Source organism: Pseudomonas sp. TWI628, from assembly GCF_039673865.1.
Taxonomy (GTDB): domain Bacteria; phylum Pseudomonadota; class Gammaproteobacteria; order Pseudomonadales; family Pseudomonadaceae; genus Aquipseudomonas.
In genome coordinates this window covers 57,095-114,765 of record NZ_JBDJMM010000013.1, presented here as the reverse complement: position 1 = coordinate 114,765, position 57,671 = coordinate 57,095, and the positions used below count along the sequence as shown (strand labels likewise).

At 63.7% G+C, this 57,671-nt stretch carries 43 protein-coding genes (2 of these 43 running past the window's edge); 18 read left to right on the top strand and 25 right to left on the bottom strand.

Features of this window, described 5'->3' with window-relative positions; all coding sequences use genetic code 11:
• Positions 1 to 117 carry the 3' end of a hypothetical protein gene (locus ABE528_RS12265; RefSeq protein ID WP_152957835.1) on the top strand. Its footprint begins 390 nt before the window's first position, so only the last 117 of its 507 coding nucleotides appear in the window; the start codon falls outside the window, past its left edge; it ends in the stop codon at positions 115 to 117.
• A 74-nt stretch (positions 118 to 191) separates the two neighbouring features.
• The gene (locus tag ABE528_RS12260) at positions 192 to 671 is read left to right on the top strand and encodes a hypothetical protein (protein WP_346653110.1); all 480 of its coding nucleotides are present in this window, start codon (positions 192 to 194) and stop codon (positions 669 to 671) included.
• A gap of 95 nt (positions 672 to 766) precedes the next feature.
• Here ABE528_RS12260 and ABE528_RS12255 read toward each other — a convergent pair whose 3' ends face one another.
• Positions 767 to 1,813 (bottom strand): class I SAM-dependent methyltransferase, encoded by a 1,047-nt coding sequence (locus tag ABE528_RS12255; RefSeq protein WP_152957833.1) that lies wholly within the window; start codon positions 1,811 to 1,813, stop codon positions 767 to 769.
• A gap of 581 nt (positions 1,814 to 2,394) precedes the next feature.
• Between ABE528_RS12255 and ABE528_RS12250 the strand changes: the two genes are divergently transcribed.
• The 9 genes from ABE528_RS12250 to ABE528_RS12210 all read left to right on the top strand — a co-directional run bounded on the left by ABE528_RS12250 (position 2,395) and on the right by ABE528_RS12210 (position 12,673).
• On the top strand, positions 2,395 to 3,717 hold the full coding sequence (locus tag ABE528_RS12250) for a UDP-glucose/GDP-mannose dehydrogenase family protein (protein WP_152957832.1): 1,323 nt from the start codon (positions 2,395 to 2,397) through the stop codon (positions 3,715 to 3,717).
• 2 nt (positions 3,718 to 3,719) lie between these two features.
• Positions 3,720 to 4,736, top strand: a complete 1,017-nt coding sequence (locus ABE528_RS12245) for an NAD-dependent epimerase (protein ID WP_152957831.1) — start codon at positions 3,720 to 3,722, stop codon at positions 4,734 to 4,736.
• Positions 4,729 to 5,472: a glycosyltransferase family 2 protein gene (locus ABE528_RS12240; protein ID WP_346653109.1), complete on the top strand. Its 744-nt coding sequence runs from the start codon at positions 4,729 to 4,731 to the stop codon at positions 5,470 to 5,472. The genes ABE528_RS12245 and ABE528_RS12240 overlap by 8 nt, the downstream gene beginning before the upstream one ends.
• Positions 5,469 to 5,741 (top strand): lipid-A-disaccharide synthase N-terminal domain-containing protein, encoded by a 273-nt coding sequence (locus ABE528_RS12235; protein WP_152957829.1) that lies wholly within the window; start codon positions 5,469 to 5,471, stop codon positions 5,739 to 5,741. Before ABE528_RS12240 ends, ABE528_RS12235 begins: the two co-directional genes overlap by 4 nt.
• Before the next feature lie 3 nt (positions 5,742 to 5,744).
• The gene (locus tag ABE528_RS12230) at positions 5,745 to 7,301 is read left to right on the top strand and encodes a glycosyltransferase family 39 protein (RefSeq protein WP_346653108.1); all 1,557 of its coding nucleotides are present in this window, start codon (positions 5,745 to 5,747) and stop codon (positions 7,299 to 7,301) included.
• Positions 7,298 to 8,260, top strand: coding sequence for an SdiA-regulated domain-containing protein (locus ABE528_RS12225; RefSeq protein WP_152957827.1), 963 nt, complete (start codon positions 7,298 to 7,300; stop codon positions 8,258 to 8,260). The genes ABE528_RS12230 and ABE528_RS12225 overlap by 4 nt, the downstream gene beginning before the upstream one ends.
• Positions 8,261 to 8,342: 82 nt before the next feature.
• On the top strand, positions 8,343 to 9,563 hold the full coding sequence (locus tag ABE528_RS12220) for a putative DNA modification/repair radical SAM protein (protein WP_346653107.1): 1,221 nt from the start codon (positions 8,343 to 8,345) through the stop codon (positions 9,561 to 9,563).
• A complete protein-coding gene (locus tag ABE528_RS12215) occupies positions 9,554 to 10,393 on the top strand; it encodes a TIGR03915 family putative DNA repair protein (protein ID WP_346653106.1) in 840 nt (279 codons plus the stop codon). The genes ABE528_RS12220 and ABE528_RS12215 overlap by 10 nt, the downstream gene beginning before the upstream one ends.
• A 123-nt stretch (positions 10,394 to 10,516) precedes the next feature.
• A complete protein-coding gene (locus tag ABE528_RS12210) occupies positions 10,517 to 12,673 on the top strand; it encodes a TonB-dependent siderophore receptor (RefSeq protein ID WP_152957824.1) in 2,157 nt (718 codons plus the stop codon).
• Positions 12,674 to 12,767: 94 nt separating this feature from the next.
• Here the strand turns inward: ABE528_RS12210 and ABE528_RS12205 are convergent, their stop codons facing one another.
• The 8 genes from ABE528_RS12205 to ABE528_RS12170 form a co-directional block, all read right to left on the bottom strand.
• On the bottom strand, positions 12,768 to 14,033 hold the full coding sequence (locus ABE528_RS12205; RefSeq protein ID WP_346653105.1) for an OprD family porin: 1,266 nt from the start codon (positions 14,031 to 14,033) through the stop codon (positions 12,768 to 12,770).
• A gap of 80 nt (positions 14,034 to 14,113) precedes the next feature.
• The gene (gene mhpT, locus ABE528_RS12200) at positions 14,114 to 15,292 is read right to left on the bottom strand and encodes a 3-(3-hydroxy-phenyl)propionate transporter MhpT (RefSeq protein ID WP_346653104.1); all 1,179 of its coding nucleotides are present in this window, start codon (positions 15,290 to 15,292) and stop codon (positions 14,114 to 14,116) included.
• A 66-nt stretch (positions 15,293 to 15,358) separates the two neighbouring features.
• Positions 15,359 to 16,369 carry a 4-hydroxy-2-oxovalerate aldolase gene (gene mhpE / locus ABE528_RS12195; protein WP_346653103.1) on the bottom strand — a complete coding sequence of 337 codons (1,011 nt, stop codon included), beginning with the start codon at positions 16,367 to 16,369 and terminating at the stop codon, positions 15,359 to 15,361.
• Positions 16,366 to 17,298, bottom strand: coding sequence for an acetaldehyde dehydrogenase (acetylating) (locus ABE528_RS12190; RefSeq protein WP_152957821.1), 933 nt, complete (start codon positions 17,296 to 17,298; stop codon positions 16,366 to 16,368). The genes mhpE and ABE528_RS12190 overlap by 4 nt, the downstream gene beginning before the upstream one ends.
• A gap of 11 nt (positions 17,299 to 17,309) precedes the next feature.
• Complete coding sequence (mhpD, locus tag ABE528_RS12185) at positions 17,310 to 18,104, bottom strand: 2-keto-4-pentenoate hydratase (RefSeq protein WP_346653102.1); 795 nt, start codon at positions 18,102 to 18,104, stop codon at positions 17,310 to 17,312.
• Positions 18,105 to 18,119: 15 nt separating this feature from the next.
• Complete coding sequence (locus ABE528_RS12180) at positions 18,120 to 18,983, bottom strand: alpha/beta fold hydrolase (protein WP_346653101.1); 864 nt, start codon at positions 18,981 to 18,983, stop codon at positions 18,120 to 18,122.
• 19 nt (positions 18,984 to 19,002) lie between these two features.
• Entirely contained in the window at positions 19,003 to 19,947 is a 945-nt protein-coding gene (mhpB, locus tag ABE528_RS12175) for a 3-carboxyethylcatechol 2,3-dioxygenase (RefSeq protein WP_346653100.1), read from the bottom strand.
• Between the two features lies 1 nt (position 19,948).
• Positions 19,949 to 21,616 (bottom strand): bifunctional 3-(3-hydroxy-phenyl)propionate/3-hydroxycinnamic acid hydroxylase, encoded by a 1,668-nt coding sequence (locus tag ABE528_RS12170; RefSeq protein ID WP_346653099.1) that lies wholly within the window; start codon positions 21,614 to 21,616, stop codon positions 19,949 to 19,951.
• A gap of 316 nt (positions 21,617 to 21,932) precedes the next feature.
• Here ABE528_RS12170 and ABE528_RS12165 point away from each other — a divergent pair, with 316 nt between their 5' ends.
• The 4 genes from ABE528_RS12165 to ABE528_RS12150 all read left to right on the top strand — a co-directional run bounded on the left by ABE528_RS12165 (position 21,933) and on the right by ABE528_RS12150 (position 26,310).
• Positions 21,933 to 22,736, top strand: coding sequence for a DNA-binding transcriptional regulator (locus ABE528_RS12165; RefSeq protein ID WP_346653098.1), 804 nt, complete (start codon positions 21,933 to 21,935; stop codon positions 22,734 to 22,736).
• Between the two features lie 88 nt (positions 22,737 to 22,824).
• Entirely contained in the window at positions 22,825 to 24,891 is a 2,067-nt protein-coding gene (treS, locus tag ABE528_RS12160) for a maltose alpha-D-glucosyltransferase (RefSeq protein ID WP_152957816.1), read from the top strand.
• A gap of 81 nt (positions 24,892 to 24,972) precedes the next feature.
• The gene (locus tag ABE528_RS12155; protein ID WP_346653097.1) at positions 24,973 to 25,599 is read left to right on the top strand and encodes a riboflavin synthase subunit alpha; all 627 of its coding nucleotides are present in this window, start codon (positions 24,973 to 24,975) and stop codon (positions 25,597 to 25,599) included.
• 9 nt (positions 25,600 to 25,608) lie between these two features.
• A complete protein-coding gene (locus ABE528_RS12150; protein WP_346653096.1) occupies positions 25,609 to 26,310 on the top strand; it encodes a YoaK family protein in 702 nt (233 codons plus the stop codon).
• 3 nt (positions 26,311 to 26,313) lie between these two features.
• Here the strand turns inward: ABE528_RS12150 and proP are convergent, their stop codons facing one another.
• From proP to ABE528_RS12115, 7 genes are all read right to left on the bottom strand, one after another.
• On the bottom strand, positions 26,314 to 27,816 hold the full coding sequence (gene proP, locus ABE528_RS12145) for a glycine betaine/L-proline transporter ProP (RefSeq protein ID WP_346653095.1): 1,503 nt from the start codon (positions 27,814 to 27,816) through the stop codon (positions 26,314 to 26,316).
• A gap of 182 nt (positions 27,817 to 27,998) precedes the next feature.
• Entirely contained in the window at positions 27,999 to 28,973 is a 975-nt protein-coding gene (hemB, locus tag ABE528_RS12140; protein WP_346653094.1) for a porphobilinogen synthase, read from the bottom strand.
• Between the two features lie 223 nt (positions 28,974 to 29,196).
• Positions 29,197 to 33,942: a S8 family serine peptidase gene (locus ABE528_RS12135; protein WP_346653093.1), complete on the bottom strand. Its 4,746-nt coding sequence runs from the start codon at positions 33,940 to 33,942 to the stop codon at positions 29,197 to 29,199.
• A 1,642-nt stretch (positions 33,943 to 35,584) separates the two neighbouring features.
• Complete coding sequence (locus ABE528_RS12130) at positions 35,585 to 37,003, bottom strand: HlyD family type I secretion periplasmic adaptor subunit (RefSeq protein ID WP_346653092.1); 1,419 nt, start codon at positions 37,001 to 37,003, stop codon at positions 35,585 to 35,587.
• Positions 37,000 to 39,141, bottom strand: coding sequence for a type I secretion system permease/ATPase (locus ABE528_RS12125; protein ID WP_346653134.1), 2,142 nt, complete (start codon positions 39,139 to 39,141; stop codon positions 37,000 to 37,002). Before ABE528_RS12125 ends, ABE528_RS12130 begins: the two co-directional genes overlap by 4 nt.
• Positions 39,142 to 39,465: 324 nt before the next feature.
• Complete coding sequence (locus ABE528_RS12120; protein ID WP_152957812.1) at positions 39,466 to 40,359, bottom strand: PA4780 family RIO1-like protein kinase; 894 nt, start codon at positions 40,357 to 40,359, stop codon at positions 39,466 to 39,468.
• 169 nt (positions 40,360 to 40,528) lie between these two features.
• Complete coding sequence (locus tag ABE528_RS12115; RefSeq protein ID WP_152957811.1) at positions 40,529 to 41,434, bottom strand: LysR family transcriptional regulator; 906 nt, start codon at positions 41,432 to 41,434, stop codon at positions 40,529 to 40,531.
• Positions 41,435 to 41,539: 105 nt separating this feature from the next.
• Between ABE528_RS12115 and ABE528_RS12110 the strand changes: the two genes are divergently transcribed.
• On the top strand, positions 41,540 to 43,276 hold the full coding sequence (locus ABE528_RS12110) for an amidohydrolase (protein WP_346653091.1): 1,737 nt from the start codon (positions 41,540 to 41,542) through the stop codon (positions 43,274 to 43,276).
• Positions 43,277 to 43,371: 95 nt separating this feature from the next.
• Positions 43,372 to 44,118, top strand: a complete 747-nt coding sequence (locus tag ABE528_RS12105) for a TorF family putative porin (RefSeq protein WP_346653090.1) — start codon at positions 43,372 to 43,374, stop codon at positions 44,116 to 44,118.
• Positions 44,119 to 44,122: 4 nt separating this feature from the next.
• Here ABE528_RS12105 and ABE528_RS12100 read toward each other — a convergent pair whose 3' ends face one another.
• Positions 44,123 to 44,554 carry a multidrug/biocide efflux PACE transporter gene (locus ABE528_RS12100; protein ID WP_346653089.1) on the bottom strand — a complete coding sequence of 144 codons (432 nt, stop codon included), beginning with the start codon at positions 44,552 to 44,554 and terminating at the stop codon, positions 44,123 to 44,125.
• A 418-nt stretch (positions 44,555 to 44,972) separates the two neighbouring features.
• On the opposite strand from ABE528_RS12100, the gene ABE528_RS12095 reads away from it, so the two are divergent.
• Positions 44,973 to 46,271, top strand: a complete 1,299-nt coding sequence (locus ABE528_RS12095; RefSeq protein ID WP_346653088.1) for an OmpP1/FadL family transporter — start codon at positions 44,973 to 44,975, stop codon at positions 46,269 to 46,271.
• A 105-nt stretch (positions 46,272 to 46,376) separates the two neighbouring features.
• On the opposite strand, the gene ABE528_RS12090 is transcribed toward ABE528_RS12095, so the two are convergent.
• From ABE528_RS12090 to ABE528_RS12055, 8 genes are all read right to left on the bottom strand, one after another.
• Positions 46,377 to 48,014 (bottom strand): mechanosensitive ion channel domain-containing protein, encoded by a 1,638-nt coding sequence (locus ABE528_RS12090; protein ID WP_346653087.1) that lies wholly within the window; start codon positions 48,012 to 48,014, stop codon positions 46,377 to 46,379.
• Positions 48,015 to 48,021: 7 nt separating this feature from the next.
• Positions 48,022 to 49,422, bottom strand: coding sequence for a DUF2252 domain-containing protein (locus ABE528_RS12085; RefSeq protein ID WP_346653086.1), 1,401 nt, complete (start codon positions 49,420 to 49,422; stop codon positions 48,022 to 48,024).
• Positions 49,423 to 49,448: 26 nt separating this feature from the next.
• Positions 49,449 to 51,983: a fused MFS/spermidine synthase gene (locus ABE528_RS12080; protein WP_346653085.1), complete on the bottom strand. Its 2,535-nt coding sequence runs from the start codon at positions 51,981 to 51,983 to the stop codon at positions 49,449 to 49,451.
• Positions 51,984 to 52,056: 73 nt separating this feature from the next.
• Positions 52,057 to 53,595, bottom strand: a complete 1,539-nt coding sequence (locus tag ABE528_RS12075) for an arylsulfatase (protein ID WP_346653084.1) — start codon at positions 53,593 to 53,595, stop codon at positions 52,057 to 52,059.
• A 137-nt stretch (positions 53,596 to 53,732) separates the two neighbouring features.
• Positions 53,733 to 54,728, bottom strand: coding sequence for an HAD family hydrolase (locus ABE528_RS12070; protein ID WP_346653083.1), 996 nt, complete (start codon positions 54,726 to 54,728; stop codon positions 53,733 to 53,735).
• A 30-nt stretch (positions 54,729 to 54,758) separates the two neighbouring features.
• Positions 54,759 to 56,060: a hypothetical protein gene (locus tag ABE528_RS12065; protein ID WP_346653082.1), complete on the bottom strand. Its 1,302-nt coding sequence runs from the start codon at positions 56,058 to 56,060 to the stop codon at positions 54,759 to 54,761.
• On the bottom strand, positions 56,057 to 57,649 hold the full coding sequence (locus ABE528_RS12060) for a VWA domain-containing protein (protein WP_346653081.1): 1,593 nt from the start codon (positions 57,647 to 57,649) through the stop codon (positions 56,057 to 56,059). The genes ABE528_RS12065 and ABE528_RS12060 overlap by 4 nt, the downstream gene beginning before the upstream one ends.
• A gap of 1 nt (position 57,650) precedes the next feature.
• A protein-coding gene (locus ABE528_RS12055) for a VWA domain-containing protein (RefSeq protein WP_346653080.1) crosses the window boundary here: on the bottom strand, positions 57,651 to 57,671 show its 3' end. 960 nt of this gene lie beyond the right edge of the window; the window shows 21 of its 981 coding nt (coding positions 961–981); its start codon lies off the right edge, out of view; the stop codon is at positions 57,651 to 57,653.

The window sequence follows — 57,671 nt, the reverse complement described above, 5'->3', positions numbered from 1 at the left end:
AATAACCAGAAGATAAGGCTTTTCCGTTACGCGTTCACGAGGCCTAGGCCACGACAGGTAGAAGTGCTGAGGCTCAACGTCGGCGCTGCCTGCGAATTCGTGATCGAGCGCTGTTGAAGCATGCAGACGCCTATTCCTACCTCCACCGTTACGCTACTGAATAGCCGACCCGTGTATCCCAGGAGTTTCTTATGCCTGTAGTACAACCCGCACACTGGATTCAACGCTCCTCATTCATCGGCAAGCTCTATTTGCTTGATCAAAGCAAGCGTATACCTCTTTCCCTGACCAACGCAGGGCTGTTTGAGTTTGCTGCCAATGACTGGCTGCAGGCTGGGGGATCCAGTGACTCCCCGGCCATGCTGTTCCACTATCACTCTGAATCGCCCGACCGAATCAATGTCACGGTCTCGCTTTTCGACAAGCGTGTTGCAACGCTGGATGTCAGCCGAAACAACTACCTCGGGTTCTATACGAATCAGGACAAGCAGGCCATCTTCAAGCTGCAGCCCCGCGAATGGAGTAAAGATACCCTGAAGTGTTATTTTCGCGATCAACAGGACAACCCCATCAAACGCATCGCAGGTGCCCCCGGCAACCTGGCAGAAGCCGCCTATCTGACCGTTGCTGCTGGAACCCAGCATGAATTCCTTGTTGTTCGCACAAACTGACGCTTGACCCGCTCTGGCCTTATCTGCCGTTGGTTGGCTTCGAGGTGGGTTACCCCACCTCGATCCCAGGTTACCGGGCCGTACCTGAAAATGCCTTATTTACGAGCCTCCAGGATCAGGTTGAACGGCGTCTGCGTTGCCCGCCGGAACCGTGTGAACCCCGCCTCCTCGAACACCGCCCGCAACCGCGCCTCCCCAGCCTGCGCCCCTAACCCCAGCCCCACTTCCTGGGACAGCGAATTGGGCGTGCAGATGAACGTCGACGCCGCATAGAACAAGCGCCCGACAGGCGTCAGGTTGCCTTCCAGCGAATCCTCGGCATAAGGCTCCACCAGCATCACCGTGCCATCCGCCTTCAACGCCCGGTAGGCATGCTTCGCCGCACCCACCGGGTCGCCCATGTCGTGCAGGCAATCGAAGAAGCACACCAGGTCATGGTCATGCCCTGGATAGTCCTTGGCCGATGCCTGCTCGAAGCTCACACGCCCCGCCAGCCCAGCCTCGCGCGCACGTTCGCTGGCCGTGGCAATGGACGGCGCGTGATAGTCGTAGCCCGTAAAAGTAGAAGCCGGAAACGCCTCGGCCAGGACCAGGGTCGAAGCGCCATGGCCGCAACCGACGTCCGCCACCTTGGCCCCGGCCTGCAGCTTGGCCACCACGCCTTCCAGCGCCGGCAGCCAGTCCGCCACGAGAAAGGTGCGGTAACCGGGCCTGAAGAACCGCTCGGTGCCACTGAACATGCATGGGTGGTGATCGCCCCAGGCCAGCCCGCCGTCGCCGCGCATGGCCGCTACCAGCTTGTCCTTGTCATGGAACAGTGCTGCGATCACTGCCGCACCACCCGCCATGTAGGCCGGCGAGTCTTCCAGGGCCAGGGCCATGGCCTGCTCTTCAGGCAGAACGAACGTGCCCTTGTCATGCACCATGTAGCCGGAGGCTGCCTGGGCGTTGAGCCACTCGCGCACCAGCCGTGGGTGGCAGCCAGTCTTTGCCGCCAGTGCCTCGGGGCTGGTCGGCTGGCTGTCGGCCATGGCCCGGTACAGCCCCAGTTCATCGCCGAGGATGACATTGGCCAGGGTCGCCGCAGCGCCCATGTCACCCACCAGCTTGCCCATGAATTCGTGAAGCCTTGCCTCGTCCATGACCTGCCCTCCTCTGCAAGAAGGCCACCGTCGACGAGGAAATCCGGTTCGAGGGGAGCGGTGGTCAGTAGGATGAATGGATGTATATCCGTTATGAGTCTAGCCCCTCGACGTATTTCGCGGGCAAGGCGAACTAACTGAAGCAGGCAAACAGTGCATGAAACCCGCAACAAGCAAACTTATAGGCATCGAGTGTCATACAACTGACATCTCTTAGTGCAACTTGTCCTAAGAAACCCAAGGCCTATTCTGGCGCTTCGCTAGTAGCTGTCTATGCTCTGGCATTGTGCCGACCCTTCCGGGGTTTCCACACGTCATGTTTATTCGGTTGTAACTTCCCTCAACTTCCTGGCCTGCGCCAGGCGCTTTTTTTGTGCGCCAAGAAGATGAGTTTGCTTGCCATTTGCAAAGCAAACGTGTGCACACGCAAGAGGCCTTCTGAACCGGGCTCAAGTAACAAAATTTAAACAAAAATGTGACATTTTTTTTCAGCTTTTTCGCCAAGGATCTCTGCGGCCACATCCCAGGCACCTGCGCGAGCAGGGGTACTGCCCGTACAGGTTCACACCATGGAGCTTTGAATGAAGGTTACGGTTTTCGGTACCGGCTATGTCGGCCTTACCCAGGCAGTATGCCTGGCTCAGGTGGGGCACTCGGTGCTATGCATGGATATCAACGCCGAGCGGGTGGCGGCGCTCAGCGAGGGGCATTGCCCGATCTTCGAGCCCGGCCTTGCGCCCCTGCTGGAGAAGAACCTGGCCTGCGGCCGCCTGCGTTTCACCACCGATGCCGCTGAAGCGGCGCAGTACGCCAGGTTGCAGTTCATCGCCGTCGGCACCCCGCCACAGGCCGATGGCAGCGCCGACATGCGCTATGTATTCCGCGTGATCGACAGCATCCTCGAACATGCCGATGGCCCCAAGGTCATCGTCAACAAGTCCACCTCGCCGGTCGGCACGGTAGAGCGCATCAAGGCGCGGATCAGCCAGGCGGTGGCCGACGCGGAACGCTACCAGGTGATCAGCAACCCCGAGTTCCTCAAGGAAGGCTCGGCAGTCGATGACTGCCTGCGCCCGGACCGCATCATCATCGGCGGTGCCGCACCGGCCGAGGTCGAACTGCTGCGCGAGCTGTACCAGCCGTTCAGCCGCAACCGCGAGAAAATCATGGTCATGGACGCGCGCAGCGCCGAGCTGACCAAGTACGCCGCCAACTGCATGCTGGCAACCAAGATTTCCTTCATCAATGAAATGGCCAACCTGGCCGAGCACCTGGGCGCCGACATCGAAATGGTTCGCCGCGGCATCGGCTCGGACCCGCGCATTGGCTACGACTTCATCTACCCCGGCTGCGGCTTCGGTGGCTCGTGCTTCCCCAAGGACCTGCAGGCGCTGCGCAGGACAGCCGAGACCGAAGGCTTCGACCCGCTGCTGCTGGGCGCGGTCGAGGCGGTCAACCAGCGGCAGAAGAGCCGGCTGTTCAGCAAGATCCAGCGCCACTACCCCGGTGGCCTGCACGGCAAGGTCTTCGCCTTGTGGGGGCTCTCGTTCAAGCCCAACACCGATGACATCCGCGAAGCCTCCAGCCTGGTGCTGCTCGAAGCACTGTGGGCCGCTGGCGCCAGCGTCCAGGCCCACGACCCGCAAGCCATGGAAGAGATCCAGCGGCACTACGGCGCTCGCCCCGACCTGAAACTGGTGCCGTGCAAGGACGACGCCCTGCTGGGTGCCGACGCCCTGGTGATCGTCACCGAGTGGCAGGACTACCGGGTACTGAACCTGGACAAGGTCCCGCAGCAACTGGCTGACCGCGTGGTGTTCGACGGCCGCAACCTGTTCGAACCCGAGCACATGGCCGCCGCCGGCCTCACCTATTACGGCATTGGCCGTGGCCAGGTGCAATGACCATGCCCGTACTGATCACCGGCGCAGCCGGATTCATTGGTTTCCACCTGGCCCGCCGTCTGTGCGAAGCGGGCATCGAAGTGATGGGCATCGACAACCTCAACGCCTACTACAGCGTCGAGCTCAAACTGGCGCGCCTGCAACAGTTGCTCGCCTACCCCAATTTCCGCTTCCAGACCGTCGACATCGCCAACGCCGCCGACATGCAGCAACTGTTCGCCGGGCAGCCGTTCAGCGAAGTGATCCACCTGGCGGCACAGGCGGGGGTGCGCTACTCGCTGGACAACCCCGCAGTCTATGGGCAGTCCAACCTGACCGGTTTTCTCAACCTGCTCGAAGCCTGCCGCCAGCACCCACCGCGCCACCTGATCTATGCCTCCAGCAGTTCGGTGTACGGCGCCAATACCAAGCAGCCGTTCAGCATCGAAGACCCCGTCGAACAGCCGATTTCGCTGTATGCCGCGAGCAAGCGCGCCAACGAGCTGATGGCGCACAGCTACGCGCACTTGTACCAGCTGCCGATCACCGGCCTGCGCTTCTTCACCGTCTATGGCCCGTGGGGCCGCCCCGACATGGCGCTGTTCAAGTTCACCCGGGCGATGCTCGACGGCCAGCCGATCGAGATCTACAACCACGGCCAGATGGCGCGCGACTTCACCTACATCGACGACATCGTCGAAAGCATCCTGCGCCTGCGCCTGAAACCACCACAGCCGGACGCCGGGCAGCCGCCCTGCCAGTTGTTCAACATCGGCCGCGGCCAGCCGGTACGGTTGCTGGAGTTCGTCGAGTGCCTGGAGAACGCGCTGGGCATCAAGGCCCGCCGCAAGTACCTGCCCCTGCAGGCGGGTGACGTGCTGGAAACCTGGGCGGATGTGGACTCACTGACACGCTGGATCGATTTTTCGCCGAGCACCCCGCTGGAGCACGGCGTCGCCGCTTTCGTTGGCTGGTACCGGGACTTCTACCGGGCCCGACCACGCAATCAATACAAGAACACAGGTAGCCTCAATGACTGATCCACTTGACCTCTCGGTACTGATCCCCGCCAAGAATGAGGTCGACAACCTGCCGGCATTGCTGGCGGAAATTCGCACGGCACTGGCCAATGAAAATTACGAAGTGCTGGTGGTCGACGACGGCAGCACTGACCAGACGCTCAACATGCTGCGCCAACTCAAGCAGCAAGGCTTCACCCAATTGCGCATCCTGCGCCACGACCGCTCGCTGGGGCAGAGCACTTCCATCTGGCACGCCGCCCAGGCTGCCCGCGGCCGCTGGCTGGCCACCCTCGACGGCGACGGGCAGAACGACCCGGCCGACATCCCCGGCATGCTCGCCCTGGTGCGCGGCAACCAAGACCTCGGCGGCGGCATCAAGCTGGTCGCCGGGCACCGCGTCAACCGCCGCGATACCGCCAGCAAGCGCTGGGCCTCGCGCTTTGCCAACGGCCTGCGCAGCCGCCTGCTCAAGGACGCCACGCCAGACACCGGCTGCGGCCTGAAACTGATCGACCGCGACGCCTTCCTGCGCCTGCCCTATTTCGACCACATGCACCGCTACATTCCGGCGCTGATCCTGCGCCACAAGGGCCGCATGCTGGTGCACCCGGTGAACCATCGCCCGCGCCATGCCGGGGTGTCCAAGTACGGCAACCTGGACCGCGCCCTGGTCGGCATTCTCGACCTGGTCGGGGTCTGGTGGCTGATCCGCCGCACGCGCCTCGACAGCCAACCCCAGGAGCTCGAAGGATGACCCGCGAAACCCTCTGGCTGATCGTCGGCTTCGCCGGTCAGGTCGTGTTCACCGGCCGCTTCGTCCTGCAGTGGCTGTACAGCGAATTCAAGAAACGCAGCGTGATCCCGGTGGGCTTCTGGTACCTGAGCATGCTCGGCAGCGCCCTGCTGCTGGTCTACGCCATCTACCGCGAAGACCCGGTGTTCATCATCGGCCAGTCGTTCGGCCTGCTGGTCTACCTACGCAACCTGCAATTGATTGCCCGACACAAAGAGCAGAAGGAATAGCCCTTGCCAAGGTTCAAGACGCTTGGGGCCGAACGCCTGGCCCTGGTTGTACTCGCGGTATTGCTGGTGGGGGCCGGTATCGGCTGGCGCCAGCCGATGAACGTCGATGAAGAGCGCTTTCTCGGCGTTGCCCTGGAAATGCTCCAGAGCGGCAACTGGTTCATCCCCCACCGCGCAGCGGAAATCTACGGCGACAAGCCCCCGTTGTTCATGTGGACCGTGGCCCTGTTCAGCTACCTGACCGGCTCGCCCAAGGTGGCCCTGTACCTGCCGGGGCTGATGTCCGCAGCAACCATTACCCTGGTGCTGCATGACCTGGGGCGGCGCCTGTGGACCCGGCGCATCGGCGTGATTGCCGCGCTGCTGTTCCTGGCGACCTACCAGAGCTACAGCATCCTGCGTACCGGGCAGATCGACAGCTACCTGTGCCTGTGGGTGGCGCTGGGCCTGTACGGCATGGTCCGCCACCTGTTGCTCGGGCCTGCGTGGGGCTGGTTCTATCTGGCCTGCGCAGCCATGGGCCTGGGCATCATCAGCAAGGGCGTGGGGTTTGTCCCGGCACTGATGCTGCTGCCTTATGCCTGGGCCGTGCGCAAAGGTTGGCGCGGCGTGGTGGCGTATCCCGGCCAGGGTTGGCGCTGGAGCCTGGGTTTTGTCTGGCTGCTGGCAGGCTGCGCGGTATGGCTGCTGCCACTGCTGATTTCCATTACCCATGGCGGCGGTGCGGCGGAGCTGGCCTATCTGAAAGAGATTCTGCTGCGCCAGACCGCCAACCGCTATACCAATGCCTGGGACCATCGCGAGCCGTTCTGGTACTTCTTCGTCAAGGTCATCCCGCAGTACTGGCTGCCACTGATCCTGGCCTTGCCGTGGCTGGTCCCGGCCTGGCGCCGGCAGTTGCAAAAACGCGATGGGCGCTTCCTCCTGCTGCTCGGCTGGGTGGCCCTGGTGCTGCTGTTCTTCAGCCTCAGCAGCGGCAAGCGCAAGCTGTACATCTTCCCGGCCCTGCCCGGCCTGGTACTGGCCATCGCCCCGCTGGTGCCGTGGCTGCTCAAGCGCTGGTTGCAGCGCCGCCCCGGCTGGCGCAAGGCGTTTACGGCCATTGCCTTGGCGTGGTTCTGCCTGTGGTTCGCCCGCGGCTTCGTCGAGCCGCTCAAGGAAGGCCGCAACCCCCACGAAACCTTGATGGCCGACGCCGCACGCGCCACCGGTGGCGCCGAACTGGTGCTGGTCAACTGGCGTGAAGGGCACTGGCTGTTCGCCCGTCAACCCATCGTTCATTTCGGTTTTGCCAACCAGTCCAAGCCGGAAACGGCGGTGTACTGGTTACGCCACAACCCCACGGCCTTCGCCCTGGTTCCGGAGACCGAACTGGGCCGCTGCTTCAACCCCGACAAGGCCCACCGGCTGGGCGATACCTCGCGCGCGGAGTGGTACGTGGTTGGTGCCGATGCCGACAACGGCCAATGCCAGCCAGCCGAACCTGAACAGGTCTACCACTTCGCCTGGGCCAACACGCCCGCAAACCTGCAAACCGCAGCACAGGGGCACGCACAATGACTACCCAGACCCTGCCAGCCCCACGCCGGCATCTGTGGCGACGCTTGAACCGTTGGGGCCAGATCGGCGCAGTCAGCGTACTGCTGGCCATGGCCCTGGTGGGCATCGAAGCCGCCCGCTCGTTCTGGCCGCAACAGATCTACGCGCACCTGAGCAACCGCTGGACCGGCGACACCGCGCCCGGCAAGAACGTCTGGCTGCCGGACTTCAAGGTCACGATCGACGCCAAGGTGGTGGAGCCAAGCCTGACCAACCTCTCCGGCATCACCTACGACTACGACCGTGACCGCCTGCTGGCAATCACCAATGGTGTGCCCATGGAATTGCTGGAGTTGAGCAAGACCGGCGACATCGTGGCGCGCTATCCACTGGTGGACTTCGAAGACACCGAGGGCCTGGCCTACATGGGCAATGGCCGCCTGGCCATCAGCGACGAGCAGATGCAACGGCTGGATGTGATCACCCTGCCCGACCACCCGCAGCCGATCCATGCCAGCGAGGCCCAGTGGGTCACCCTCGACATCAACCCGACCCACCGCAACAAGGGCTTCGAGGGGGTGGCTTACGACCGCCAGCATGACCGCCTGTTCGCCATCAAGGAGCGTGACCCACGGCAGCTGTTCACCGTGACCGGCATGCTCACCGCGCTCAGTGGTGGGCCCCTGCAGTTGACCGTCGCCGACCGCCGCGACTGGGTCAAGCGCAGCATATACGCCACCGACCTGTCCGACGGCTACTACGACCCGCGGACCGGCCACCTGCTGGTGCTCAGCGACCAGTCGAAGAACATCACCGAGCTCGATGGTGATGGCCGCTTCGTCAGCATCCGTTCGCTGCGTACCTGGCTGGGTGGGCTGCACCGTGACGCCCCGCAGCCCGAAGGCATGACCATGGACAGCGCCGGCAACCTGTATGTCGTCAGCGAGCCCAACCTGTTCTACCGCTTCAGCAAGCCCTGACCTCGCCCATCCGGCTCTGGGCCCTTGCAATTGGACAAGTCTCGAAATACTGTATGAATAATCAGTATTTCGAGACATCCTCATGCAGCTCATCGCCAAACTCGGCATTCTCGCCGATGCCGCCAAATACGATGCCTCATGCGCCAGCAGCGGCGCGCCGAAACGCAGTTCGCGCGGCAGCGATGGTCTGGGCGCGACCGACGGCATGGGCATCTGCCACAGCTATACCCCCGATGGCCGCTGCGTGTCGCTGCTCAAGGTACTGCTCACCAACTTCTGCCTGTATGACTGCCAGTACTGCGTCAACCGCCGCTCCAGCAACGTGCCACGGGCCCGTTTCAGCCCCGAGGAAGTGGTGCGCCTGACACTGGATTTCTACCGGCGCAACTGCATCAGCGGCCTGTTCCTCAGCTCCGGCATCATCCGCTCGGCCGACTACACCATGGAGCAGCTGATCCGGGTGGCGCGCCTGCTGCGCGAAGAACACAACTTCCGTGGCTACATCCACCTCAAGACCATCCCCGATGCCGACCCGTTGCTGATCGAGGAAGCCGGGCGCCTGGCCGACCGCCTCAGCGTCAACATCGAACTGCCCACCGAAGCCAGCCTCAAGCGCCTGGCCCCGGAAAAGCAGGCGCATACCATTCGCCAGGCCATGGGCGTGATCCAGCAGGGCCAGCAGGCAGTGGCCGGTGAGCCGAAAGCACCACGCTTCACCCCGGCCGGGCAGAGTACCCAGGTCATCGTCGGCGCCGACGCCACCGACGACAGCACCTTGCTGCGCAACGCCGAATCGCTGTACCAGGGCTATGGGCTCAAGCGCGTCTACTACTCGGCCTTCAGCCCGATCCCCGACAGCCCTGGCAGCGTGCCGCTGGCGGCCCCGCCACTGCTACGCGAACACCGCCTGTACCAGGCCGACTTCCTGCTGCGCGGCTATGGCTACAAGGCCGGCGAACTGCTCGGCCAGGCCGGCAACCTGGCGCTGGACATCGACCCCAAGCTTGCCTGGGCGCTGGCCAACCGCGAGGTGTTCCCGCTGGATGTGAACCGTGCCGAACCTGCACTGCTGGCGCGCATACCCGGCATTGGCCTGCGCAGCGTGCAACGGCTGGTGGCACTGCGCCGCGAGCGGCGCGTGCGCTACGACGACCTGATCCAGCTGCGCTGCGTGCTGGACAAGGCGCGACCATTCATCGTCACCAGCGATTACCGCCCTGCCGATGGCGAGCTGCGCAGTGGCTTGCTCAGGGCACGCCTGCGCGAACCCCAGGCGCCGCAGCAGATGGGCCTGTGGGGGTGATTGCGCTCGACTGCGATGACCAGTTCGCTACCTGGCGCAACCAGGCCCGTACCCTGCTTGGCCATGGCATAGACCCCGCCGACGTGACCTGGGCACAAGGCCCGATCCAGGACCTGCTGGCGCTGCCCCAGCCCCTGCCCGAAGGCCCCGGCCCGTTTCGCGCCAAGGTGCCGGCCGCGTTGCTGTCGCAGCTGCAGCAGGCGGCCCGCTACCGTGGCGAGCAACGCTGGAACCTGCTGTACGAAGTGCTCTGGCGCGTGGCCCACGGCGACCGCACCGCCATGCTGGCCGGTGACCGCCTGGGCAGCGAATTGCAGCGGCGCATCAAGCAGGTCAGCCGCGAGGCGCACCACCTGCATGCGTTCGTGCGCTTCGTGCCGCTGCCAGAGGCGCTGGCCGGCCAGTTGCAGCTGGACCTGGTGGCCTACCACGAACCTGCGCACGACATCCTGGAAAGCGCCAGCGCGCACTTCGCCGACCGCCTTGGGCGCCAGCGCTGGCTGATCGCAACGCCACAGGATGGCATTCGCTTCGACGGCCAGGCATTTGAATATCATCGCCGTTGCCCTAACGATTGGCGGCAATGGGCAAAAAATGCCGAAGATCCCGGTGCCGAACTGTGGCGTACCTATTACCGGCATACCTTCAACCCGGCCCGGCTAAACCCCGATGCCCTGCGCCTGCACATGCCCGGACGGTTCTGGCGCCACCTGCCGGAAGGCATGCTGATCCCGCAACTGGAAGGCCTGGCGCGGCAAGGCAAACAGCGCGATGGGCAGGCACTGGAAGTGGCCAGCCAGCGTGGCAAGAAGATCACCCGCTCCGGGTGACTTGTGAAAATTTTGTAATGGATCTGGCATACCACCTTCCCAAGGCACGACACATCCTGACAAACTGACTGCTAATCATTCTCATAATTAGTTGCATTAGTAGAAGTCAGGAGCCTATCCATCATGTTGTCGCCCCTCGCGCACACGCGCCCCCTCGCCGCCCGTAACCTGCTCACCATGGCCGTATACATGGCCATCGCCACGCCCGCCCTGGCCGAGGACGCCCCCACCACGCTGGAACTGGGCGCCACCGAAATCAGCTCGGACACGCTGGGCAGCACCACCGAGGGCTCGGGCTCCTACACCACCGGCTCCATGTCCACTGCCACCAAGCTGCCGCTGAGCATGCGCGAAACGCCCCAGGCGGTGACCGTGATCACCCGTCAGCGCATGGACGACCAGGCCATGACCAGCATCAACGACGTGGTCAAGGCCACGCCTGGCCTGTTCCTCGACTACTCCAGCGGCCCGGGCCGGCAGACCTACACGGCTCGCGGCTTCGACATCGACAACCTGATGTACGACGGTATCCCCAGCGGCTACACCGGCTACGTGGTCGGTGCCCAACCGAACCTGGCGATGTTCGACCGGGTCGAGGTGGTGCGCGGCGCCACCGGCCTGGTCACCGGTGCCGGCAACCCGTCGGCGGCGATCAACCTGGTGCGCAAGCGGCCGCTGGCCGAGCAGAAGGTCACCCTGACCGGCGCCGCTGGCAGCTGGGACGACTACCGCGGCGAGGTGGATGCCTCCAGCCCGCTCAACGACAGCGGCACCCTGCGCGGACGCGTGGTGGCATCCTACCGTGACGCCAACAGCTACATCGATGACGTCGAGGAAGACCACGGCCTGTTCTATGCGGTGACCGAGGCGGACCTGTCCGATGACACCAGCCTGATGCTCGGTTTCTCGCACCAGAAGGACAAGACCAATAATTTCTGGGGCGCCATGCCCACCGCCCTCGACGGCCATCACATGGGTTTCTCGCGTTCCTACAACCCCGGCAGCGACTGGGAGAACAAGGACCAGCAGATCGATACGGTGTTCGCCGAACTGCGTCAGCGCCTGGCCAATGACTGGAAGCTGCAGGTCAATGCCAACTATGCGCAGCAGCAAGCTACCTTCACCGGGTCCTACCAGTCGCGCTGGGCCGGGCTGCAGGCGCCGCTTGAACGCACGGTGTACCAGTCCAGGCACCAGGAAAACCAGGCTGGCCTGGATGCCTTCGTCAGCGGGCCGTTCGACCTGCTGGGCCGCAGCCATGAGCTGGTGGTCGGCGCCAGCAAGCGCATCTACGACATGGACACGCGCAACTACAGCCCGTACGACATGCACTGGCCGCTCAACGGCAGCAAGCCGAACTTCGTGCACACCGGCAACCAGCGCGAAGTCACCACCCAGGACGGCGTGTACCTCACCACCCGCCTGAACCTGGCCGACCCGCTCAAGCTGATCCTCGGCGGGCGCCTGGACTGGTACGACTACGACAACCGCGATGGCGACGGCGACTACAAGGTCACCCGCAACGTCACCAAATATGCAGGCCTGATCTACGACCTCGACGACCATCACTCGGTGTACGTAAGCTACAGCGACATTTTCACCCCGCAGAGTTCCAAGGATACTTCCGGTACCCCGGTGAAGCCGATCGTGGGCAAGAACTACGAGGTCGGCATCAAGGGCGAATACTTCGACGGCGCGCTCAATGCCAGCATCGCGCTGTTCCGCATCGACCAGGAAAACCGCGCCACCCAGGTATTCGTCGCGAACTGCCCGCAAACGTCCTGCTACGAAGCCTCGGGCGAGGTACGCAGCCAGGGTGTCGACATGGAGCTGCAAGGTGCACTGACCGAGAACTGGCAGGTCGGGGGTGGCTACACCTACGCCCGCGCGCACACCATCAAGGACGCCGCCAACCCCGCCAAGGTCAACCAGCGTTTCGACACCGACACCCCGGAGCACCTGTTCAAGCTGAACACCGTGTACCACTTCCAGGGCCCGCTGGAGAAGCTGCGCGTCGGCGGCAACATCGCCTGGCAGAGCCGCATCTACAACGACTTCACCGTGGCCGATGGCAGCGAGTACCGGCTGGTCCAGGGCGCCTATGCCGTCACCGACCTGATGGCGGGTTACCGGGTCAACCAGCACCTCGACCTGCAGCTCAATGCCAACAACGTGTTCGATCGCAAGTACTATTCGGCCGTTGCCAGTTCGGTGGATTACGCGGGCGATACCTGGGGGGCGCCGCGTAACCTGATGATGACGGCCAAGTACAGTTTCTGATTGTTCGGCGTTACATTTTTGGTGCCTGTGAGACCGAGCGCCGCCTGCGCGGCGCATCGCAGATAAATCCTACACAGGCAACCCGCCAGCTGAATCACCAGAGCCTGACGGTGTAGTCCAGGTTCACCCGCAGTTCGTTGTCATCGCGGTGGGTCGCCCCCGCCGCGAAGTCATTGCGGTACCAGGCATGGCGCAGGCGCAGCGTTACCCCTTTGAACGTGCCCTGCTGCACGGCATATGACAGCTCGATATCCTTCTCGCTCTCGCTCAGCCCACTGCCACCAAAATGCGCCAGCTCGATGTTGTCGCCACGCACATAGCGCAGCATGCCCTTGAGTCCCGGCATGCCGAACGGGGCGAAGTCCTGGTCGAACTTCACCTGCCAACTGCGCTCTTTGGGGTTGAGAAACTCCGAACTCAACGTGCCCTCGGTGATCACCAGCGGCTCGGTGCCATACAGGTAGGGCATAGCCGTGTCGCCATCCAGGCGCATGTAGCCCGCACCGAAGCTGTGACTGGCCCAGGCGTAGGTCAGCATCAGCGCGGTGTTGCGGTTGTCGACCTTGCCGGCCTTGGCAGCGCCGTCCTCACCGGCAACGAACAGGCGGAAATCGCTCTTCAGGCGCCCCGCCCCGACCGCGCGGTCGTCGACGAAACCGAAGTAGTCCTTGCGGTACAGCTGGTCCAGCTCGGCATGGTAGTAGCGCAAGGTCAGCGCGTCCGACCAGGCATAGTCACCCCCGAGGAAGGTGAAGCGGTCGGAGGTGGCGGCGCCGTTGAAACGACCATTGGGCGCGCCAATGCTCATCTTCTGATAGTCGGTGGAGTCGCGCAGGTTGATGCGGTCGAGCCAGCCGGCGTGCAAGCTGAAGCGGTCGATATCGGTGGAGCGCAGGTAGGCGCCACGGAAGGTTTGCGGCAACAGCCGGGTCGGGCTGGCGAAGGCAATTGGCAGGAAAGTGCTGATGGTGCCGCCTTGCAGCTCAGTGTGCGAAATGCGCATCTTGCCGGTCAGGCCCAGTTCGGAATATTCATCGGCAGGTTCACGGGTTGTCCGGTCGAACGGCAGCAGCCCGGTGCCTGCGCGGTCGGGCGAGGAATCCAGCTTCACCCCGAGCATGCCCTTGGCATCCAGGCCGAAACCGACCGGCCCCTCGCTGAAACCGGAGCTGACATTGAGAATGAAACCCTGGGCCCATTCGCGGGCGGCGGCCTGTGGCGTGCTGCCCAGGTAGTTGCGGTCGAAGTAGTAGTTGCGCAGCACCAGTTCGGCGTGACTGTCTTCGACGAAGCCAGCGGCATGGGCAGTACTGCTGCAGAGCAGGCTAGCGGCCAGGCAGGTTTTCGGGGCCTTGAGCATGATCACTTCACTTTCTTGTAGTTGTAGGAAGCCCTGCCGCAGACGCAGCAGGGAGCACGCAAGGTTGAACAACGCTTAAGTCAGGCGGGGCGGCGGCCGATCAGGCGGAACAGCGCCAGCGCAGCAATCACCACACCCGGCGCCGAGGCCAGCAGCACGCCGGCGGAACCGGCGCCAAGGGCAAGCATCTGGCCTGCCACCAGCGGCCCGCTCATCGCCCCCAGGCGCCCGACGGCAACGGCTGCGCCAACGCCGGTGGCGCGTACGCGCACGGGGTAAAAATGCGGCGCCAGGGCATACAGCACACCCTGCCCACCGGTGGCGAAGAAGCCCGCACAGAAGCCGGCGACCAGCATGCCGGTCAGTTCGCTGGCCAACCCCAGGCCGGCCAGTGCGGCCAGAATGCCCAGGTACACCAGCGCCGCCGTAGCCCAGGCCGGCAGGCGTTCGAGCAGCAGGCCCAGGGCCAGGGTGCCGATGGCGGCGCCGATCTGCAGGGCAAACATCACCCAGCTGGCGTCATGGCTGCTGAAGCCCTGGCCGACCAGCAGGCTCGGCAGCCAGTTGATCAGGATGTACACCACCATCAAGGTGAAGAAGTAGCTCAGCCACAGCAGCCAGGTCGCCCCCTGGCCAAACAGCTCGCGGCGCAGGTTCGGCGTGGCTTCGGCGGTGGCGCGAAACTGGTTGGACTCGGGCAGGTAGCGCAGCAGCAACGGCAGGATCAGCAACGGCCCGGCACCTCCGACATGGAACACCCGTTGCCAGTCGCCGCTGTAGCCGGCAATACCGATACCCGCAGCCAGCGCCGCACCCAGCGGCACGCCGCAGTACATCAGGCTCACCGCGCTGCCGCGCAGGCGCTGGCCGGCGGCTTCGGAGGTGAGCGCGATAAGGTTGGGCAGTGCCGCGCCCAGGCCCACACCGGTCAGCAGGCGCGCCGTCAACAGGCTGGGCAGGCTCCAGGCGTGGGCAGTGGCCAGGGAGAACACGCCGAACAGCGCAACCGAGCCGATCAGCACGCGCTTGCGGCCAACGCGGTCGGCCAGCCAGCCGCCGACCAGGGCACCGGGCAGCAGGCCGAGGATACCGGCACTGAACACCCAGCCCATGTGCAGCTTGCCCAGTGCGAAGGCACTGGCCATGCCCGGGGCGGCGATACCAGCGGCTTGCAGGTCGAGGCCTTCGAGCAGTGCGACGAGGAAGCACAGGCCGATGGTGATCGCCACGCGCGGCGAGTTGATTGCAGGAGAAGTCATGAGGTTACCCGTCTTGTTTTTGTATTGGGGCCAGAGGGGGCTGCTGCGCAGCCCCGTTTCGAAGGATCAGCGCTGGAGCAGGTCCAGTGCCACATCGACAATCATGTCTTCCTGGCCACCGACCATGCGCCGCTTGCCCAGCTCGACGAGGATGTCCACTGCCTTGATGCCATAGCGGGCCGCGGCCACTTCGGCATGGCGCAGGAAGCTGGAGTAGACCCCGGCATAACCCAGGGCCAAGGTTTCCCGGTCCACCCGCACCGGGCGGTCTTGCAGCGGGCGCACCAGGTCGTCGGCGGCGTCCATCAGCGCGTACAGGTCGGTACCGTGCTGCCAGCCCAGCTTGTCGGCGGCAGCGATGAACACTTCCAGCGGCGCGTTGCCCGCCCCCGCGCCCATGCCGGCGAGGCTGGCATCGATGCGGTCGCAGCCCTCCTCCACGGCGGCAATGGAGTTGGCCACGCCGAGGCTGAGGTTGTGGTGGGCGTGGATGCCGGTCTGGGTCGCGGGGTCGAGCACCGCCTTGACGGCACGCAAGCGCGCACGGATGTCATCCATGTTCATTGCCCCGCCCGAGTCCACCACGTAGATGCAGGTGGCGCCGTAGCCCTCCATCAACTTGGCCTGCTGCGCCAGCCCTTCGGGCGTCTGCATGTGGCTCATCATCAGGAAGCCGACGGTGTCCATGCCCAGCTCACGGGCATACTCGATGTGCTGGCGCGAGACGTCCGCCTCGGTGCAGTGGGTGGCTACACGGACGATGCGGGCACCGGCGTCGTAGGCGTTTTTCAGGTCATGGAGGGTGCCGATCCCTGGCAGCAGCAGCGTGGCGATTTTGGCGTGGCTCACCGCGTCGGCCGCTGCTTCGATCCATTCGAGGTCGGTGTGGGCACCAAAACCGTAGTTGAAACTGGAACCCTGCAGGCCATCGCCATGGGCCACCTCGATCGAGTCGACCTTGGCCCGGTCAAGGGCAGCGGCGATGGCGCGCACGTCGTCCAGCGAATACTGATGGCGGATGGCATGCATGCCGTCACGCAGGGTCACGTCACTGATATAGAGCTGTTTGCCGTTCATGCCGGGGCTCCCATCGCCAGGGCCATGCGCTCGGCGGTAGCCAGCGCGGCGGAGGTCATGATGTCGAGGTTGCCGGCATAGGCCGGCAGGTAGTGGGCGGCGCCTTCGACCTCAAGAAACACCGAGGTCTTGAGGCCGCTGAAAGTCCCCTGCCCCGGCAGTTTCAGGTCACGCACCTGTTCGAATTGCACCTGCTGCTTGAGCCGGTAGCCCGGCACGTAGGCCTGCACCGCAGCGGCCATCTCTTCGATGCTCGCTGCCACCTGCTGCTGATCGGCGGCTTCGCTGAGCACGTACACGGTGTCGCGCATCATCAGTGGTGGCTCGGCCGGGTTCATGATGATGATCGCCTTGCCCTTGGTCGCACCGCCGATCACTTCGATGGCCTTGCTGGTGGTCTCGGTGAATTCGTCAATGTTGGCGCGGGTGCCGGGGCCGGCGGACTTGCTGGCGATCGAGGCGACGATCTCGGCGTAATGCACCTTCGCCACCCGCGATACGGCCGCGACCATGGGGATGGTCGCCTGGCCACCGCAGGTGACCATGTTGACGTTGGTCGCCTGCAGGTGCTGCTCCAGGTTGACCACCGGCACGCAGTACGGGCCGATGGCGGCCGGGGTCAGGTCGATCATGCGCAGGTCGGCCTTGTGCTGGCGCAAGAAGGCGTCGTTGTTCACGTGGGCGCCAGCGCTGGTGGCGTCGAAGACGAAATCGATGTCGTTGAACACCGGCAGGCGGGTCAGCCCTTCCACCCCTTCGTGGGTGGTGGCCACGCCCAGGCGGGCGGCACGGGCCAGGCCGTCGGACGCCGGGTCGATACCGACCATGGCGGCCATCTCCAGGTGTTTGGCATTGCGCAGGATCTTGATCATCAGGTCGGTGCCGATGTTGCCGGAACCGATGATGGCAACTTTGCGTTTGTGGCTCATGGGGGTCTCCGTCATTCGCCGCTGAAGGTCACGCCGACGCGGCCCAGGCCGTCGATCTCGGCTTCGAAATGATCACCCGGCGCCACCGCTACCATCGGCCCGAGGGCACCGGTGAGGATGATGTCGCCAGCACGCAGCGGCTCGCCCAGGCGGGCCGTGGTGCGGGCCAGCCACACTGCAGCATTGAGCGGGTGGCCGAGGCATTCGGCGCCACTGCCGCTGGACACCAGCTCACCGTTGCGGGTCATGCGCATGGCCGCGCCGCGCAGGTCAAGGTCATGCAGCTGGCGCGCCGGGCCGCCCAGCACGAAGCAGCCACTGGAGGCGTTGTCGGCCACGGTGTCGGCAAAGCGGATGTTCCAGCCCTGGATGCGGCTGCCGACGATTTCCAGTGCTGGCAAGGCATAGGCCGTGGCGCCGATCACATTGGCGAAGGTGGTCTGGGCACTGGGCAGGTCATGGGCCAGTACCAGAGCGATCTCGGCCTCGATCTTCGGCTGCATCACGCCGGTATGGGGCACGGTTTCGTTGTCGCCGTAGCACATGTCGGCGAACAGGCTGCCGAAGTCGGGCTGATCGACGCCAAGCTGAGCCTGTACCTTGGGGTTGGTCAGGCCGATCTTGCGACCGACCAGGCGGCGGCCGGCGGCCAGGGCGTGGGCCACGTTCAGGCGCTGGATGGCATAGGCGGCCTCGGCGTTTTCCGCACCGATGGCGTCGCGCAGCGGGGTAATGGCTTCGCCCTGCTGTTGCGCGCGCCGCAGGTCGGCGGCCAGCCGTTCGAGGGTTGGCGAGTCGATGGTCATGGGGTGTACCTCAAATCAGTGCTGGAGGAAGTCCAGCACCAGGCGGTTGAAGGTGGCGGCGTGCTCCCACTGGGCCCAGTGGCCACAGTTGTTGAACACGTGCAGTTCGGCGTCGGCGATGCCGGCGATCAGGCGCAGGCCGACATCCAGCGGCACAAAGCGGTCGTTGCGGCCCCAGATCACCAGGGTCCTGGCCTTGATCTCGCCCAGGCGCGCGCCAAAGTCGGGGAACTGCTTGGGGTTGGCGGCCAGGCTGGCGACGAAGTTGTCGAGGTGGTCGCGGCGGCTGAGCATGTTGTCCAGGCGGGTCTGGAACAGCGCCTCGGTGAGGTCGCTGGGGTCGTAGACGAAGACGTTCATCATCTTCTTCAGGTTGTCGATGGTCGGCTCGCGGTACAGCGCGTTGATCAACTTGATGCCCTCGGTGGGCATCGGCACGAACGGACTGGCGCCACCGGTGCCCCCGCCCATCAGCACCAGCTTGCCGACCCGCTGCGGGTGGCTCAGGGCAAAGGCCACGGCACTGTGGCCGCCCATGGAGTTGCCGAGGATGTGCACACGCTCAAGGCCGAGCACATCGAGCAACCCCCTGAGTGCGGTGGCGTTGAGGTCTGAACGCGAGCCACGGCAGACGATCGGGTCGCTCTTGCTCCAACCCGGGCAATCCATCAGCAGCACGCGATAGCCGGCGGCCAGCAGCGGTTCGATGTTGCGGTTGAAGTTGGCCCAGCCACTGGCGCCCGGGCCGGAGCCGTGCAGCATGACCACGGTCTCGGCGCCTTCGCCGAGGTCGTTGTAGTGCACTTGCAGGTCGAGCTCACCCTCGCGGATGCGGGCAAAACGGCTGCTGTCGGCTTCGTTGATGGAGCTGCGGGTCATGAAGGGAGTCCTCCGTTGATCAGGTAAGGGAATGGGCGCTGAGCGAGCCGAAACCGGCGATCCATTCGGGGATCGGCCGGTAGTAGCGCGCACTGGCCTGGTAGTCGCCGAATGCGGCCAGCGCGGCAAAGGCGGCTACCCAGGTCTTGACCTCGTGGGTCGACTTGCCGGCCAGCGCCGACAGCTCGGCATTGGCCATGCCATCGAGTTCGGCGAAGCGGCGTTGCTCCAGCAGGTCGAGGAAGTGGTTGTCCCAGGCCGGGTTGAGCGGGTGCAGGCTGTGCTGGTCACGTACAAAACCTTCGGCGGCGCTGATCACCCGTTGCTGGCGGGCCTGGCGCTCGTTGGCCGGCAGGTCGCGGCCACTGCCCATCAGGCGGTCGGCCATGCGCCCATCGACATGGGCCAGTTCCGGCACCGGCGGCTGGTGCGACAAGCCACCGGAACCAAGGAACAGCACGCGCTTGCCGGTGCTGCGGGCGAAACGGCCAATGGCCTCGCCAAGCAGCCGGGCACGGGCAAAGCTCGGCAGCGGTACCGCCACACTGTTGATGAAGACCGGGATCACCGGCTTGTGCGCCAGGCCGCCGAGCAACAGCTCCAACGGCTGGGCGAAACCGTGGTCGACCTGCATGCGGTAGGACACGGCGGCGTCCACACCCGCCTGCAGTACCGCATCGGCACAGGCCTCGGCGATGTCACGCGGCACATCCAGCGGGCCAGCGGCACTGTTGAAATCGCCGATGGCGGTGGCGCCCATGCCGAGGCAGAAGGCCGGCATCACATCGTAAAAAAAACCGTTGTAGTGGTCCGGAGCGAACAGGAACACCAGCTCCGGGCCGAACGCGGCGATGCGCGCACGGGCAGCGGCGACCACCTCGTCCACTTCCGCCAGCACGGCTTGCGCCGGGTCGACGTAGCCCACCAGCGGGGTGTGCGACAGGCAATGCAGGTAGGCACTCATTTCAGGCCACCTTGGACGCCAACGGCGCCTGCTGGTTGGCCTGAGGGCGAGCGGCCAACGCCTGCAACAGGGCATCGCTGGCCTGGCCGACGGTTTGCGGAATGGCCACCGCGCCCACGAAGCGGTCAGGGCGCAGCAGCGCGATGGACACCGGGTAGCTGCCGAACCACGCCTTGAGGCGGCCACTGCAGTCGCCCACGCGAATCACCCCGTCCGGTACCTCGCGCCCGGCCTTGAGTTGCACCTCCGGCAGCACCTGGATGAAGCACGCGCCCAGGGCACGCCAGGCCCGCACCTGCTCGGCGCTCAGGCCCCAGAGCGGATCGTTGCCCCAGGCGATGAAGGTGAAGTTGCTGCCGATCACGTCGTCCAGCAGGCGCGTCTCACCCGTTTCGGTAACCACCTTGGGCTGGATGAACATGCGCCCGACTGGCGATGCCTTGCTGTTCACCTCGGCCACCAGCGCGCCCTTGGCGTACTGCGGCATGGGCTTGAAGCGCATTTCGAGGAAGTAGCGTTTGACCGCCGGCAGGTAGTTCAACGCCCACGACACGCCATCACGCAGGGCGCCCTGCCAGCGCTTGGGCGGCGCCAGCACGTGGCCGGCGAGCACCGACAGGTCGATCATTGCCTTGGCATGGTCGCGCCGCTCCTGCTCGTAGGTGTCGAGCAGCGCCTCGCCTGCCAGGCCCTTGGCCACCAGCGCCAGCTTCCAGCCAAGGTTGCTGGCATCGCGCATGCCGCTGTTGTAACCCTGGCCCTGCCACACCGGCATGATGTGCGCGGCGTCGCCGGCCAGCAGCACCCGCTTGACCCGGAACTGGCCGGCCAGGCGGGCGTTGTGGGTGTAGACGCGCTTGCGGATCAGCTCGACCCGGTCCGGGTCCGGCAGCACCTTGGCCAGCAGCTTGCGCAGGTTTTGCGGCTGGCTCAACTGCGCCTCGGTCTCGCCCGGCATCACCATGAACTCGAAGCGCCGCACGCCATGGGGCAATGCAGCCGACACGTACGGGCGCACCGGGTCGCAGCACAGGTACACGTTCGGCGTGCCCAGCGGGTCGTTGGCGATGTCGATGACGATCCACTGGTTGGGCGCGGTCTTGCCTTCGAAAGAAATATCGAGGCTGCGGCGGATCAGGCTGTTGCCGCCGTCACAGGCCACCAGGTAACGGGCACGCACAGTCTCCTGCCGGCCTTCAGGGCCGTTCATGCGCAGGTTCACGCCGTGCTCGTCCTGCTGGAACTCGACCACATCGCGGGAGAACAGCGTGCGCACATTGGCAAAGCGCGCCAGGCCCTGGTACAGCACGGCATCGACCTGGGGCTGGATGAAGGCATTGCGGCGCGACCAGCCGAACTCGTCGGTCATTGGCTGGATGTCGGCGAAGCAGCGGCCCTTGGGCGTCAGGAAGCGCATGGCGTGCCACGGCGTGGTGTGCGGCAGCACCTGCTCGACCAGGCCGATGGCCTGCACGGTGCGCAGCGACTCGTCGTCGATACCGATGGCGCGCGGGTAGTCGATCAGCTGGTCGAGCTTCTCGATCTGCAGCACCTGCACGCCGGCCTGGCCCAGGTAGTTGGCGATCGCCAGCCCGACCGGGCCGGCACCGATGACCACCACGTCAGCGGCGTAGTCGGCCTGTGGGTGATCTGGATGTGACGTGTTCATTGTTGTAATCCTCGACACGGCCCGACGGCGCTCCCGGTAACTCCAGGCAAGCCGCTACCGCCCTCGCGCAGGCAGGCGCAAGGCAGTTGAACGGGCGTTATGGCTGGTACGGGTATTAGCGGCGCGACGCTACGCTTGGGTATGGGAAGGCGCAGGCAACGGGTAAGGACGGCAGGCAGGCATGGCGCATGGTGTATTCCCCTGTCAGGGCATTTGTAGTTGTTGGGGCGAGTATAGGAATGCTGCGGATTGCCCTACAATGAAAAAACGCCCTGCTGTGCACTTAGTGCACATCATTGTTTTATAAGGATTTTTTGTGAATATCGACCGAGACTCCGAGTACAAGAACGTGCGTGGGCTGAGCCGTGGCCTGGCCTTGCTCAATGCCCTCAACCGCCTCGACGGCGGTGCCAGCCCGACCCGCCTGGCCGAGCTCACCGGCCTGCACCGCACCACCGTGCGGCGCCTGCTGGAGACCCTGCAGGAGGAAGGTTACGTGCGCCGCAGCGAGTCCGACGACAGCTTCCGCCTGGCCCTCAAGGTGCGCGAGTTGAGCGAAGGGTTCCGCGATGAGCAGTGGATCAGCGCCACGGCGGCGCCGTTGCTGGCCGAGCTGTTGCAGGAAGTGGTATGGCCGACCGACATCAGCACCCTGGACGTCGATGCCATGGTGGTCCGTGAAACCACCCACCGCTTCAGCCGGCTGTCATTCCACCGCTCCATGGTCGGGCGCCGCCTGCCGCTGCTGGCAACGGCTACCGGGCAGGCCTACCTGGCGTTCTGCGATGACGCCGAGCGCGAGCAGATCATCGCCCTGCTGGCCAGCCGTGAAGGGCCCGAATACCGCTTGGCGCGTGACCCTGTGACGCTCGACAACCTGCTGCGCAAGGTGCGCCACCGGGGCTATGCGGAGAATTTCATGGCCTGGAACCAGGAAGAGAAGATCGCCTCGATCGCCGTGCCCTTGCACGCGGGTGGGCGGCTGCTGGGGTGCCTGAACCTGGTGTATGTGGCCAAGGCGATGAGTATCGATCAGGCGGTGGTGAAGTACCTGCCGGCGCTGCAGCGGTTTGCCGGGCGGATTGACCAGCTGTTGAGCGAGGCGCGCAAAGATGATTGATTGCAGGCCACGCTAGCCTCAAGCCGAACGATCCGCTCGCCATGCCGTCATAACCTTGGCCGGTGCCGCCACGCAAAGAGGACGCGAAATGACCCAGCCCGACCCGTCATACCTCAAATGGCTTGAAGACCGCTCGATGCTCAAGGCCTCGCAGGAGCGGGCCCGCCTGTACTCCGGCCAGTCACGCCTGTGGCAGAACCCCTACGCCGAAGCCCAGCCACGCCGCGCCACCGAGATCGCCTCGGTGTGGCTGACGGTCTACCCCGACGCGATCATCGCCCCCGAAGGCTGCTCGGTACTGGCGGCCCTCGGCCACGAAGCGCTGTGGAGGCGCCTGTCGGAGATCGGCGTACAGGGCATCCACACCGGCCCGATCAAGCAGTCTGGCGGCGTGCGCGGGCGTGACTTCACCCCCAGCATCGACGGCAATTTCGACCGTATCAGCTTCGACATCGACCCGCTCTACGGCAATGAGCAGGAGCTGGTGCAGATGAGCCGCCTGGCCGCCGCGCACAATGCCGTGACCATCGACGACCTGATCCCCTCGCACACCGGCAAGGGCGCGGACTTTCGCCTGGCCGAACTGGCCCACGGTGCCTACCCCGGGCTCTACCACATGGTCGAGATCCGCGAGGAGGACTGGCCGCTGCTGCCCGACGTACCTGCGGGCCGTGATGCGGTCAACCTGGCGCCAGCGCTGTGCGACGAACTCAAGCTGCGCCACTACATCGTCGGCCAGTTGCAGCGGGTGATCTTCTTCGAGCCTGGGGTGAAGGAAACCGACTGGAGCGCCACCGCGCCGATTACCGGGGTCGACGGCAAGACCCGGCGCTGGGTGTACCTGCACTACTTCAAGGAAGGCCAGCCGTCACTGAACTGGCTCGACCCCAGCTTCGCCGCCCAGCAGATGATCATCGGCGACGCCCTGCACGCGCTGGATTGCCTGGGGGCCCGCGGCCTGCGCCTGGATGCCAACGGTTTTCTCGGCGTGGAAACCCGCGCCAGCGGCAGTGCCTGGTCCGAGAGCCACCCGCTGTCGATCGTCGGCAACCAGCTGATCGGCGGCATGATCCGCAAGGCCGGCGGCTTCAGCTTCCAGGAGCTCAACCTGACCCTCGACGACATCGCGCAGATGTCCAAGGGCGGTGCCGACCTGTCCTACGACTTCATCACCCGCCCCGCCTACCAGCATGCCCTGCTGACCGGCGACACCGAATTCCTGCGCCTGATGCTCAAGGAGATGCACGCCTTCGGCATCGACCCGGCGTCGTTGATCCACGCCCTGCAGAACCACGACGAGCTGACCGTCGAACTGGTGCACTTCTGGACCCTGCACGCCCACGACATGTACCTGTACAAGGGCCAGACCTTGCCCGGCAGCATCCTTCGCGAGCACATTCGCGAGGAAATCTACGAACGCCTGTCGGGTGAGCATGCGCCGTACAACCTGCGCTTCGTCACCAACGGTATCGCCTGCACCAGCGCCAGCCTGATCACCGCGGCGCTGGGCATACGCGACCTCGAACAGATCAGCCCGGAGGACATCGCGCTGATCCAGAAGGTGCACTTGCTGCTGGTGATGTACAACGCCATGCAACCGGGCGTGGTCGCGCTGTCCGGCTGGGACCTGGTTGGCGCCCTGCCGCTGCCGGCCGAGGCGGTGGCCGAGCGCATGGTCGACGGTGATACCCGCTGGATCCACCGGGGCGGCTACGACCTGGCCGGGCTCGCCCCGCAGGCACAAGCCTCGGTGCGCGGCATGCCGCGCGCGCGCTCGCTTTACGGCAGCCTCGACAGCCAGTTGGACAACCCCGAGTCGTTCGCCAGCCAGGTGAAAAAACTGCTGGCCGTGCGCCAGGCCTATGGCATCGCCACCAGCCGCCAGGTGCTGGTGCCCGAAGTCAGCAGCCCGGGCCTGCTGGTGATGGTGCATGAGCTGCCGGCCGGGCGTGGTATCCAGATCAGCGCATTGAACTTCGGCCAGGAGGTGATTGCCGAGGCGCTGCAATTGACCGGCTTCACCCCGGGGCCGGTGGTGGACATGATCAACGAGACGGTCGAAGGCGACCTGAGCGAAGATGGCCGGCTGATGATCAACCTGGACCCTTACGAGGCACTGTGCTTGAGGATTGTGAACAGCAGTGGGCATGTCTGAGGCCAGTACGGCAACTTGCATTTGCAGCGCCATGGGCATAGCTTCCTGATGTTTTCCCTCTCTGTGCCCAGGAGCAACTCCATGTACACCGGCATCGTCCAGGCCGTCCGCCCTCTGCTTGATGTGACCCGCTACCCGGGCCACAACCAGTTCACCATCGACCTCACCCCGGAACTGCTCGACGAACTGAAGATCGGCGCCAGCGTCAGTGTCGAGGGCACCTGCCTGTCGGTGACCGAAATCGACGGCACCCAGGTGAAGTTCGACGCCATGACTGCCACCCTCGAACGCACCAACCTGCGCTGCTTCAAGGCTGGCCAGGGAGTGAACATCGAGCGCTCGGCGAAAATGAACGCCGAGGTCGGTGGCCACTTGATGGCCGGCCACATCGCCACCACCGCCGAGGTCGTCGAGCTGTCGATCAAGGAAACCGGCGCCTTCATCACCTTCCGCATGCCACCGCCATGGGGCAAGTACGTGTTCCCGCGTGGCTTTATCGGGGTCAACGGCTGCAGCCTGACCGTGGCCGATGTCGAGGACAACGTGGTGACCATCAACCTGATCCCGGAAACCCTGCGCCAGACCACCTTCGCTCGCTACCAGGCCGGCGAACTGCTGAACATCGAGGTGGACCACCAGACCATGGTGCTGGTGGACGTGGTGGAGCGCACGATCAAGAGCACCCTCGCCCGCGAAATGCCGCGCTGAAGCCTGCCCATGCTGCCCAACGCCCTCCCCGCACGCACGGCCAGGCGCCTGCGCCTGCAAGTCCTGCGTGGCCGCGTCGGCCTTGGCCTGGTGGCTGGGTTGTCGGTGCTGGCCGGCATGACCGACGCCATCGGCCTGCTGGCGCTGGGCGATTTCGTCTCGTTCATGAGCGGCAACACCACGCGCCTGGCCGTGGCCATCAGTGAGGCGGACCTGGCCATGGTGCTGCGCTTGAGCGGTGCCGTGCTGGGCTTTGTCGCGGGCAACGCGCTGGGCGTGCTGCTGGCCCGCGGTTTCCGACGCCGGGCCTGGCCAGTGTTGCTGGTGGTCGCGGCCCTGCTTGCCGGCGCCGCGTTGTGGCCGTTTGCCGCAACCTTCCCGGCACTGCTGGCGACCACCCTGGCGATGGGCATGATCAATGCGGTGGTGGAACAGGTAAACGGCCTGCCCATCGGCCTGACCTACGTCACTGGCGCCCTGTCGCGCTTCGGTCGCGGCCTGGGCCGCTGGCTGCTGGGCGAGCGGCGTAACGGCTGGCGGGTGCAACTGGTGCCCTGGGCCGGCATGCTGCTGGGCGCCGCCCTCGGCGCCTGGCTGCAACAGCGCCTGGGGTTGCAGGCAATGGCCGGCAGTTGTGCCCTGGCCTGCCTGCTGGCGTTGGTGTCGCGGTTCATTCCACGTTCGTGGCAGCGCGGCTACATGCCGCGCTGAGCCTCACTCGATGCGCGGGTGCTGCTGCGCCAGCACCTGGCGCTTGGCCTCAAGTTCGGCGATCTGCGCGTCAATGTCTTCGATCTTCTGCTCGATGTTGTCATGGTGCTCTTGCAACAGTTCGCGTGCTTCTTCGATATCTGACGCTGCAGGCGCGGCGCCACGCAGCGGCTTGTTGGCGGTTTCCTTCATGGTCAGGCCAGTGGCCAGGCCGACCACGGCGATCACCATCAGGTAGTACGCCGGCATGTACAGGTTGCCGCTGGTCTCCACCAGCCAGGCGGCGAGGGTCGGGGTCAGGCCGGCGATCAGCACCGAAATATTGAAGGCGCTGGCCAGGGCGCTGTAGCGGATGTGCGTGGGGAACATCGCCGGCAAGGTCGAGGCCATCACGCCGATGAAGAAGTTCAGCAGCACGGCGATGATCAACAGGCCGGAGAAGATCAGCCCGAGCGCGCCGCTGTTGATCAGCATGAACGCCGGGATGGCCAGGGCGAACAGCCCGACACTGCCCACGACGATGAACGGGCGGCGGCCGTACTTGTCGCTCAGCAGGCCGATGATCGGTTGCACGAACAGCATGCCGACCATGATCGCGATGATGATCAGCACGCCGTGGTCTTCGCTGTAGTGCAGGTTGTGTGACAGGTAGCTGGGCATGTAGGTGAGCAGCATGTAGTAGGTGACGTTGGTGGCGATTACCACGCCAATGCAGGTCACCAGGCTGCGCCAGTGCTGGGTAGCGACCTCCTTGAACGACACTTTCGGCCCCGAGGCCAGGCCCTCGCGGTCGCCCTGTTCGAGCTGGTCGACATGCTGCTGGAACGCCGGGGTTTCCTCCAGCGCGTGGCGCAGGTAGAGGCCGATGATGCCCAGCGGCAAGGCCAGGAAGAACGGCAGGCGCCAGCCCCATTCGAGGAACTGCTGTTCGCCGAGGACGGTGGAAATCAGCACCACCACCCCCGCGCCCAGCACGAAGCCGGCAATCGAGCCAAAGTCCAGCCAGCTGCCGAGGAAGCCGCGCTTGCGGTCCGGGGCGTACTCGGCAACGAAGATCGACGCCCCGGTGTACTCCCCGCCCACCGAGAAGCCCTGGGCCATCTTCGCCAGCAACAGCAGGATCGGCGCCCAGATGCCGATCGAGGCGTAGGACGGTATCAGGCCGATGGCAAAGGTGCTGAGCGACATGATCACGATGGTCGCGGCGAGAATCTTCTGCCGCCCGAAGCGGTCGCCCAAGGCGCCGAAGAACAGCCCGCCCAGCGGGCGGATCAGGAACGGCACCGAGAACGTGGCCAGCGCCGCGATCATCTGCACGCTTGGGTCTGCGTTGGGGAAGAACACCTTGCCCAGGGCAAAGGCGACGAAGCCATACACTCCGAAGTCGAACCACTCCATGGCGTTGCCCAGTGCGGCGGCGGTGATCGCCTTGCGCATCTTGGCGTCGTCGACGATGGTGATGTCCTTGAGGCCGATTGGCTGGACGCTTTTCTTGCGAGATTTCATGCCCGTATCCCTGTCGCTGAAGGCTCTAAGGGATCAGATACAACGGGACACTAAATAATTCAGCGCTTACTGATTTTTTCTCGGCATTTGAGGGGGGCCTGTCTTGAGTGTTGTGGCGATGCGGAAATCGAGCGCCGCGCGGGCGGCGCTCGATCTCACCGGCGACAAACCTCTAGAGGCGATCAGATCCCTTCACGGGCCAGGTCCATGGCGAAATAGGTCAGGATCAGGTCGGCACCGGCCCGTTTGATCGCGCCGATGCTTTCACGCACCACCCGGCCTTCGTCAATGGCACCGGCCAGGCCGCCGAACTTGATCATCGCGTACTCACCACTCACCTGGTACGCCGCCAGCGGCAGGCGCGAGGCGGCGCGGATGTCAGCGATCACGTCGAGGTAGGCCCCCGCCGGCTTGACCATCAGTACATCGGCCCCTTCCTGCTCGTCGAGCAGCGACTCACGCACCGCTTCGCGGCGGTTCATCGGGTTCATCTGGTAGCTCTTGCGGTCGCCCTTGAGCGCGGTGCCACCGGCTTCACGGAACGGCCCATACAGCGACGAGGCGAACTTGGTGGAATAAGCCATGATCGCAGTGTCGTGGAAGCCGGCACCGTCCAGGGCGCTACGGATGGCCTGCACCTGGCCGTCCATCGCCGCCGACGGGGCGATGAAATCGGCACCGGCAGCGGCGGCGATGACCGCCTGCTTGCCCAGGTTGGCCAGGGTGGCGTCGTTGTCCACGCCATTGTCGTGCAGCACGCCGCAGTGGCCGTGGCTGGTGTATTCGCAGAAGCAGGTGTCGGACATCACCACCATTTCCGGCACGGTGTCCTTGCAGATGCGCGACATGCGCGCAACCAGACCGTTCTCGTTCCAGGTGTCGCTGCCGGTGGCGTCCAGGTTGTGCGACACGCCGAAGGTCATCACCGACTTGATGCCAGCACGGGCATAGCGCTCGATTTCCTGGGCCAGCCGTTTTTCCGGAATGCGGTTGACACCCGGCATGCTGGTGATCGGCACGAAGTCATCGATGCCTTCCTCGACGAAAATCGGCAGGATCAGGTCTTCCAGGCGGAATTCGGTTTCCTGGAAGATCGTGCGCAGGGATTCGTTCTGGCGCAGGCGGCGGGGGCGAACGGAAGGGAAACGGTTGGACATGACAGCTCCAGGGCATTTTTTAACGGCGTATACCTTATGCCTGTCGAGCGCCAGTGAAAAGGCCGAATGACGAGATTATGCCTTGCGTCTGAAGTAATAAGCTGTTTCCTGTGCCGGCTTCTTCGCGGGCTCGCCCGCTCTCACAGGGATTGCACAGGCCTTCAGGCTAGTGCTGTACCTGTGGGAGTGGGCAGGCTTCGTACCGCCCGGCGCTTGAGCTGGATCATGCCGCGACGGCAATGGTCGATTCCCAGCGCTGCATGGGCGCCTCGGCTAGCAGGTTGGTACTGGCAGCTTGCGGGGCGAACGCCGCCATGGCATCGACCAGGTTGGCAAGGTTGGGCAGCACTGCGGGTGCCATGGTGGGCAAAGCCGCAGCAGCTGGCGGGGCGAAGATGAAATCGTCAGCCGTTACCTGGGCCAGTTCCAGCGCATCCAGATACAGCAGTTTGACCATGTTGCCCTGCCCCGCCACCGTCACGCCGTGTATCTGCGCGAAGCCATTCAACTGGAAGCGCTTGTCCTTGGTCAGTTGCAGGTCTTCGTAGCGACTGATGCCGGTCTGGCTCAGGTCGATCTTGTCGATGCCGTGCCGGAAGCCACGCACAGCGTTCTTGTAGTCGGTCGCACCGTCCTGTTGCCCCACCACGAAGACACTGGGCGCAACACTTGCCGGGCCATAGATCGTGCCTGCCAAGGATGCGACAAGTTGGCCCGAGTCATCCGATGTCAGTGACACACCCTCTGCCCCCCCACTGAGCAGCACAGTGCCGCTTGCCGGTTCCGGCGCCGGCCCTTCAGGGCTACCGTCGAAATAGCCCGGTGCAGCAATCAGCGTGTCTAGGAAGCGGAAATTGCTCGGCTGCAGTTCGGCTACCGCCTGTTGTGAAATGCGCAGGGTCTGCCCATTCCCCAAGTCAACCACGGCAGCAGCGCCATCCTGGCTAAGCTGTAAATCGGTAAAGGCCTTGATGCCAAAACCAATCAGGTCGACGACCTCTCGGGAGCGCTCGAACTGATGGAGCTCATCACGTCCGTCAGCACGCTTGTGAATGACATAGCGGTCCGTTCCGTTGCCGCCTTTGAGCAGGTTGTAACCACGACCGCCATCGAGCCAAGCACCGTCCGCGCCAGCGATGAGGGTGTCGTCACCGTCACCACCGATCAGGTTGTGCACCGCGCCAGGTGCAATGGTCAGCGCGGCCCCGGCGATGCTGGCGATACCGCTGACCAGATCGACCGAAATACTGCGGCTGACAGCAGCGGCATTGAGGGTATTGCGCCCGCCTGCCTTGCCGTTTACCGCATCATCCAGCACGGCACGCGCAGCGTTCTGCGCGACGGCATCGGCGTAGTCGTTGGTGTAGAAGTAGACATCATTGGCATTGCTGGGGCTGCCCACGACACGCAATGCCCAGCGATCAAGCGTCAACGGCAGCCCGTTGCCGGCATTGCTGACTTCCAGCTGCCACTCACCGACCGAGCGTTCACCGCGATGATGCGTTGACATGACGCCGTACTTGAATTCGCCCGAGCGTAAATTGCCCAGGTCGTCCTCGGCCGAGCCCGGTGCCTTGCCAGCGCGGTCCAGCAGCACACTGCGTGTACCGCCAGGCGATATCAGCGTGACGGTCATGTCGCCAAGGCGGCCGACCTGCGAGTGAATGTCGACTTCGACATGCTCCACCAGCACCCCGGCCGGCAGGCTCAAGGCAAATGTACTGACCTGCCCTGGCGCAATCTCCTGCGCAAGCGCTTCGCTGCCGGCAGCCAGCTGCTGCTCGTTGGCCTTGTTCGCCTGGCCAGCCCACGACTCGGCCAGGCGCACGGCAGCGCGCGCGTCGATCAGGCCGAACCCGTAGTCGTGACTGGCGCGCATGCCCCCGCCATTCCAGTTGAGCCCGGCGTTGTCGCGCCAGGCGGTAGCAGGGTCATCGACCTTGCGTGCGGACAACGCCAGAATCTGCTGCACATCCCGGTAGCCAAGCCCCGGGTTGGCCTGCAGCATCAACGCCACCACGCCAGAGACGATCGGCGCAGCGAAGCTGGTGCCCTGGGTTGTGCCATAGGCACTGCCAACCTTGGCGCCACGCTCGGCCTCCAGGTTGATACCACTGGACAGCACATGGCTACCTGGCGCGGCCACCAGCAAGCTGGAACCGGGGTTGGAGAATGGCGCACTGGCAACCTGCAACACCGAAAGGTCCGCCTTGGCATTGACCGCCGCCACTTCGATGGCGTGGCGGCTGTTGTTGATCAGCGAACCTTGCGCGCTGCCGCCCTGTTCGCGCTGGTTGCCGCCCGAGGTGACGATGACGGTCCCCAGCCCGCCGCGACCGTTGGTGGCCGCCAGTGTTGCGCTGAAGGCCAGGGCCAGGGACGTGTCGATCTTGCCTTCGGGCACGTTGCCGATGGCAAAATCGTTCTTGAAACCCCAGCTGTGGTTGGCGATGTCGTAATTGACCATCTGCCCCAGGTTGGTCAGGTCATCGCCTTTATTGGCAAGGTAGTGCCCTCCGAGTTTCGCGTCGTAGGCGATGCCGATGCCGCCTTGATCATTGCGCGCGCCTACCATCACCCCCGCCACTTGCGTCGCATGGTTGGAAGCCAGGGCCGGGAGCGTGCCATTGCTGCGCTGGGTCTGCAGCCAGATAGGGTCGATGTTGGCTTGCAGGTCCGGGTGCTGGATGTCGAAGATTTCCGGCGCAACGGCGAACTCGCCCCCAGGTTCGAACTGGCCGATCCTTACGCCCTTGCCCGTGAACTCGCGCCAGACCGGCTGAACGTCGATCTCATTGAGGTACCACTGGCGAGATGCCAACGGATCGACAGGCGACTGGTCGTGGCGCAAGGTCACTGTGGCGCGCAATGGCGCCGATGCGCCACTGGACACCTCCGTCACCCCCACCGATGCATTGCCGGCGGCATCGACCAGGTCGTAGCGGAAGGTCACATCCGCGTCATGGCCGGGCAACGGCGTAACTTCGACATCGCCCTGCTCATTGAGCCGAACGGTCGCGCCCTTGCCGTCAGCAACCGAGGCAATCCGCAGCGGGCCAGTGCTGTTGAGCAGCAGGTCATTGGCCAGCAGCACCGAGGCAGGAATGACCAGGGCAGTTGCCGTGGTGGCGAACGCAGCTATCTGTTCCGAGGCAAGCGTGTCGCCAATCGGCAACGCACCGGGGGCCTGCAGGTCGATCGCCGCGATGTCGGCGAAACTGAGCTTCTGAACATTGCTCAGGGTAAGGCCGCCATCACGCCCGGCCTGCCGATCGTTTACCTGATAGCCCGTCGCCGTACGGGAAATCAGGTACTCATCGTGATTGCCATGCAAGGTGACGAGGTTGACCCCGCCTGCGCCATCAATGGTGGCGTTGCCGCGCCCGGCCTCGATGACGTCATCCGCCGCACCGCCGGTGATCTGGTCTGCACCGCCGCCGGCATGGATGATGCTGCCAGCGGCCGAAGCCTGAATGCGATCGCCATTGGGGCCGGCATAGATGACGGCCTTGCCGGTACCGCCGATGATGGTGTTACGGCCCGTGCCGCCTACCAGCACATCGTTGCCGCCGCCACCGATCAGCAGGCTGTCACCCGATCCGCCCTTGATGAAAACACCGCGCTGCCCGCCACTGACGATGACGTCCTTGCCACGCCCGCCCTGTGCGATGGTCAGCCCGGCTTCGGCCATGTTCAGGCCGACACCCTGCTCACCAACGATCAATGCAGTGTCACGCCCGCCGTTGCCGCGGATGTTCGCCAGCTGGTCAGTGGCGCTGATCACCAGCACATCGTCACCGGCACCGCCCACATAGGTGTTGCTGCCACCGCCGCCAACCAGCCAGCTGCCGCCCGGGGCGGCCTTGAGCACATCATCACCGGCCCCGCCCTGCACGGTATCCACACCCAGCGCGGCGGCATCGAGCTCGGCGCCTTGCGGGCTGTTGCTGATGTAGGAACGGCGCGAGGTCGCTCCGCTGATGGAGGTCAGCATGGTGGCGCTGTCTTGCTGCTCGACGAGGTTACCGACGGTGTCGGCGAGGTACTTCACCGCCAGCACTTCACGCTCCACACCATTGGCCACGAACGTGCCGCGGGAGATGACTTCGTTGCCCTGGCGAACCTCGTTCACCGGCTGGACCTGGCGCAGGTCGATCTGCGTGATGCCGTGTTCCGGCAAAGCCTTGAGCTCGCCGGCATCGGCACCGCCATCGTGATTGGCATCGACCCAAAGCTTCAGCTGTGCCCAGGCTGCATCGTCGGCGGTAATCAAGCCATCGGCATTGGCATCGACGCTGGCCAGCGCCGCGAAACCATCCTTGAACGGCGCCTCACCCGGGGCGCCATTGCTGCCCGGCTGGCCGCCAAAGTATTCAGAGAACAGCTGGCGGATGCTGACGACCTGGCCACTGCCGTCGTCGTGCACCAGCATGCCGGTCTGGCGATCGGCCCAGCCTGTGCGCCGCAGTTGGCCGCTGTTGTCGACATCGAACAGCACTGCGTCTTCAATACCGGTCAGCCCTGCGCCTTGGCCACTGAGGTCGAACAGCAGCGGGTCGACGAAGATGTTGACCGTGGTCATGGCGGCCAGGCCGTTCAGGACGGCGGCGTTGCGCAGGCTGAAGTCCGGTGTGTCAGTGCCGTCCTGATAGAACTGCGCCAGGTGCTGGTTGGGGCGGACGTTGGGGTCCAGCTGCAGCTCGCCGGGGCGGATGCCGCCCGTGGCCAGGCTGCCCAGCTGGGCGGAGGTGAAGTCGGTGTTGTTCAGGGTGTTGTCGGTGAAGGCGATGCTGTGGGTCAGGCGGCGGTTGACGTAGCCGGCGCTGACGTCGTTGCGGATGTCGTCCTGGCCTTGCAGGTCGCGGCGGGATTCGGTAGTTGGGGTGATTTCGATCTGAATTGGAGAATCATCAGGCGCCACCGTAGCGGCCAGAGGGTCAGTAAAAAGCTCACTCACTTGCTTACTCATGGATTTTGCCAGCTCTTCAGCCAGCGAAAGCATACCACCCGGAGAATCAATACGACTCTTCCAGTAAGTAGCCATACTTCGCAACTCTACAGGTGCCAGGCTAGTTGAAATACCCATTTTGCTATCAGTCTCAATTGCTAATAAAAACTCTTGCATCGGATTACCGGCCGAACTCAGCACCTTCTCCCAATAAGGCTGACGCACCTTATCGTCCATCAATGTAAATACAGAATTCAGTGTCCAGGCATCTTTAGACCTGCCCAACCCTTCAAAAACCCGATCATGAAAGCCCCACACCTCTCTATAATTAATTTCCGCACCCACAGTCCCAGTCAAGACTTTAGAATCCAGCAAGTCCAAATAGCCTTCAGCCATTTTTACACGAACAAACTCGACATCTTCATCTTGCATCGGGCGACCTGCATCACTTTCAGTAACTTTCATGAAGCTAATTGCGGCAACCCCCGCCAATGAGTTACCTCTGACCACTCCATTGGCCAAGATCGCATAACGATCACCTTTGCCAGCCAAATAATCGTACATTGCACTGGCGCCTTGAGACTCAAAGAGCTCGCGCGCATGCCTTACATCTTCCTGAAGCAAACCAGACATACATCACCTCTTATTTTATTGATAAACCTTTACGTCAACCTTATCGTCCAACGCGCTCCAGCATGTCGAAGCCCGCCCTATACGGGAGAAATCGAAAGAACAACGAAGTCGCCAGCAGACAACATTCAACTTTGCAATAATTTAACAGCAACTCCTACGAAACCTCGACTACCTACACTGCAGCAAAGCCGACACCTGCAGTTGAGAGAATAAGCATTAAAAAAAACAAAAGTCTCAGTACATTCCATACAACTATCAATGCGTACATACCCAAGGACTTATTCATGCAACCTCCCTCATCAAGCATACTCAAGCTGAATTCTTTTCCATTTAGAAAAATACCTCAAGCATCCAATACTTACGCTCAAACCCCATTCATAATGGCTTACCCCAATACATATGTAGCACCCCAAGAACCGGACCCACCCACTAATCCAACCCATCGAATTTTAAGTTACTGCTCCTCACAAGTTTTTAATGACTGTCCCTCGACGCCCCAAGATGTGATGCCGATGTAAAACTCACTCAAGATCGCAAGCCCGCCCAGCCCAATGGGAGAAACAAGCAATAAGCATAGAACGATAACCCTTAGCAGGTTCCAGACTATGAGCAAGCACAACGTACCGACCGTCCTATTCATCTTAACCTCGCCTACCACCTATGAATTCAGCAATCTACAAAATACGATCTACGAACCGGCATCTCGGTTAGCCGTGAAATCGTCAGCCTCGAACCAACCTCTATCCTGCAACTCCATCTCATTAGAGACATCATGACCCACCGCTGGAGCAGGAACTTTATGGGCTTCCATACAAACTAGCGTGGGATGGCATGCACCGCCCCCTACAGCCGCGCAAGAAAACAGAATTAACCCACTACAAACCCTCAGTACCTGCCAAACAATCACGTACAACTTAATCAATAAGACCTTGAGATCTCGCCACATGGGTTAACCTCCTAGACAGCAACCTATAATCCAAATATGTTCCAACCAATCAGCGACCAACCGTCTACCCCCTACAAGCACGCTCTACCTCTCCCCCAAGCTTTCCCGAACATGTCGCTGCAACGGACTAAGGAAATAACTAATCACCCTGCGCTTATCAATAATCAGCTCTGCACGCACCGCCATACCCGGAGCAAGCGGCACATCCTTATCCCCAACCCGCAAAGTACTTAACCCCAACTGAATCCGGGCGTTATAAACCCACCCCCGTCGCTCATCTTCAACAGCATCATTGGAAACACTCTGCACAACCCCAGGTACAACGCCATACTTGGTAAACGTGAACGTCTCCACTTTCACTTCCACCGCCTGCCCAGCCCGAACAAAGCCGATATCCTTGTTCTCGACCTGCACTTCCACTTCAACCGGCTGATCACTCGGCACAATCACCATCAATGTCTGCGCAGGCGTCACAACGCCGCCCTGGGTATGAATGGCCAACTGCTGCACCGTGCCGTCAACCGGGGACGTCAGTGCCCTGAGCCGGTGGCGTTGTTCGGCTTTGTACAGTTCCTGGCTCAGGGTCGCGCTCTGCCGCTCGGCCTCGGCATGCAGGTCGAGCATGGCCCGGCGCAGCTGGGCGATGACGCCCTCGCGGCGGTGCTGGGCGGCCAGGCAGGCAGCGCCGAGTTCTTCAATGCGTGAACGTTGAATTGCCAGCTCGCGCTCCTGCTCCAGGCGGGCCTGTTCCTTTTCCAGGTAGGTGTGCTTGGCGACCGCCGACTCGCTGAACAGCTGCTGATAGTCCGCCGTGAGCTGGCGGGTGATCACCAGCAATTGCTGCAGCGCATCAGCGCGGGCTTGTGCCGAGCGGATCTCTGCGCCGCGCTGGGCGATTTCGGCATCGGCCTGCTGCAAGGAGGTGCGCAGCTCCTGGTACTGCCCTTCCAGCCAGCGTTGTGCGGTCGCCTGCTGTTGTGCCGTGGCCTGGGGAATGCGTGGCGCCAGGGAGGCCGGCGCGGTGTTGTCATCGAGCGCTTCGAGCAAGGTAGCGGCGCGTGCCAGGTCGATCCGGGCGGCCAGCAGCTCGCCGTTCAGGCGCTTGATGTCGGCGGCGGTCAGCTGCCCTTCCAGCTCGACCAGCAGGTCGCCCTTGGCAACGGTCTGGCCGTCCAGTACATGAATCGCCTGCACCACAGCGACCTCACTGGCCTGGATGACCTTGCTCCTGCCACTGGGAACGATCCTGCCCTCGGCGCTGGCGACTACATCAATTTCGCCCACGCAGGCCCACAGCAAGGCCAGCGCTATGAGTGCCAGCAGGCTCCATTGCAGACGGCGCGGTAGTGGATGCACCGGGGTCTCCTGCAAGGCCAGCGCTGCGGGCAGGAACGCCAGCTCATCGGGCTCACGTGGCGCCCCCTGCATGGCTGCGCGCCGCCTCCAGGCGTTGCGCCATGCTTCGCGGTAGCGCTCCAGCAGGTCGAGGATCGGCGAACTCATGCTGCTGCCCCCTGCTGCAACCGATGCAGGTAGGCATAGGCGCCTTGCGGGTTGCTCAACAGCTCATCGTGAGCGCCCTGTTCGATGATCTGCCCACGCTCCATGACCACGATGCGGTCGGCATGGCGCACGGCGGAAAGGCGGTGGGCGATGATGATGACCGTGCGCCGGGCGCAGATGCGCGCCATGTTCTGCTGGATGATCCGTTCGGACTCGTAGTCCAGGGCGCTGGTGGCTTCGTCCAGAATGAGGATGCGCGGGTTGCCCATCAACGCACGTGCTATGGCGATCCGCTGTCGCTGGCCACCCGACAGGCTGGCGCCGTGCTCGCCAACCAAGGTCTCATAGCCGTCTGGCAGTTCGAGTATGAATTGATGCGCGCCTGCCAGCGTGGCCGCTGCAATAACCTCCTCAAGGGCGGCGGCAGGGTTGGCCAGTGCGATGTTCTCGCGCACGGTGCGCCGGAACAGCATGTTCTCTTGCAGCACCACGCCGATCTGCCGTCGCAGTGAGGTGACATCGGCCAGTGCCAAGTCAGTCCCATCGAGCAGCACCCGCCCTCGCTCCGGCGAGTACAGCCGCTGGATCAGCCGGGTCAATGTGCTTTTGCCGGAACCGGACCTGCCGACGATGCCGATCACCTCGCCAGGGGCGATCTTCAGGCTGACATCGCGCAGGGTCTCGTTGCCGCCCGGACGATAGCGGAAACACACCTGATCGAGTTCGACCCGCCCTTCCAGTACAGGCAGCTGAGCGCCGTGGCTGACCTCAGTACGGTTGTTGAGAATGTCCCCCAGCCGTTGGATCGAGATACCGGTCTGCTGAAAGCTGGTCCACAACTGCGCCAGGCGCATGATCGGCTGCGCCACGCGGCCGGCGAGCATGTTGAAGGCGATCAGTTCGCCAACCGTGAGCGCCCCCTCGATGACCAGTCGAGCCCCTAGCCATAACGTGCCGACCGTGACCAGTTTGCCGATGAGGGCCACGCTTTCGTGGGCGATGTTGGACAGGTTCTGGGTCTTGAAACTGGCGGCGACATAGGCCGCCAACTGCTGGTTCCAACGGCGCGTCACCTGCGGCTCGACGGCCATGGTTTTCAAGGTGTCAATGCCATTGACCGCTTCGACCAGGAACGCCTGGTTCTCCGCCCCCCGTTGAAAACTCTGGTCGATTCGGGCACGCAGCAAGGGGGTGACCAGCAGTGAGAGCAGCAAGTAAAGCGGCAATGAAGCGATGACCAGCAGCGTCAGCCAACCGCTGTACAGCCACATGACCACGATGAATACCGCAACGAACAACACATCCAGCAGCAAGGTTATGCTGTTGCTGGTCAGGAAACTTCGGATATTTTCAAGTTCTCGCACACGAGCAACCGAATCGCCCACTCGCCGCGCCTGAAAGTACGCGAGTGGTAATTCGATCAGGTGCTGAAACAACTTGGCGCCCAGTTCGACATCGATACGCGAAGCGGTATGCGCCGAGACATAGGCGCGCAAGCCACTGAGCACACTTTCGAACAGCAATACGGCCAACAAGCCCAGCGCAATGACATCCAGCGTGGTGAGGCCCCGGTGGACCAACACCTTGTCCATCACCACCTGGAAAAACAACGGTGTCAGCAATGCGAGGATCTGGATGATGAAAGAAACCAGCAATACCTCACCCAGCAACTTTCTGTGTTTGACCACTGCCGGGATGAACCAGGTCAAGTCAAACCGTTCAAGCCCTCGAGGCAAGGGCGCGTCCGAGCGGACCAGAATCAGCTCCCCGGCCCAGCGCTGCTCTAGCTCAACCAGCGTCCAGGTCTGCGGCGCACAAACCCGCGGGTCCTGCACCAGTACTTGACCGCCCTCCATCCGGGCGATGATGAAATAGCCACCTTGCCTGTCCGTAGCGATGGCCGGCAGCGGCATGTGCGCCAGGCGCTTCGGATCCGTGCGCCGATGTTTGGCCTTCAGGCCAGAATGCTGGAATCCCTGCAACAGCTGAGCAACCGAGAATGGCTTGCCATCGGTAACAAATTCATGACTCAGTTGCTCGGAAGAAACCGCTACATCGTGATACCGCGCCAGCATGACCAGGCAGGCCAGGCCGCTGTCACTTGCTTGGTGATCAGCAACTTCAGATAGATCGGACACCTGTCCACCCCATGTGCGACTTGAACATGGGCAGATACTAGCGCCTGGCAATAGGATAATAGTCCTACACGGGGCAGACTTATCCTGTAGGAATATATCCAACAGTAATTAACTGCTGTAGGAGGTTTCCGAGAATAGCGAATTTATGCGTAGGAATTTATTACCTGCAAAGTAGGAATATATGCAGGGATATTAACTTTGAAGCCGTTATTACTGGCACTCAGTTCAGTGACATGCCAGTGCCTTCAGAGCCCCACCCTACCCAGAGAAAGGTGGAGCTCCAAAGAAGGCGATCTGCTCTGCGGAGCAGCTGCGCTCAGGCCGTCATTGCATCCAAGGCGGCGTCGGCTCTTCAGCCTTGGCCGGCCCATGTTCGGCCTCATCCCGCGCCGCACGGCGGCGGGCTTCATCGCGCAGGGTGGCGTCGATCTCGCGCATCACCCCGGCTACGTCGGCCGCCTCGTCGTCCTCCTCGAACTGCCCGCTCAGCGGGCTGTCCGGGCGCAGTTCGCCGGCTTCGTACAACGCCCACATTTCATCGGCGTAGCGGGTGGCCTTGAGCTCCGGGGCGAAGCGCCCGAAGTAATGCGCCATGTTCGCCACGTCCCGCTGCAGCATGCTGAACGCATGGTTGTTGCCCGCCGCATCCACCGCCTGTGGCAGGTCGATGATCACCGGGCCGTCAGGGCCAAGCAGCACGTTGAATTCGGACAGGTCGCCATGCACCAGGCCGGCGCAGAGCATCAGCACGATCTGGCGGATGACGAAGGCATGGTACTCACGGGCCTCTTCGGCCTCGAGGTGCACGTCGTTCAGGCGTGGCGCGGCATCGCCGTCGGCGTCGGTCACCAGTTCCATCAGCAGCACGCCGTCCTGGAAGTCGTACGGCTTGGGCACCCGCACACCGGCATGGGCCAGGCGGAACAGCGCCGCCACTTCGGCGTTCTGCCAGGCGTCTTCGGCCTCTTTGCGGCCGTACTTGCTGCCCTTGGCCATGGCCCGGGCCTGGCGGCTGTTGCGGACCTTGCGGCCCTCCTGGTATTCGGCGGCCTGGCGGAAGCTGCGCTTGTTGGCCTCTTTGTAGACCTTGGCGCAGCGTACCTGGGCACCGCAGCGCACCACGTAGACGGCCGCTTCCTTGCCGCTCATCAATGGCCGCAGTACTTCGTCGACCAGGCCGTCTTCGATCAGTGGTTCGATTCGTTTTGGTGTCTTCATCAGGCTGCGTTCGGGGTCCTGGCTCGGGGGATGGACATCCTCTCACAGGCTGGGGTGGGGACGTGAGTGTTTGTCGTCAGCCTTGTTGCGCCTGTGACATCGAGCGCCGCCCGCGCGGCGCTCGATCTCAAAAACACCGCACAACCCAAGCCCTACGCAAGCCTGCACCTCACAACCGCTGCAAATAGCCCTGCAGGTAGTCGATGAATGCCAGCACCTTGCCGCTGGCGCGCCGGTGGCTGGGGTAGACCGCCAGGATGTCTTCACCGAATGCATCCGGTTCGATCACGCAGTGCTCCAACACCCGCACCAATCGCCCCTCCTGCAGGTAACGGCGCACGCTCCACTCCGGGGTATGCAGGATGCCGTGCCCTGCCAGCGCGTTGCGCAGCAGCAAGTCGTAGTTGTCGCTTTCCAGCCGCGCCTTCTGCGGATACGGCAGGCGCATGCGCACGCCGTCGCACTGCATCCACCAGAACTTGGCATCCAGCGCCGGGTGAATGTACTTGAGCCATTGGTGCTGGCCAATGCTGTGCGCCGTCACCGGCAGCGGGTTGCGTTCGAGGTAGCCGGGGCTGGCACAGAGAAAGATGCGGTTCTTGCCGATGACCCGGGCAATCAGGCCCGGCAGGTCGCTGTGCCCTTCGCGCAACGCCAGGTCATAACCGGCTTCGATCAGGTCGACAAAGGCGTCGGACAACTCCACCCGCAGCTGGATCTGCGGGTAGTCGCGCATGAAGCCGGCACAGGCGTCGGCCAGGAACGCCCGGCCAAAAGCAAGTGGTGCGGTCAGGCGCAAGGTGCCGGACACCCCCTGCAGCTGGCTGATCTCTTCACCGGCCTCGTGCAGGCTTTTCAACACCTGGCGGGCGGTTTCCAGGTACAGCCGGCCCGCTTCGGTCAGCACGATACGCCGCGTGCTGCGCTCAAACAGCTGGCTGCCCAGCTCGCGCTCCAGGTGCGTGACCGCCTTGGTCAGGGCCGAAGGCGTCTTGCCCAGTGCCTCGGCCGCACGGCTGAAGCTGCCGTGCTCGGCCGTCGCGACGAACATCGAAATCGCACCCAAGGTGTCCATGCGGTTTTTCCTGAATGGCAAAAGGCTTTTTAGCGTTCTGGCGATTCTATGCCAAGCCTGCGCTGGGTAGGCTCGCCTCACACCAATAAATACAAGAGGCTACACATGTCGAGATGTCTACCTGGTTTGCTGGCGCTGGCCGTGGCTTTTGCCTCGGGGCACGTATTGGCCGCTGCCGACCTGGTGCTGGTGAACGGCAAGATCTTCACCGCCGACCGCAGCAACCCGCAGGCGCAGGCCATCGCTATCGAAGGCGGCAAGATCGTCGCCGTGGGCTCCGACGCCCAGGCGCGGGCCCTCGCTGACCCAAAGACCCAGGTGATCGACCTGCAAGGCAAGCGTGTCACGCCAGGCTTGATCGACACCCACTCCCACGCCATCTTCGGCGGCCTGCAACTGAGTGGCGCCGACATGGGCGGCGAAGCGATAGCGCTGGATGAGTTCGAAACCCGCCTGCGCACCTGGCGCGACGATGGGCGCGCGCGCCATGGTGATGTGCTGCAAGTCCTCGGCGTCAGCTCGAATTACTGGGCCCAGGCCAAGGCGCTGAATGAGCGCTTCAGCCAAGGCGAGTGGGCCACCACGCCCATCGTGTTCATCGGCGAGGACTACCACACTGCCTGGGCCAACCAGGCCATGCTCAAGCGCGCCGGTATCGACAAGGCGCTGCTGGCTACCCTGAGCAAGCAGGAACAAGACACCATCGGTAGCTTCGACGATGGCCAGCCCAGTGGCTTCCTGGTCGACGCCGGCTGGGACCGGGTCGCCAGCGTACTGCCAAAGGCCGATGCCGCCACCCTGCTCAAGGGTGCCCAGGCTGCGGTGCAGTTCAACAACAGCCTGGGCATCACGGCCTGGATGGACCCGGCCGCCAACAGCATGCCCGGCGAGGCGATCTTCGCCATCAAGCCCACCGACCAGACCGTGGGCGTGCTGCCCGCCTACAAGGCCCTCGCCGAGCAAGGCGGCCTGAACGCGCATGTCGCCGCACTGCTGGTGGTCAACCCGAAAAGCACCCCCGCCGACCTGCAGACCATCGACAACGTGCGCAAGCAGTTCGCCGGCGTACCGAACCTGACCCTGCCGGGCATCAAGGTGTTCGCCGACGGCGTGCTCGAATACCCCGCGCAATCGGCCGCCTTGCTCAAGCCCTACCACAACACCCATAAACCGGGCGAACTGCTGATCGACCCGCAACATTTCGGCGAGCTGGTCAGCGCCGCCGACCAGCGCGGCTGGCTGGTGCACATCCACGCCATCGGCGACCGTGCGGTGCGCGAGGCACTCAACGGCGTTGAGCAGGCGCGCAAGGCCGGCAACAGCGGCATCCACCATTCGATTACCCACCTGCAACTGGTCAACCCGCAGGACTTCGCCCGTTTCAAGGCGCTCGACGTGATTGCATCCATGCAACTGCTGTGGGCCGCCGGCGACGACTACACCGTCGACATGGTCAAGCCCTACGTCGACGCAACGGCGTTCCGTTACCAATATCCGGCCCATTCGCTGCAGAAAAATGGCGCAACCATCGCCGGCGCCAGCGACTGGCCGGTGTCGTCACCCAGCCCCTGGCAGGCCATCGCCCAGGCGTCAACGCGCAAAGGCAAGCAAGGCGTGCTCAATGCCGATGAACGCCTCGACCGCCAGACCATGCTGTATGCCTACACCGCCAACGCCGCCAAGGCCCTGGGCCTGGAGCAGCAGATCGGCACGCTGAGCGCGGGCAAGCAGGCCGACTTCGTCATCCTCGACCGTGACGTGCTCGCGGTGAACGACCAGCAACTGGGTGAGACCCAGGTGCTGGCCACCTACTTTGGCGGCCGCCAGGTCTACGCCAGGTAAACCGCTGCGCCTCTTGTTACCTGCACGGCATGCCAGCCCAGGCATGCCGCCTTTTCTATCTGCCACAACAACCACAACACAAGATAGGGATGACCATGAAGCACGCTACCCTGGCCGCCGTGTGCGCACTCGGCTGCGCCGCGCTCGCCCCCGCCGCCATCGCCTTGCCGATCAACGATGACTTCGCGGTCGACATCGACCTGGCCGCCGTCAGTGACTACCGCAGCCGCGGCATCTCGCAAACCCAGGGCGACCCGGCCGCGCAGGCTGACGTCATGCTCAGCCATGCCAGCGGCCTGTATATGGGCGCCTGGACCTCGAATGTCGATTTCGGCTTTGGCAGCAAGACCCGCCAGGAGGTGGACTACTACGGTGGCTGGGCCTGGCAGATTGCTGAGCAGGTCAACCTGGACCTGGGCTATCTCAGGTACACCTACCCCAAGGAGAGCCGGTACAACCTGTCCGAACTCTACGCCATCCTCGATGTGCAGGGTTTCAAGCTCGCGGCGTACTATGCCAACGATGCCACCACCCAGTACGGCACGGATCAGGACAGCCTCTACACCTTCGTGGGCTACCACACGGTGCTGCCGCTGGAGGTCGGCCTGGAGCTGCGCTACGGCCGCGTCGACTTCAAGGACCCGAGTTACTGGTCACAGAGCGGCCAGTCGCGCGATGCCTACCGTGAATGGGAAGCCAGGTTCACCCGCGAATTGCTCGGGCTCACCTGGCGCCTCAGCTACATGGACACCAACCTGTCGCAGGCCGAATGCGCCAGCAGCTATGGCTTCGACGATGTCTGCAGCGCCACAGTGGTCGCCGCTGTCAGCAAGCACTTCTGAGGCCTCAGGCCATGGCCCGGCGCTGCAGGATGAAGTGCCGGGCCCGGTCGAACGACCAGTTGTACACCACGGTGTAGGGCAGGATGATCACGAAGAAGCCCAGCTCGACCATGAACGCCTGCAGCAGCGAGATCTCCAGCATCCAGGCCGCCACCGGCAGGCACCAGACCACCAGCCCCGCCTCGAAGCCCAGGCCATGTGTGAAGCGCGTCAGCGCTTTCCACTGGATGCGCGGGGTGGCGACGAAACGGTCGACCAGCGCGTTGTAGAGCATGTTCCAGATCATCGCGATCACCGACAGGGTGACCGCCAGGGTACCGGCCGTGGCCAGCGACTTGCCCATGATCCACGAGAGCAAGGGGGCGCACAGCAGCACAGCGAAGATTTCATAGCCGACGGCATGGACCATGCGTTCGGTGAAAGAGACTTTTTTCATGGCAGATTCCATCATGTGGTTACGTCGTGAACCGTATTTTCTTTGATGGAAGTGATGCTTGCGATATAGCAGCTATCGGTTTTATCAATACGCCAGGATGTGAATGCCGACAGGTTTGGAGCCAGTCTTTCATGGTCACGATAGTTTTGAGTTTTTTCAGCTTGATTAAAGGGGCCGCTCGCAATCGCTTTGACATCAGTGAGTTATGCCTAAAGCGAAAGCCCTGAAGGCACGCTATATCAGTTCAGCAAAAACCTTGCGCTGTTGCCTAAGAGGAAATGTCGCCTAAAGTTCATCGCGCAGCAATCAAAAGGAGCTTGTGATGACACCGCCCGCTGCCGCTCTGAATCGGCATGTCAGCGCCAAATCCGTCGGCCCTGGAGATTGAATTCCTCGTCATGCAATGGAGAGCAGCGGTATGAATGTTTATCAGCGCTGTGCCCGACGGTTGTCACTCCCGGCAACAGCTTGCTCGCTGGTATTGGCCAGCACTCAGGCTTCAGCCGGCGGCATTTTCATCTACGAAGCCGGCCAGGAAGGCAACGGCTTGGCCAATGCAGGCTCTGCGGCATTGGCCAAGGACCCTAGCGTATTGATGAGCAACCCCGCGGGCCTTACCCAGTTGAAAGGCACGCAGATCAGCGCAAATGCCCAGGTCATTCTGGGTGATATCAAATTCTCCCGGGATGCCAACAACCAGTTCGACGGCAATGAAGGCGGCAACGCGTTGCAGTACCTGCCCGGTGCCAGCCTGTTCATCAGCCATCAGATCGACGACCGCTCGGCGATCGGTTTTGGCATGTACGGCAACTTCGGCCTGGCCCTGGATTACGACGATGACTGGGCCGGCCGCTACTTCACGCAAGAGGCGGCGATCATCGGTGTGTCCTTCCAGCCAACGCTGGCCTACAAGTTCACCGATGACCTGTCGTTCGGCATTGGCCCGCGCATCATGCTGGGCTATTACCGCACCGAGATGGCGATCAACAACAACCTGCTCGGCTTGCGCGATCGCCCGGACGGGCAGCTGGAGTACAAGGACACGGACGTGGGCACCGGCGTCAACCTCGGCCTGCTCTACCAACTTTCCCCTCGTACTGCGGTCGGCCTTGCCTACACCAGCAAGGTCAAGCTGGAGTTCAAGGACAGCCCGCATGTTCGCAACATCACCAACCCCATCATCAACGCAGGGCTCAATCGCCTCGATGTCGACTCGCTGGAACTGGACCTGAATGTGCCGCAAACGGTCACCGCCAGTATTGCCCACGACCTGAACGAACAGTGGAAGCTGCTCGGCAGCCTGGGCTGGCAGGACTGGAGTGACTTCGGCGATGTCGGGGTTGACGTCGATGCCAATGGTGGCGGCGTCAGTCGCACGGTGGATCGCAAGTACAAGGACACCTGGCATGCCTCGGTGGGTGCGATGTATCAAGCCACCCGGCAAGTGCGCTGGAGTGTCGGGGTGGGTTATGACAGCTCCGCCGTCGACGACAAGGACCGAACCGTGGATAACCCCATGGGTGAAACCTGGCGCCTGGCTACCGGTGTGAACTATGAAGTCGAGGAAGGTCTGGACCTCCACCTGGCCTATACCCTGGTGTGGCTGGGTGACATGGACGTCGACCAGACCAAGTCACGTTCGGGCAATACGCTATCGGGTACCTACAAGAACAGCGCCTTGCATATCGTCGGCGGTGGTGCGACCTGGCGGTTCTGAATGATTACCGACGTACAGGATTCGCTATCCGAAAGGGAGAACATATCCCTTTGGTGGACGCGCTGACGGCGGTAATGGCCGTTCCAGTCACTGAAAAAATGACAGCTAGGCCGCTGTCCGGTCATCCGGCCCCGCACCAGGATCACGTGCCGGGGCCGAATACCATTTCTCCCGAGGTACCCACTTGTCCTTGCTCGGGTCTTCCCGATAGTGCGGCGACATGATCTGGATGCCGTAGGTGTTGAAACCGTCCTGGATATTCGCATGCAGCATGCTCAGCAGCTCCGCCCGGGGTTTGGGCTGCTCCGGCGTCGCCTTGGCGACCAGGCGATACTCCGGGTAGAAGTCCGACAGCCCGGTCTGGAACACCTGGGGCCTGGGCGTGCTCAGGATGCCCTCGGTACGCTCTGCCGCCTCGATCAGGATCGCCTCCACCTGGCGCCAGGGCGTGTCGTAGCCGATGGTCACCACGGTGTCGACGATATAGCCGGCGCCCTGCCCGACCCGTGAGTAGTTCTTGGTCACTGACCCGGTGATCATCGAGTTCGGCAGCGTCAGCACTTCGCCGAGCCCCGTGCGAATGGTGGTGTTGAACATGCCCACCTCGGTGACCGTGCCCTCGTGCTCGCCCACGCGTACATACTCGCCCGCCTTCAGCGTGTGCGAATAGGTCAGGATCAGCCCGGCGGCCGCCTGCCCCACCACGCTGGAAGCGCCCAGCGAAATCATCAGGCCGAGCAGCACCGACAGGCCCTTGAAGGCGTCCGTGCCGGCGCCCGGCAGGTACGGGTAGGCCATGACCAGCGCGAACAGCCAGATGGCCAGCGAGGTCAGCCGCGTGGTCGGATGCAGGGTTTCTGCGGTCAGCCATTTGAGCGTGCCGGGCCGCGACAGGCGCTCGAGCAAGCGGCGGCTGAAGCCGCTGACGCCACGGGCGATGAAAAAGATCATCACGGCCACGGCAAGGCCCGGGATGGCATTGACCACGCCATTCATCAACAACCGAAGCATGTCGAGCAGGTAGACGTTGAGGCTCTCACCCCACGGCCGGGTATAGGGGAAGCGCGACAGCACATAGCTCAGCCATTCGTAGCTGAACAGCAGCACCACTGCCCAGTACAGCAGGCGCAACAGGCGGTCGATGAAGAAATACACGTACTGCATGTCGAACAGCGACAGCTGCCCGACCTTGATCTCCCTCGCCCGGCTGCGCATTACGGCTGGCAGAAAGGCCCGCAACTTGAGACGGGCGAAATTCGCGCCCTTGATCAACACCAGATAGACCAGCGTGGCCAGCAACGACAACCCGGTAGCCGTCAACAGAAAACGCACGCTGCGTGCCTGCCGCGTTTCGTCGATCACCTGTTGCAGGTTCGCTACGGCGCGCTCGGCCGCCGCACGGGTATCACCGCCGTCCACGCCCAAGTCCTGCGGCGCAACGATAAAGGCACGCCGACCTTCCAGGATGACCAACTGGCTATTGAGGATCGAATCGATGCGCACCTGCGGCTCATCGGTGCCTTGCAGTGCCTCATCGATTACCGCCGTTGCCCGCTGCACCCTGCCCGCCGGGGTTTCGCCGAGCAGGGTCGCCTGCAAGGTAATGATCGTGCGGTTGGCCACCCGCAGGTCGGCCGGCACCCCGGGGACACCGTCGGTTGCACTGCCCGGTGGTTCGCTGGCGATCGCCGCCCACGCGAACAGGACCCCTACCAGCAATAGCCATTTGCGCAGGCCTGTCATCGTACTGTCATTCCTCTTCGTTGATCACTTTCACCCGACCGGAGCGTGCGGCCTTGACCAACCGCTCATGGTCGCGCTCGGTCTGGTCGGCATACAGCAGCGCAAAGTCGCCGAGGGCCTGGTCGAACACGTCGCTCTTGCCCAGGTAACCAGTGATGGTCGCGGCATCGCCTGACTTGGCGTGGGCGCGTGCCAGGGTCATACCGCAGAAGTCGGCATAGCGCTCCAGTTGCGTGATGCTGATGTGCTCCAGTGGTACCGACATCTTCATATCGCGCAATTGCCGGACGAAGAAGTCATACCCGGCCGGCCCCCTTACCCAGCCCAGGAAGATATCGCTGGACGACTGCATCAGCCGCTGCCCCATCACCACCCGCTGCCCCTGGTTGTCGTACTGGCTCTTGCCCGCATAGGGTTCCAGCACCGAGCGGCAGGATTCCTTGAACTGCAGGATCAACGGGTGGTTTTCCTCGGAGAACAACAGCCCGATATAGCAGCGCGTGCCCACGCTGCCGATACCGACCACCTTGAGCGCGGCATCCACCAGGCGATAGCGGTCCAGCAGCACCCGGCGCTCGTCCGACAGGCTCGCCCGATAGGCCTCCAGGCCACTGCGCACGCGCTCGATGAAGTCCGGCTCATCGACATGCTGGATGACCGGTGGCTGATCGACGATGCGTGGTTGACCGCCCACCTGCCCGGCGATCTTCGGAAACACGCTCTCCATCACCCGTTCGCGGGCGCGGTCGAACAGTTGCTGGCGGAACTTGCGGGCCTTGGCGTCCGGCGCGGTGTCCATCAACGTCTGCGCGTCCAGCCGCGAGTACCAGACCTCCAGCGGCTTCATCTTGGAGAACCGCCGCAGGTGTTCACGGTAAGCCCGGGCGCAGGCGACCGCAGCTTTGTGCGCTTGCGCGTCGACCGCGCCATTGTCGCGGGCCGCCACGGCAAAGCTGGCGACCAGCCGCTTGATATCCCATTCCCAGGGCGCTGGCAGGGTTTCGTCGAAGTCGTTGAGGTCGAACACCAGGTTGCGCTCAGGGGTGGCGAACAGACCAAAGTTGAGCAGGTGGCAATCGCCGCAAGCCTGCACGGTGACCCCGATGTTCGGCACCTGGGCCAAGTCATAGGCCATCAGCGCTGCCGAGCCACGCAGGAAGGTGAACGGGCTGCGCAACATGCGCCCGTAGCGGATCGGCACCAGGTCCTGCAGGCGGTCGCGGTTGGACTTTTCCAGCAGGGCGATGACGTCGCGCTTGGGTGCAGGCTTCCATTTGCCATGGCTCTCTCGCGGAACCTTGTCACGCAAACGCTTGCCATCGGCGACGCGCTCCTCGCGCGCGCGAAAAATCGGACTCGGTACACTGTCGGCTGTGTGCTTGCGAGCAGCTGCACGTCGGGATGCCATGATACGATCGACTCCTCAGGAAGAAATCACTGCCCGCCTGCGAAGAACCAGCGAAAATACGGGTTCGCGCCGTCCGCCTGCATCAGTTGCCGGACCTCCCGCGCCCACGCCTGGCGGTTACCCTCGTAAGCCAGCAGGCTTACCCCATAGAATTTGCGTAGCAGGCCCCAGCGCGCCTCGACGCCCGCCCGCAGGCTGTCATCACCGCCGTGCAAGGGCGGTGGCGTACGCAGTGCCAGCAGTGGCGGCAGCACGCGGGTGATCTCCCGTGCGCGCACCCACGGCGCATACTCGATGCGCGGGCGGTCGTCGGTCACCGCCGGGGCATCCCCGGCAAAGCGCAGCAGCCCTTCACGGTCGGTTAGCCAGGTGGCCAGCAAGGCCTCTACCGAGCCCACCCCGACCTCGGCCAGCGCCCCGGCAACCGTGGGTTGGGCAAAGCGCTGACTGATCCTTGCAACATCAAGCTGCATCGGTTCGAGCGAGCCAATCAGCAAGGTTTCATGGAACTCGGTGGTCCACAGGCTGGCGTGGGGGAACACATCGAGGAAGCTGCGCACCAGCGAACGGGTGTCATCGACGTTCTGGGTCGGCAACGGCAGCCACTGGGCGACGATGCCTCCGGGCTCCAGGCGTGAGGCCGCCAGTGCATAGAAGTCCCGCGAATACAGGTTCACCACCCCGCTGGCGGACGGTGGTGGCGGCTCCAGGGTCACCAGGTCATAGCGCTCGCTGCTGCGCAGCAGTTCCCGCCGGCCATCGCGCAGGCGGATCTCCAGGCGCGGATCGCTCACGGCCGCATAGTTGCCGTTGAACAGCGGCGCCGCTGCCAGCACCTCGGGCAGCAGCTCCGCCACCACCGGGCGCTGCAGGCCCGGGTAGCGCAGCATGGCGCCAGCGGTGATACCGGTGCCGAAGCCGATCACCAGCGCCGAACGCGGCTCGCGGTTATGGATCAACAATGGCAGCAAGGCCTGCAAGCGCATGTAGCGTAACGAAGGCATGGCGTCGCCGGTGTTCGACACGCCCTGGATGTACAGGCGGTTGAAGGTGCCACCTGGGCGTTGCTGGCTGACCACCGCCACCGTGCCGCCGCGCCCCTCTTTGTAGAAAGTGAGCTGGCCGCTGCGCGCACCGGGTAGCAATTCCGCGAGCCTTTGCGTTGGTGTCAGCCCCCCGACCACCAGGGTGGTCAAGGCAACGCCGAGGATGGCCACGCGCAGGCCCTTGTGCACTGCCCGCCCCCGCCACATCGCCAGGCACCCGACCACGGCGGCCAGCACTGCCAGCACGCTCAAGGTGCGCACCAGCCCCAACTGCGGTACCAGCACGAAGCCCACCAGCATCACCCCGACAATCCCGCCCAGGGTGTTCAACGCCACCACGGTGCCGACATCGCGGCCCACCTGGCCAGGTTCGACGGCCAGGCGCAAGACCAGCGGGAACGCCGCACCCAGCAGCGTGGTCGGCAGAAACACCACGCACAGCGCGGCGCTGGCGAAACGCGCGGACATGCCGGCCAGCTCGTTGCCGGTCAGTTGCAGCACCAGCGCCTCGGCCTCGGTCTGGGCGACGATCAGCCAACGGCCGAGCCCGGCCACCAGCACCAGCGCCAGCAAGCCCGCCAGGGCGATCAGCAGACCGAACAGGCCCCACGGGTCCTTGATGTGGTCGGCACGGCGCGCATAGATCGCGCTGCCCAGCATCAGGCCCAGCAGGTAGGTCGCCAGCACCACGGCAAAAGCGAAGGCGCGGGTACTCATGAATTGCACGATGGATTGGGTCCAGACCACTTCGTAGCCAAGCGCCACACCGCCTGCCACGCAGTACAGGGCGATGGCCAGACGCGCTGCGCCCGCTCTGGAAACCGAATGTTGCTGTACCACACGCGGCATCTGTTGATCGCGGCGACGATAGAGCCAGGCGCCGCCAGCGGCCAGCAGGTTGAGCCCGGCTGCGATCAGCGCGCTGCCGGTGACCCCTTGGCTCGGCAGCAGCACGAACGCCGTCAGCAGCGTACCGGCGATGGCGCCTGCGGTATTGGCGGCATACAGGCGCCCGCCCGCCTCGGCCATCTGCCCCTGGCCTGGCGTCAGGGCCCTCATCAGTACCGGCAAGGTGCCGCCCATGAAAAATGCCGGAACGCCCACCAGCAGGAACGGCAGCACCCAGGCCAACAAGCCGATGCTGGCTTCCAGCCGGGCGAACAGCCCGGCGCTGCTGCCCAGCGCCAGGGTTGCCAGCATGCCCAGCACCGCCACTGCCAGTTCCAGGCTGGCATATAGCCTGACCGGGCGTGCGAGCCGGTCGGCCCAGCGCCCGAAGGCCAGGCCACCCAGGGCCAGGCCGATGAAGAATGCACTGATCCCGGCGGTGATGGCGTACACCTCCACCCCCACGACCAGGGACAGTTGCTTGACCCACAATACTTGATACACCAGCGCCGCCGTGCCAGAAAAAAACAGCAGACTGGCGGGTATGAACACCTGCAAGGGATGGCTGCGGGTTGCCGGGTCGGCGACTGCAGCATGACGGGGGGATGGACTGACAGCTGCGCGCATCGATCGACCTTATCGGGTGTCGCCCCGAGTGGCAGAAAAGGTAAGCGCCCGCCTGTGACGGGCGCCAGTCACCTCATTGCTTCTTCATCTTCTCTTCGATCTTCCTGTCCACTTCAGCACGAATCTGGTCGATGCTGAAGCTGGCCGGTTTCTGGCTCGGCGGGTACTCGACAAAGGTTTGCAGGAACGCTGCCGAGCGACGAACGCCATCGAAGATCAGGTAGTCGTTCTTGGTCAGCCAGTCGTAATACTGGTCAGACACGACGTCGGCTCGCTCGTAAGGGTCCATGCGCAGGTTGAACAGCTTCGGCACCCGCAGGCAGGTGAACGGCTCGCTCCAGACCTTCAGGCCGCCCGGCGCGCGCTGCTCGCAGAACACCAATTTCCAGTCGTTATAGCGCATGCCCACCAGGTCGCCATCATCACTGAAGTAGTAGAACTCGGTGCGGGCGCTCTTGTCGGTCTTGCCAGTCAGGTAATCCAGCTGGTTGAAGCCGTCCAGGTGCACCTTGAAGTTCTTGCCGCCCACGTCGGCGCCCTTGAGCAGGCGGTCCTTGATGTCGGTGTCACCGGCAACCGCCAGCAGGGTCGGGAACCAGTCCAGCCCGGAGAACATCTGGGTGGAGACCGTGTCAGCCTTGATCTTGCCTGGCCAGCGGACGATGGCCGGCACCCGGTAGGCGCCCTCCCAGTTGGAGTTCTTCTCGTTGCGGAACGGCGTGGTCGCCGCATCCGGCCAGGACCACTGGTTCGGGCCGTTGTCGGTGGTGTAGACGACGATGGTGTTGTCGGCGACCTTGAGGTCGTCAAGGGTCTTGAGCAGCTTGCCGACATCGCCGTCATGCTCGAGCATGCCGTCGGCATATTCGTTGCCGACCATGCCGCTCTGCCCTTGCATGGACTCGCGCACGTGGGTGAAGGCGTGCATGCGGGTGGTGTTCATCCAGACGAAGAACGGCTTGTCGGCCTTGACCTGCTTGTCGATGAAGTTGATCGCCGCCTGGGTGGTTTCGTCGTCGATGGTTTCCATGCGCTTCTTGGTCAGCGCACCGGTGTCTTCGATCTTGCCGTCGGCGCTGGACTTGATCACCCCGCGTGGCGAGGCGGCCTTGACGAAATCGGCATCATCCTTGGGCCAGTACGGGCGCTCAGGCTCTTCCTCGGCATTGAGGTGGTAGAGGTTGCCGAAGAACTCGTCGAAGCCGTGGTTGGTCGGCAGGTACTCGTCCTTGTCGCCCAGGTGGTTCTTGCCGAACTGGCCGGTGGCGTAGCCTTTGGCCTTGAGCGCCTGGGCGATGGTGACATCGCGGGCCTGCAGGCCCACCGGCACGCCTGGCATGCCGACCTTGGACAGGCCGGTGCGCAGGGCCGTCTGCCCGGTGATGAAGGTCGAGCGCCCGGCGGTGCAGCTGTTCTCCGCGTAGTAGTCGGTGAACATCACCCCTTCCTTGGCGATACGGTCGATGTTGGGCGTCTGATAGCCCACGACGCCCTTGCCGTAGGCGCTGATATTGGTCTGGCCGATATCATCGCCGAAGATCACCAGGATGTTCGGCTTGTCTGCGGCATAGGCAATACTGACGCTCAGCACCGTACTGGCTGCCAGGGTCATGGTGGTTATCCACCTTCTACTGCTCCGGTTCATAAGGTCACTTCTCCGTTTCACGTTACTGGCGTGTGCCACGACTACGTGCACGTGAGTGCCGACTGCTTAGCTGGTCCCTGTGCGCCTGCGGTCCTTGGTTACATTTACCTGCTTTGATCAAAGGGGTAGATACGCCGCCAATCGCGGGCCATGTCCACCACCGTCCAGCCTTGGTCGTTGGCGATGGTCAGCGCCTTGTCCAGGCGCCCGACCTTGCTGTCACGGTCGTAGGCCCACTCGCGGGCGCCATCGGTGTGGTGCACCAGCCCGGCGAAGCGCAGGCCCGGGCCGGCCTTGGTCCATTGCAACATCTGCAGGTCGCCGTCGGAGTTGCCAAAGGCGAGCAAGGGTCGGCGGCCGATGATCGAATCGATGCTGACTGGTTTGCCCGGCCCGTCGTCGTTGTGCTGCAGTTTGGGCTCGCGCAGGATCGAAAGCTGGCCGTTGGCGTCGACGAAACGTGCATCGAGGGTGGTGCCGATCACCTGCTCGGGGGGGATGCCATAGACTTCTTCGGCGAAGGCGCGCATGAAGGCGACTTCACCGCCGGAAACGATATAGGTCTTGAAACCGTTGGCGCGCAGGTAGGCCAGCAGTTCGAGCATGGGCTGGAACACCATCTCGGTGTAGGGCTTGCCGGTTTTCGGGTGTTTCGCGCTGGCCAGCCACTGCCGGCTGCGGGCAATGAACTGCTCGGTGCTGACCCCGGCGTGGGTCGCCGCGACGATTTTCAGCATGCCGTCCATACCGCTGTCGGCCAGTGCCTTCTGGTCACCTTCGAGAACAGCCTTGAAGGGTTGTTGGATTTTCCACTCGGGGTGCTCGGGAGCCAGGCGCTGCACTTCGTCGAGGGCAAACAGCACCTCGAAATACAGTGGCTGCTCGCTCCACAAGGTGCCGTCGTTGTCGAATACCGCAATACGCTCCGGTACCGGCACATACTGCTTGCCGCCTGGCTCGGTCACGGTTTCGACGAAGCTGACGATGGCCTGCCGCGACGCCCCCACGTTCCAGGAAGGCAAAGGTTCTGTAGCCTGGGCGATCAACGGAGCCAGCAACAAAAGGCTCATAAACCAATGCAGGCGAGGCAGCGTATGCATGGCAGGTCCTTGTCATTACCCGTGAGTGCGTCAGGGGTTCAACGGTTTCAACGCGTGACGCTGATCGGCGGCGTTTTCGTGCTTGATGCGCTGCCGCACGCGGCGCAGGTTATCCAGAAAGGGGGCAGGCAGATATGCGTTGTGGGAAGCCGCCCTATAGCGAATCTGGAGCAAGTCTAGGCAACGAACGCCAGTCGTGTCGGGAGAAAGCTCAAAAAAACCTTGCAGTGTCAGTTTGCCGCTGACACGACGTACCCAGAGGTACAACGCATCCAGCCGAGGCGGGCGTTCTTGCAGCTGCCGCACCAGGCCTGCCCAGGCGTAATCCGCCGAGCCCAGCCAGCGCGCCCGGCGCTGTTCACGCCAGCGACGCAGCGCGCCACGGGCAGGTTCGAACCAGCGCCGGCACAGCCAGACCAACAGCGTGCCCGCGAGCAAGGCCACGGCGATCAGCAGCCAGTGCCCGCCGACCTTGATTCGCGCCTGCTGGCCAAGGGCGCGCAAGTCGCCGTCGATGGAGAACGGCGCACGGTATTCTGCGGCGGCGGCTTTGAATGACACCGCGTCGACCGAAACGTCATGGCCCTTGCCAGCAAAATCCCACCACTTCATCTGGAAGGCCGGCAGTGTGAGCGCGCCGGCCCGTTCGACCACATAAGTCACGCTGTCCTCCCGCGCGCCGCCGACAGTGCCACCCCGGCCATCGCCCAGCGGCTTGACCTGCGGTGGCTGCACGTAGCGCTTCAACCCGTCGACCTCGACGAATGCCGGCGCTGGCATCGACATGGCCTGAGCCCCTTCTGCCTGCAGGCTCAGCGTGCGGATAATGCTGTCGCCGACCCGCAGCGGATCGTGCGACAGCTGTATGGATTGGCTCAGCTTCACATTGCTCGCAATCAGGTGCGGCTGGTCGCTGGCACCGGCCAGCGCCTTGGCGCTGAAGCTCAGTGGCTCGCCCGTGATCGAGACCGGCACATTGCCTGGCCCTGGTTGAACCTGATAACTCAGCGCCGGAATGTGGAACGCGCCGGCCACCTGCGGAGTGATCTGCCAGGTGTAGCGCAGCCCGAAAAACGCCTTGCCGTCGATCTTCTGGTTCAGGTGCTGGGCCTCACCGTTGGGCGGCGTGATCACCGCACCCGGTAGCTCCAGCCGCGGCAGCACCGGCGCGGCAGTGAACCAGCTGTCCACCAGCAGGTCCACCTGCAGGCTCACGGTCGCACCGACCAGGGCTCCATCCGGTGGTACCAGGCGGCTCTGAACCCGCACATCCGGGTCTGCCCAGGCACAACAAGGCAAGCAAAGCAGTAACAGGTAGGCCAGGCGGCTCATGGCGACGCTCCGGAAGGTTGGCGCGCTGCATCCTGCAACGCGAACTTGCGCTTGAGGAACTGTGCCGGCGACGTCGTCAGGTTGTTAAGCCAGGCGTCGTCGGAAGCGGCCTTTGCAGTCACCTGCTCACGCTGCTGGGCACCGTTGCTGGAGGTCTGGTCCTCGACCACCTTGTCGGCTTTTTCGTCGGGTGTGCCGGCCTTCTGCTGATCGTCGTAGTCTTTTTCCAGGGCTTGGGCCAGGGCGAGGTTGGCGCTGGCCTGAGGGAAGTCCGGCTGGCGTTGCAAGGCCTGCTGGTAAGCCGCAATCGCCTCGGGGAACTTGAACAGGCGCACGTAAATATTGCCCAGGTAGAAAAACGCCGGCGCTGAGTCCAACTGGGCGAAATCGGCCAGTGCGGCCTGGTAGTCGGCAGCCTGGTAGGCCGCTACGGCACGCCAGTACGGGTCCTGGAAGTGCGCCGCCGCTTCAGGGTAGTGGCCATGCTCGAAGGCCCAGCGCCCTTGCTGGTCGGGGGTCATGAACGCATCGGCCAGCGCCCCTGCCCGCGCTGCTTGCGGTGCGCCGGCTAACAGCATCAACGCCACTGCCAGCCAGTGCACTTGCCAGCCACGGCGCACGCAGAACAGCGCAATGAGTGCCAATGGCCAGCACAGCCAGTAACCGGCGTCCTTCCAGTGCACCTGCTTGCCTTCGTCCTGTACCGCCTGGAAATGCCGCTGGGCATGCAGCTCGATCCAGTCCAGGTCGTCATCGTTCAGGGTCAGGCTGCCCAGCGGTGCGTCGGCGGCGCGGGCCAGCCCCTTCAGGCCTTCGGCGTCGAAGTTCGCCAGCAATGGCCGGCCATCGCTGCCCACCCGCGGGCGCCCCTGGCGATCATGCAGCACGCCACGATCCTGGCTACCGACGGCCAGCACCAGCACTTGCAGGTCGCTGCCCTTCAGGTGTTCGCTGATGGCGTCGAACTGCGTGCCATCGACGCCGTCGGTGATCAGCACCAGGGTTCCCGGGACCTTTTCGGCCGCCAGCAGCGTTTTGGCCTGGTCGATCACACCAGGCACGTCCCTGCCGGAGCGGGTTATCAGCGAGGTATCCAACGCCTGCATGAAGCTGTCCAGCAGGCCGGGGTCTTGGGTGGCTGGCAGCACCAGGTGGGCGCTGCCGGCGTAAGCGATCAAGGCGGTACGCGCCCCGGCACGGCGCTTGAGCAGGTCGTGCATCTTGTGCTTGGCCGCCGTAAGGCGTGACGGCGGTACATCGTCGGCGTCCATCGACGGCGACAGGTCGAAGGCCAGGATCAGCGGGGCACGGTTGTCGAGAAAGCCCGGGCGGTCTTCGGTCCAGGTCGGCCCGGCGGCGGCCACTGCGCCGAGGCCGAGCAGCAGCGCCAGCAGGTGCACCGGGCGCAGGCTCTGGCGTTGTTCGGGGGTGATGACCAGGGCGGCAATCAGATGCGGGGCGATCACCCCGTCCAGTTGGCGCTTAAGATCATGTCGGCGCGTCCACAGCCATGGCAGCAACAGCGCCGGCACGAGCAGTAGCAGCCAGTATGGGCGCAGGAAGTGGAACGCGCTGAAGTCGAATTCCATCCTACCCTCCCCGTGCCAGCGA

Coding starts and splice junctions, on each gene's coding strand:
- ABE528_RS12130 (WP_346653092.1), bottom strand. CDS start 37,003: ATGAGTTCGCCGATCCTCGACCTGCTGGAGCGCTACCGCGAAGCATGG.
- ABE528_RS12170 (WP_346653099.1), bottom strand. CDS start 21,616: ATGAACACGTCACATCCAGATCACCCACAGGCCGACTACGCCGCTGAC.
- ABE528_RS12095 (WP_346653088.1), top strand. CDS start 44,973: ATGAATGTTTATCAGCGCTGTGCCCGACGGTTGTCACTCCCGGCAACA.
- ABE528_RS12105 (WP_346653090.1), top strand. CDS start 43,372: ATGAAGCACGCTACCCTGGCCGCCGTGTGCGCACTCGGCTGCGCCGCG.
- ABE528_RS12240 (WP_346653109.1), top strand. CDS start 4,729: ATGACTGATCCACTTGACCTCTCGGTACTGATCCCCGCCAAGAATGAG.
- ABE528_RS12115 (WP_152957811.1), bottom strand. CDS start 41,434: ATGGACACCTTGGGTGCGATTTCGATGTTCGTCGCGACGGCCGAGCAC.
- ABE528_RS12220 (WP_346653107.1), top strand. CDS start 8,343: ATGCAGCTCATCGCCAAACTCGGCATTCTCGCCGATGCCGCCAAATAC.
- mhpE (WP_346653103.1), bottom strand. CDS start 16,369: ATGAACGGCAAACAGCTCTATATCAGTGACGTGACCCTGCGTGACGGC.
- ABE528_RS12070 (WP_346653083.1), bottom strand. CDS start 54,728: ATGCATACGCTGCCTCGCCTGCATTGGTTTATGAGCCTTTTGTTGCTG.
- ABE528_RS12260 (WP_346653110.1), top strand. CDS start 192: ATGCCTGTAGTACAACCCGCACACTGGATTCAACGCTCCTCATTCATC.
- hemB (WP_346653094.1), bottom strand. CDS start 28,973: ATGTCCAACCGTTTCCCTTCCGTTCGCCCCCGCCGCCTGCGCCAGAAC.
- ABE528_RS12075 (WP_346653084.1), bottom strand. CDS start 53,595: ATGACCCTGGCAGCCAGTACGGTGCTGAGCGTCAGTATTGCCTATGCC.
- ABE528_RS12210 (WP_152957824.1), top strand. CDS start 10,517: ATGTTGTCGCCCCTCGCGCACACGCGCCCCCTCGCCGCCCGTAACCTG.
- mhpT (WP_346653104.1), bottom strand. CDS start 15,292: ATGACTTCTCCTGCAATCAACTCGCCGCGCGTGGCGATCACCATCGGC.
- ABE528_RS12180 (WP_346653101.1), bottom strand. CDS start 18,983: ATGACCCGCAGCTCCATCAACGAAGCCGACAGCAGCCGTTTTGCCCGC.
- ABE528_RS12255 (WP_152957833.1), bottom strand. CDS start 1,813: ATGGACGAGGCAAGGCTTCACGAATTCATGGGCAAGCTGGTGGGTGAC.
- ABE528_RS12100 (WP_346653089.1), bottom strand. CDS start 44,554: ATGAAAAAAGTCTCTTTCACCGAACGCATGGTCCATGCCGTCGGCTAT.
- ABE528_RS12110 (WP_346653091.1), top strand. CDS start 41,540: ATGTCGAGATGTCTACCTGGTTTGCTGGCGCTGGCCGTGGCTTTTGCC.
- ABE528_RS12225 (WP_152957827.1), top strand. CDS start 7,298: ATGACTACCCAGACCCTGCCAGCCCCACGCCGGCATCTGTGGCGACGC.
- ABE528_RS12085 (WP_346653086.1), bottom strand. CDS start 49,422: ATGGCATCCCGACGTGCAGCTGCTCGCAAGCACACAGCCGACAGTGTA.
- mhpB (WP_346653100.1), bottom strand. CDS start 19,947: ATGAGTGCCTACCTGCATTGCCTGTCGCACACCCCGCTGGTGGGCTAC.
- ABE528_RS12205 (WP_346653105.1), bottom strand. CDS start 14,033: ATGCTCAAGGCCCCGAAAACCTGCCTGGCCGCTAGCCTGCTCTGCAGC.
- ABE528_RS12190 (WP_152957821.1), bottom strand. CDS start 17,298: ATGAGCCACAAACGCAAAGTTGCCATCATCGGTTCCGGCAACATCGGC.
- ABE528_RS12135 (WP_346653093.1), bottom strand. CDS start 33,942: ATGAGTAAGCAAGTGAGTGAGCTTTTTACTGACCCTCTGGCCGCTACG.
- ABE528_RS12060 (WP_346653081.1), bottom strand. CDS start 57,649: ATGGAATTCGACTTCAGCGCGTTCCACTTCCTGCGCCCATACTGGCTG.
- ABE528_RS12235 (WP_152957829.1), top strand. CDS start 5,469: ATGACCCGCGAAACCCTCTGGCTGATCGTCGGCTTCGCCGGTCAGGTC.
- ABE528_RS12090 (WP_346653087.1), bottom strand. CDS start 48,014: ATGACAGGCCTGCGCAAATGGCTATTGCTGGTAGGGGTCCTGTTCGCG.
- ABE528_RS12150 (WP_346653096.1), top strand. CDS start 25,609: ATGCTGCCCAACGCCCTCCCCGCACGCACGGCCAGGCGCCTGCGCCTG.
- ABE528_RS12120 (WP_152957812.1), bottom strand. CDS start 40,359: ATGAAGACACCAAAACGAATCGAACCACTGATCGAAGACGGCCTGGTC.
- ABE528_RS12250 (WP_152957832.1), top strand. CDS start 2,395: ATGAAGGTTACGGTTTTCGGTACCGGCTATGTCGGCCTTACCCAGGCA.
- mhpD (WP_346653102.1), bottom strand. CDS start 18,104: ATGACCATCGACTCGCCAACCCTCGAACGGCTGGCCGCCGACCTGCGG.
- ABE528_RS12080 (WP_346653085.1), bottom strand. CDS start 51,983: ATGCGCGCAGCTGTCAGTCCATCCCCCCGTCATGCTGCAGTCGCCGAC.
- treS (WP_152957816.1), top strand. CDS start 22,825: ATGACCCAGCCCGACCCGTCATACCTCAAATGGCTTGAAGACCGCTCG.
- proP (WP_346653095.1), bottom strand. CDS start 27,816: ATGAAATCTCGCAAGAAAAGCGTCCAGCCAATCGGCCTCAAGGACATC.
- ABE528_RS12065 (WP_346653082.1), bottom strand. CDS start 56,060: ATGAGCCGCCTGGCCTACCTGTTACTGCTTTGCTTGCCTTGTTGTGCC.
- ABE528_RS12245 (WP_152957831.1), top strand. CDS start 3,720: ATGCCCGTACTGATCACCGGCGCAGCCGGATTCATTGGTTTCCACCTG.
- ABE528_RS12155 (WP_346653097.1), top strand. CDS start 24,973: ATGTACACCGGCATCGTCCAGGCCGTCCGCCCTCTGCTTGATGTGACC.